This is a genomic window from Otoolea muris, from assembly GCF_943193115.1.
GTDB classification, from domain to species: Bacteria; Bacillota; Clostridia; order Lachnospirales; family Lachnospiraceae; genus Otoolea; species Otoolea muris.
In genome coordinates, this window is record NZ_CALPCY010000004.1 from 114578 (window position 1) to 172032 (window position 57455).

The 57455-nt window shown below is 52.7% G+C and carries 58 protein-coding genes, 2 tRNA genes and 1 pseudogene (1 of these 61 cut by a window edge); 11 read left to right on the forward strand and 50 right to left on the reverse strand.

The window, feature by feature from the left end; genetic code table 11:
• From NFS31_RS04540 to NFS31_RS04555, 4 genes are all read left to right on the forward strand, one after another.
• Positions 1-74, forward strand: the end of a protein-coding gene (locus NFS31_RS04540; protein ID WP_251492076.1) for an MBL fold metallo-hydrolase. The gene continues 643 nt to the left of window position 1, outside the view; 74 of the gene's 717 nt are visible here — the last part of the coding sequence; its start codon lies beyond the left edge, outside the window; the stop codon is at positions 72-74.
• Positions 64-1137 (forward strand): LuxE/PaaK family acyltransferase, encoded by a 1074-nt coding sequence (locus tag NFS31_RS04545; RefSeq protein WP_251492077.1) that lies wholly within the window; start codon positions 64-66, stop codon positions 1135-1137. Before NFS31_RS04540 ends, NFS31_RS04545 begins: the two co-directional genes overlap by 11 nt.
• Complete coding sequence (locus tag NFS31_RS04550; RefSeq protein ID WP_251492078.1) at positions 1127-2332, forward strand: acyl-CoA reductase; 1206 nt, start codon at positions 1127-1129, stop codon at positions 2330-2332. Before NFS31_RS04545 ends, NFS31_RS04550 begins: the two co-directional genes overlap by 11 nt.
• Before the next feature lie 93 nt (positions 2333-2425).
• The gene (locus tag NFS31_RS04555) at positions 2426-3874 is read left to right on the forward strand and encodes an AMP-binding protein (RefSeq protein ID WP_251492079.1); all 1449 of its coding nucleotides are present in this window, start codon (positions 2426-2428) and stop codon (positions 3872-3874) included.
• A gap of 23 nt (positions 3875-3897) precedes the next feature.
• On the opposite strand, the gene NFS31_RS04560 is transcribed toward NFS31_RS04555, so the two are convergent.
• From NFS31_RS04560 to NFS31_RS04620, 13 genes and pseudogenes are all read right to left on the reverse strand, one after another.
• Positions 3898-4302 carry a type II toxin-antitoxin system VapC family toxin gene (locus tag NFS31_RS04560; RefSeq protein ID WP_251492080.1) on the reverse strand — a complete coding sequence of 135 codons (405 nt, stop codon included), beginning with the start codon at positions 4300-4302 and terminating at the stop codon, positions 3898-3900.
• Positions 4299-4556, reverse strand: coding sequence for a hypothetical protein (locus tag NFS31_RS04565; protein ID WP_251492081.1), 258 nt, complete (start codon positions 4554-4556; stop codon positions 4299-4301). The genes NFS31_RS04560 and NFS31_RS04565 overlap by 4 nt, the downstream gene beginning before the upstream one ends.
• Positions 4557-4733: 177 nt before the next feature.
• Complete coding sequence (locus NFS31_RS04570; RefSeq protein WP_251492082.1) at positions 4734-5837, reverse strand: NAD(P)H-dependent flavin oxidoreductase; 1104 nt, start codon at positions 5835-5837, stop codon at positions 4734-4736.
• 43 nt (positions 5838-5880) lie between these two features.
• Complete coding sequence (gene accD, locus NFS31_RS04575) at positions 5881-7848, reverse strand: acetyl-CoA carboxylase, carboxyltransferase subunit beta (protein ID WP_251492083.1); 1968 nt, start codon at positions 7846-7848, stop codon at positions 5881-5883.
• A gap of 11 nt (positions 7849-7859) precedes the next feature.
• Positions 7860-8282, reverse strand: coding sequence for a 3-hydroxyacyl-ACP dehydratase FabZ (fabZ, locus tag NFS31_RS04580; RefSeq protein WP_251492084.1), 423 nt, complete (start codon positions 8280-8282; stop codon positions 7860-7862).
• Between the two features lie 3 nt (positions 8283-8285).
• Positions 8286-9539 carry a beta-ketoacyl-ACP synthase II gene (gene fabF, locus NFS31_RS04585; RefSeq protein WP_251492086.1) on the reverse strand — a complete coding sequence of 418 codons (1254 nt, stop codon included), beginning with the start codon at positions 9537-9539 and terminating at the stop codon, positions 8286-8288.
• A 69-nt stretch (positions 9540-9608) separates the two neighbouring features.
• The gene (gene fabG / locus NFS31_RS04590) at positions 9609-10349 is read right to left on the reverse strand and encodes a 3-oxoacyl-[acyl-carrier-protein] reductase (protein WP_251492088.1); all 741 of its coding nucleotides are present in this window, start codon (positions 10347-10349) and stop codon (positions 9609-9611) included.
• Positions 10343-11269, reverse strand: a complete 927-nt coding sequence (gene fabD, locus NFS31_RS04595) for an ACP S-malonyltransferase (protein WP_251492090.1) — start codon at positions 11267-11269, stop codon at positions 10343-10345. Before fabD ends, fabG begins: the two co-directional genes overlap by 7 nt.
• 117 nt (positions 11270-11386) lie before the next feature.
• Positions 11387-12319, reverse strand: a complete 933-nt coding sequence (gene fabK / locus NFS31_RS04600) for an enoyl-[acyl-carrier-protein] reductase FabK (RefSeq protein ID WP_251492092.1) — start codon at positions 12317-12319, stop codon at positions 11387-11389.
• Entirely contained in the window at positions 12319-12552 is a 234-nt protein-coding gene (gene acpP / locus NFS31_RS04605) for an acyl carrier protein (protein ID WP_160225256.1), read from the reverse strand. Before acpP ends, fabK begins: the two co-directional genes overlap by 1 nt.
• 192 nt (positions 12553-12744) lie before the next feature.
• Positions 12745-13707 (reverse strand): beta-ketoacyl-ACP synthase III, encoded by a 963-nt coding sequence (locus tag NFS31_RS04610; RefSeq protein WP_251492094.1) that lies wholly within the window; start codon positions 13705-13707, stop codon positions 12745-12747.
• A 429-nt stretch (positions 13708-14136) separates the two neighbouring features.
• Positions 14137-14838, reverse strand: a complete 702-nt coding sequence (locus tag NFS31_RS04615; protein ID WP_251492096.1) for a DUF5105 domain-containing protein — start codon at positions 14836-14838, stop codon at positions 14137-14139.
• Between the two features lie 448 nt (positions 14839-15286).
• A pseudogene (locus tag NFS31_RS04620) lies at positions 15287-15586 on the reverse strand (DNA-methyltransferase); the annotation flags it as partial.
• Between the two features lie 433 nt (positions 15587-16019).
• Between NFS31_RS04620 and NFS31_RS04625 the strand changes: the two are divergent.
• The 3 genes from NFS31_RS04625 to NFS31_RS04635 are packed head-to-tail and all read left to right on the forward strand — an operon-like array spanning position 16020 to position 20233.
• Positions 16020-16715, forward strand: coding sequence for a response regulator transcription factor (locus NFS31_RS04625; protein ID WP_251492100.1), 696 nt, complete (start codon positions 16020-16022; stop codon positions 16713-16715).
• A gap of 12 nt (positions 16716-16727) precedes the next feature.
• A complete protein-coding gene (locus NFS31_RS04630) occupies positions 16728-19133 on the forward strand; it encodes a sensor histidine kinase (protein WP_251492102.1) in 2406 nt (801 codons plus the stop codon).
• Between the two features lie 2 nt (positions 19134-19135).
• Positions 19136-20233 carry an alginate O-acetyltransferase AlgX-related protein gene (locus NFS31_RS04635; protein WP_251492104.1) on the forward strand — a complete coding sequence of 366 codons (1098 nt, stop codon included), beginning with the start codon at positions 19136-19138 and terminating at the stop codon, positions 20231-20233.
• Here NFS31_RS04635 and NFS31_RS04640 read toward each other — a convergent pair.
• Positions 20194-21168: a LysR family transcriptional regulator gene (locus tag NFS31_RS04640; protein ID WP_251492106.1), complete on the reverse strand. Its 975-nt coding sequence runs from the start codon at positions 21166-21168 to the stop codon at positions 20194-20196. The two genes, NFS31_RS04635 and NFS31_RS04640, sit on opposite strands and share 40 nt — an antisense overlap.
• A 128-nt stretch (positions 21169-21296) precedes the next feature.
• On the opposite strand from NFS31_RS04640, the gene NFS31_RS04645 reads away from it, so the two are divergent.
• Positions 21297-22694, forward strand: coding sequence for an alanine/glycine:cation symporter family protein (locus NFS31_RS04645; RefSeq protein WP_251492108.1), 1398 nt, complete (start codon positions 21297-21299; stop codon positions 22692-22694).
• A 61-nt stretch (positions 22695-22755) separates the two neighbouring features.
• A complete protein-coding gene (locus NFS31_RS04650) occupies positions 22756-23886 on the forward strand; it encodes an aldo/keto reductase (RefSeq protein ID WP_251492110.1) in 1131 nt (376 codons plus the stop codon).
• A gap of 282 nt (positions 23887-24168) precedes the next feature.
• Here the strand turns inward: NFS31_RS04650 and hisIE are convergent, their stop codons facing one another.
• The 25 genes from hisIE to NFS31_RS04775 form a co-directional block, all read right to left on the reverse strand.
• Complete coding sequence (hisIE, locus tag NFS31_RS04655) at positions 24169-24828, reverse strand: bifunctional phosphoribosyl-AMP cyclohydrolase/phosphoribosyl-ATP diphosphatase HisIE (protein ID WP_331482496.1); 660 nt, start codon at positions 24826-24828, stop codon at positions 24169-24171.
• Positions 24825-25580: an imidazole glycerol phosphate synthase subunit HisF gene (gene hisF / locus NFS31_RS04660; protein WP_251492112.1), complete on the reverse strand. Its 756-nt coding sequence runs from the start codon at positions 25578-25580 to the stop codon at positions 24825-24827. Before hisF ends, hisIE begins: the two co-directional genes overlap by 4 nt.
• Before the next feature lie 41 nt (positions 25581-25621).
• Positions 25622-26329: a 1-(5-phosphoribosyl)-5-[(5-phosphoribosylamino)methylideneamino]imidazole-4-carboxamide isomerase gene (gene hisA / locus NFS31_RS04665; RefSeq protein WP_160225246.1), complete on the reverse strand. Its 708-nt coding sequence runs from the start codon at positions 26327-26329 to the stop codon at positions 25622-25624.
• A gap of 115 nt (positions 26330-26444) precedes the next feature.
• A complete protein-coding gene (hisH, locus tag NFS31_RS04670) occupies positions 26445-27062 on the reverse strand; it encodes an imidazole glycerol phosphate synthase subunit HisH (protein ID WP_251492114.1) in 618 nt (205 codons plus the stop codon).
• 71 nt (positions 27063-27133) lie between these two features.
• Entirely contained in the window at positions 27134-27727 is a 594-nt protein-coding gene (gene hisB, locus NFS31_RS04675) for an imidazoleglycerol-phosphate dehydratase HisB (protein ID WP_160225244.1), read from the reverse strand.
• Positions 27724-28836, reverse strand: a complete 1113-nt coding sequence (gene hisC, locus NFS31_RS04680; protein ID WP_251492116.1) for a histidinol-phosphate transaminase — start codon at positions 28834-28836, stop codon at positions 27724-27726. The genes hisB and hisC overlap by 4 nt, the downstream gene beginning before the upstream one ends.
• Before the next feature lie 139 nt (positions 28837-28975).
• Positions 28976-29626: an ATP phosphoribosyltransferase gene (hisG, locus tag NFS31_RS04685; RefSeq protein ID WP_251492118.1), complete on the reverse strand. Its 651-nt coding sequence runs from the start codon at positions 29624-29626 to the stop codon at positions 28976-28978.
• Entirely contained in the window at positions 29620-30759 is a 1140-nt protein-coding gene (locus tag NFS31_RS04690; protein WP_251492120.1) for an ATP phosphoribosyltransferase regulatory subunit, read from the reverse strand. Before NFS31_RS04690 ends, hisG begins: the two co-directional genes overlap by 7 nt.
• A 156-nt stretch (positions 30760-30915) precedes the next feature.
• Positions 30916-32292 (reverse strand): MATE family efflux transporter, encoded by a 1377-nt coding sequence (locus NFS31_RS04695; RefSeq protein WP_251492122.1) that lies wholly within the window; start codon positions 32290-32292, stop codon positions 30916-30918.
• A gap of 59 nt (positions 32293-32351) precedes the next feature.
• Complete coding sequence (locus tag NFS31_RS04700) at positions 32352-33356, reverse strand: 4Fe-4S binding protein (RefSeq protein WP_251492124.1); 1005 nt, start codon at positions 33354-33356, stop codon at positions 32352-32354.
• A gap of 38 nt (positions 33357-33394) precedes the next feature.
• The gene (locus NFS31_RS04705) at positions 33395-33544 is read right to left on the reverse strand and encodes a CD1871A family CXXC motif-containing protein (protein WP_251492126.1); all 150 of its coding nucleotides are present in this window, start codon (positions 33542-33544) and stop codon (positions 33395-33397) included.
• A gap of 172 nt (positions 33545-33716) precedes the next feature.
• A complete protein-coding gene (locus tag NFS31_RS04710) occupies positions 33717-34694 on the reverse strand; it encodes an NTP transferase domain-containing protein (protein ID WP_251492128.1) in 978 nt (325 codons plus the stop codon).
• A gap of 65 nt (positions 34695-34759) precedes the next feature.
• Entirely contained in the window at positions 34760-35320 is a 561-nt protein-coding gene (locus NFS31_RS04715; protein ID WP_251492130.1) for an NUDIX hydrolase, read from the reverse strand.
• Between the two features lie 1115 nt (positions 35321-36435).
• On the reverse strand, positions 36436-36630 hold the full coding sequence (locus NFS31_RS04720) for a hypothetical protein (protein ID WP_251492132.1): 195 nt from the start codon (positions 36628-36630) through the stop codon (positions 36436-36438).
• A 202-nt stretch (positions 36631-36832) separates the two neighbouring features.
• Entirely contained in the window at positions 36833-36988 is a 156-nt protein-coding gene (locus NFS31_RS04725; RefSeq protein ID WP_251492134.1) for a hypothetical protein, read from the reverse strand.
• 98 nt (positions 36989-37086) lie between these two features.
• Positions 37087-38700: a potassium/proton antiporter gene (locus NFS31_RS04730; protein WP_275563872.1), complete on the reverse strand. Its 1614-nt coding sequence runs from the start codon at positions 38698-38700 to the stop codon at positions 37087-37089.
• A gap of 212 nt (positions 38701-38912) precedes the next feature.
• Positions 38913-40211 carry a DUF1576 domain-containing protein gene (locus NFS31_RS04735; RefSeq protein WP_334303046.1) on the reverse strand — a complete coding sequence of 433 codons (1299 nt, stop codon included), beginning with the start codon at positions 40209-40211 and terminating at the stop codon, positions 38913-38915.
• Between the two features lie 75 nt (positions 40212-40286).
• Complete coding sequence (locus NFS31_RS04740; protein WP_251492140.1) at positions 40287-41561, reverse strand: L-cysteine desulfidase family protein; 1275 nt, start codon at positions 41559-41561, stop codon at positions 40287-40289.
• Positions 41554-42090 carry a shikimate kinase gene (locus NFS31_RS04745; protein ID WP_251492152.1) on the reverse strand — a complete coding sequence of 179 codons (537 nt, stop codon included), beginning with the start codon at positions 42088-42090 and terminating at the stop codon, positions 41554-41556. Before NFS31_RS04745 ends, NFS31_RS04740 begins: the two co-directional genes overlap by 8 nt.
• Before the next feature lie 14 nt (positions 42091-42104).
• A complete protein-coding gene (locus NFS31_RS04750) occupies positions 42105-42677 on the reverse strand; it encodes a flavin reductase family protein (protein ID WP_251492154.1) in 573 nt (190 codons plus the stop codon).
• 38 nt (positions 42678-42715) lie between these two features.
• Positions 42716-44386: a putative manganese-dependent inorganic diphosphatase gene (locus NFS31_RS04755; protein ID WP_251492156.1), complete on the reverse strand. Its 1671-nt coding sequence runs from the start codon at positions 44384-44386 to the stop codon at positions 42716-42718.
• A gap of 279 nt (positions 44387-44665) precedes the next feature.
• Positions 44666-45610, reverse strand: coding sequence for an ROK family glucokinase (locus NFS31_RS04760; protein ID WP_251492159.1), 945 nt, complete (start codon positions 45608-45610; stop codon positions 44666-44668).
• A 358-nt stretch (positions 45611-45968) separates the two neighbouring features.
• A complete protein-coding gene (locus NFS31_RS04765; protein WP_331482500.1) occupies positions 45969-47384 on the reverse strand; it encodes an alanine/glycine:cation symporter family protein in 1416 nt (471 codons plus the stop codon).
• 20 nt (positions 47385-47404) lie between these two features.
• Positions 47405-48325, reverse strand: a complete 921-nt coding sequence (glsA, locus tag NFS31_RS04770) for a glutaminase A (protein ID WP_251492163.1) — start codon at positions 48323-48325, stop codon at positions 47405-47407.
• Between the two features lie 40 nt (positions 48326-48365).
• Entirely contained in the window at positions 48366-49295 is a 930-nt protein-coding gene (locus NFS31_RS04775) for a LysR family transcriptional regulator (RefSeq protein WP_251492165.1), read from the reverse strand.
• 452 nt (positions 49296-49747) lie between these two features.
• On the opposite strand from NFS31_RS04775, the gene NFS31_RS28205 reads away from it, so the two are divergent.
• Together NFS31_RS28205 and NFS31_RS04780 are read left to right on the forward strand one after the other, a co-directional pair.
• A complete protein-coding gene (locus NFS31_RS28205) occupies positions 49748-49903 on the forward strand; it encodes a helix-turn-helix domain-containing protein (protein WP_416389426.1) in 156 nt (51 codons plus the stop codon).
• 450 nt (positions 49904-50353) lie between these two features.
• The gene (locus tag NFS31_RS04780; RefSeq protein WP_251492167.1) at positions 50354-50644 is read left to right on the forward strand and encodes a hypothetical protein; all 291 of its coding nucleotides are present in this window, start codon (positions 50354-50356) and stop codon (positions 50642-50644) included.
• Between the two features lie 365 nt (positions 50645-51009).
• Here NFS31_RS04780 and NFS31_RS04785 read toward each other — a convergent pair.
• The 11 genes from NFS31_RS04785 to NFS31_RS04835 all read right to left on the reverse strand — a co-directional run.
• Positions 51010-51080: transfer RNA gene (locus NFS31_RS04785), tRNA-Gly, on the reverse strand.
• A gap of 21 nt (positions 51081-51101) precedes the next feature.
• Positions 51102-51174 (reverse strand) — tRNA-Phe (locus tag NFS31_RS04790).
• Between the two features lie 330 nt (positions 51175-51504).
• Complete coding sequence (locus tag NFS31_RS04795; RefSeq protein WP_172518012.1) at positions 51505-52566, reverse strand: IS30 family transposase; 1062 nt, start codon at positions 52564-52566, stop codon at positions 51505-51507.
• A gap of 277 nt (positions 52567-52843) precedes the next feature.
• Positions 52844-53338 (reverse strand): hypothetical protein, encoded by a 495-nt coding sequence (locus NFS31_RS04800; RefSeq protein ID WP_251492169.1) that lies wholly within the window; start codon positions 53336-53338, stop codon positions 52844-52846.
• A gap of 19 nt (positions 53339-53357) precedes the next feature.
• Entirely contained in the window at positions 53358-53543 is a 186-nt protein-coding gene (locus tag NFS31_RS04805) for a hypothetical protein (protein ID WP_120434682.1), read from the reverse strand.
• Positions 53544-53637: 94 nt separating this feature from the next.
• Positions 53638-53778 carry a protein phosphatase gene (locus NFS31_RS04810; protein ID WP_120434680.1) on the reverse strand — a complete coding sequence of 47 codons (141 nt, stop codon included), beginning with the start codon at positions 53776-53778 and terminating at the stop codon, positions 53638-53640.
• A 162-nt stretch (positions 53779-53940) separates the two neighbouring features.
• A complete protein-coding gene (locus tag NFS31_RS04815) occupies positions 53941-55410 on the reverse strand; it encodes a phage tail tip lysozyme (RefSeq protein ID WP_251492171.1) in 1470 nt (489 codons plus the stop codon).
• Position 55411: 1 nt separating this feature from the next.
• Entirely contained in the window at positions 55412-55570 is a 159-nt protein-coding gene (locus NFS31_RS04820) for a hypothetical protein (RefSeq protein ID WP_251492173.1), read from the reverse strand.
• A 78-nt stretch (positions 55571-55648) separates the two neighbouring features.
• Positions 55649-56131, reverse strand: a complete 483-nt coding sequence (locus NFS31_RS04825; RefSeq protein WP_331482503.1) for a phage holin family protein — start codon at positions 56129-56131, stop codon at positions 55649-55651.
• Positions 56094-56312 carry a hypothetical protein gene (locus NFS31_RS04830; RefSeq protein WP_172518016.1) on the reverse strand — a complete coding sequence of 73 codons (219 nt, stop codon included), beginning with the start codon at positions 56310-56312 and terminating at the stop codon, positions 56094-56096. Before NFS31_RS04830 ends, NFS31_RS04825 begins: the two co-directional genes overlap by 38 nt.
• 24 nt (positions 56313-56336) lie before the next feature.
• A partial coding sequence (locus tag NFS31_RS04835; protein WP_331482504.1) for a reverse transcriptase/maturase family protein occupies positions 56337-57455 on the reverse strand: 1119 nt, incomplete at its 5' end.

Here is a 57455-nt window from a genome sequence, read left to right on the forward strand (position 1 = left end):
GAACCTGGATTTATCCCGGCCACGGCCGCGAATTTCAGATGTGCGGGGAGGCGAGGCGTTTTCATGAATTATGAGGATTTATTAAACATCGGGCCCTATGCGCTTTCAGCAGCGCAAAAGGAGCAGATTTACAGGGATCTCTTAAACCGGCTGACGGACTGGCACCGGGAGCGCTGCGCTCCTTACGGGCGCGTCTGCCGCCTGTTAGGCGATCCCGCCCAGGGCATGCGGGCCGTGGAAGATATCCCCATGGTTCCGGTTTCCCTTTTTAAACAGCTCCCCCTCTCAAGCGTTCCGGAGGAAGAAGTCTTTAAAACCATGACCTCCTCCGGGACCAGCGGGCAGAAAACCTCCAGAATTTTTCTTGATCAGCAGACCGCCGCCTGGCAGCAGCGCACGCTGGAGCGGATTGTCAGCGATTTTATCGGCCGGAAACGGCTTCCGATGCTGATCATCGATTCGCCGGACGTCCTGCGCGACCGGAACCTGTTCTCCGCCCGGGGCGCAGGGATCCTCGGCTTTTCCATTTTCGGGACAAAGCGCCGCTACGCGCTGACCAGCGATATGAAGCTTGACCTTGACGCTGTGGAGGCGTTTGTGGAAGACGCGGCGGGCGGGCCAGCGCTTTTATTTGGCTTTACCTATATTATCTGGAAATACTTTTGCCAGCCCCTGGCCGCCCTGGGCAGAACCCTTCCGCTCGAAAACGGCTTTCTCATCCACGGCGGCGGCTGGAAAAAGCTCCAAAATGAGGCGGTGAGCGGGGAGGCATTCAAAGAGGGCCTGCGAAACACGGCGCGCCTTTCCAGAGTGCGCAATTATTACGGAATGGCGGAGCAGACCGGCTGCATCTATATGGAATGCGAGCACGGGCGGCTGCATGCCAGCGTATACTCGGATGTGCGGATCCGCAATATGGAGGATTTTTCCTGCTGCAAAAATGGAACCGAGGGCGTCATTCAGGTTCTTTCCCCCATGGCCCGCTCTTATCCCGGACATTCGATCCTCACCGAGGATACGGGAATCATCCTCGGAGAGGACGACTGCCCCTGCGGGCGCAGGGGGAAATATATAAAAATCACGGGCCGGATCCCGGCCGCTGAGATAAGGGGGTGCAGCGATACATATGAGCCATAAGGAATCCATCCCGGCGGGCGTTACCCTGCTCGCCGGCGCATATACGCTTGATCCGGCGCCATGGCCGCCCTTTGATGCATCTGTGCTCGGCTTTTTAAACGCCCTGTCGGAAAACATCCGCGCCCTCCCCCGCGGGAACGTGTCCGAAGAAATGCGCTCGCTCGGCTTCTGGCTCCGGCGCGCGCACCTTCTCGGCCTGCGCGAAGCCTATGGGCGGGCCGACGCCCTGGGCCTGGGCATATCCTTCCATATTGCTCCCGCAAATGTGCCGCTCTTATTTGCCTGGTCCTGCGCCATCGGCCTTCTGGCCGGAAACGCCTGCCGTGTGCGCGTCTCCGGGCGGCGGACCGGGGACGCGGAGCAATTATGCGCACTGATCCGGGAACTGCTCGCAGACGGCGCGTATGCCCCCCTGGTAAAGCGGATCTCTGTCCTGGCCTATGACCGCAGCCTTACGGACCTTACACAGCGCTTCAGCAGCGAATGCAGCGCGCGCGTCGTCTGGGGAGGAGACCGGACCGTGGAAGAAATCCGCCGGATCCCTATAAGGCCCCGGGCCGTTGAGCTCTCCTTCCCGGACCGCGCCTCCCTCTGCGTGCTGGGCGCAGACGCCGTCCTCGCGCTCCCGCACGAGGCGCTTTGCGATCTGGCGGCGCGCTTTTATAACGATACCTACGCCATGGATCAAAATGCCTGCTCCTGTCCGAAGCTCGTATGCTGGGAGGAAAGCGACGCCAAAACAGGAGCGCGCGCCGCGAGCCGTTTCTGGAACGCGGCGGCAAAGGCGGCCCGGCGATACCGCCTTTCCGAAATCAAGGTCACCCGCAAATACGGCGCGCTCTGGGAATATGCGGGGCAAAACGGGCGCGTATGCCGCATCCGGCGCTGGGACAACCTCCTGTATGTGCTGGAGCTGTCAGCTCTCTCCCGGGACTTTCCCGATATCCCGATGCAGTTTGGAAGCTTTTTAGAATACCACATGCAGGAAAAAGGAGAATGGGCAGACGCCGTGTCCGAAAAGACGCAGACCGTAACCTTCTTCGGCGTCTCAGGGGAAGCGCTCATGGAAACCGCGCTCCGGGGCAGGCTGCGGGGCGTCTCCCGCATCGCGCCCGTCGGGCAGGCCCTGTTCATGGATCTGACCTGGGACGGAAAAAACCTAATCGACAGCCTCTCGCGCCGGATCAGCCGTTAAAGCGTATTTGATACACCATTCCCGCCATCCCGCGCCCCGCTTTGCGGGAGATTCAGGCTCTCACAGACTCCGGGGCCTATGAAAGGAGCGTTTATGGAATATAAAGAATTTTATAAAATCAATCCAGGCTTAAGCAAACGCCTGATGCTTTTAGAGGATACCGGAAAGGGCGTAACGTACGGCGATTTCACGGCCTTCTACAGCTCCGTTGAAAACAAACTGAGGACAGGAACCCTGCTGTTTTTATTTTGTGAAAACTCTATTGGCGCGGTATTCTTTTATCTGGCCTGTTTAAACAAAAAAATCGTTCCCCTGCTGTTAGATGCAAAAATGGAGCAGGCGCTGGCAGCGCGGCTAATTCAGACCTATGCGCCGGATTATATCGCCTTCCCGGCAGACCTATGCGCAGATGTATCCGCAGACGCTGTACCTGCCGCAGAAGGCTTCGGCTATACCGTATATCAATATACGCCGGCCGGGCAAAGAGCGCCTTATCCTGCGCTCCACCCTGATCTGGCGCTGCTTTTAACCACCTCCGGCAGCACCGGAAGCCCCAAGCTTGTCCGCCAGAGCCGGAAAAACATCTCGGCAAACGCGGCGTCCATCGCGGATTATCTGGACTTAAACGCCTCAGAACGCCCGATTACCACGCTGCCGATGCATTATACCTACGGTCTTTCCATTATCAACAGCCACCTTCTCGCAGGCGCTGCGGTGCTGCTGACAAACCGGAGCATGGTTGAAAAAGAATTCTGGGAATTTTTCAGACAGGAGCAGGCATCCTCCTTTGGCGGCGTGCCCTATACGTATGAAATATTAAGGCGGCTCTCCTTTTTTGACATGGAGCTCCCCTCTCTGAGGACCATGACACAGGCCGGGGGGAAGCTGGCCCCGAAGCTGCACAGGGAATTTGCGGAATACGCGGCGCAGACAGGGCGCAGCTTTATCGTTATGTACGGCCAGACCGAGGCCACCGCCCGCATGGGCTACCTCCCGGCAGAAGACGCGCTCAGAAAATGCGGCAGCATGGGCATCGCCATCCCTGGCGGCCGCTTCCGCCTCATGGAAGACAAAGACGTGGAAATCACGGAGCCGGACAGAACCGGAGAACTTGTCTATGAGGGCGAAAACGTGACGATGGGCTACGCCGCCTGCCGGGCCGGCTTGGCCAAAGGCGATGAGCGGGGCGGCGTCCTGTTTACAGGGGACATGGCCATGCGGGATGCGGATGGCTATTACTACATCACCGGGCGCAAAAAGCGGTTTTTAAAGCTGTTCGGCATGCGCGTGAACATGGATGAGATCGAACGCCTCCTTAAGGCAGAGTATGAAGGCGTCCAGGCCGCCTGCGCCGGTGAAGACGACCATATGCGGATCTTCCTCGCCGGGGCCGATGAGGCGTTCTGCAGACAGGCAGAGCTGTGGATCGCCGCCAAAACGGGCCTGCACCCAAGCGGGCTGCGCGTATTCCCCATTGACGTAATCCCCAAGAACAGCGCGGGGAAGACGCTTTATCAAAAGCTGCCGGATATACCATTTTAATATGGAGGCGGATCAGCTATTAGTTAAACCGGGATAATAAATGGTTCTTTATAATATGGAATCAACGAATCGTGCGTTAAAAACATCAGCTTTTCTGCCTTTGCCTGCGCCACCATAATTCTGTCAAACGGGTCATTGTGTTTAGGCGCATTCTGGGGACGATGCAGCGTTTCCAGGTATGAAACATGATCATTCAGGATCGGCAGCACAATGTACCCGTTATCTTCGCAGCCTTTTTCCAAAATATTACCGCTCATCCTGATTTTATCCGGGTGCAGCATATGCTTTATCGTGATTTCCCATACGGAAGCTGTACTGTAAAAAATTTCATTTTCCTCGTCAAGAATCATTTGTCTCGCTTTATCAGGAAGCTTAGGAGCATTCAATACTGCCCAAACAGCGATATGCGTATCTAACAATATTCTCATTGTTCAAACACCCCAAACATCTCAGTGATCTCATTGTTACATTCGTCTATATCGTAATCCATATCGATGAGATCCTGCCCCTCTAAGCTTCCAATTCTGCGGATACCCTTTTTTCCCATCACTGGTTCACCACTATTGTTATTTCCAGCTTCATGCGGCTTCATAAAGCGCTGTATCATATCAAGCAAAAAGCGTAAATTATCATCCGACAAGCCATTAAGGGATTGAACCACCTGCCTCTGTAATACTGACATATTCATTACCGCCTTTCTTCCTTATTTATCTTTTCAGATTAAGTATATCCCAAAAAAGAGCCCTGCTCAACACATTTTTTTTAACTTCCTTATACGGGCCTGTGCACACAAAAGGCATCCCGCCTCTCATAAACAGGATGCCTTTTTCCAGTTATCTCCACAAACCCCAAGGGAACGTCACACTGCCGGCAAACCGCACAATTCGCACATCACCTCATGCACCGTCTCCAGCTTATCCGCGCGCCACGCATTGCTCCCGCAGAACAGCAGCGCATTCTCCTCATCCCCCTGGGCCGCGTTCACCAGCGCCTGGGTGATACAATACGGGATATTCGTCCTGTCGCAGCGCTCCAGGCAATGGTAACACCGCTTTACCGCAACCTTTCCTTTCTCCGCCTCGCGCAGAAAGGCGTTTCGTATCGCTCTTCCCGGCATGCCGACCGGGCTTTTTACGATCACGATATCCTCTTCCGCGGCGTCCAGATACGCCTGTTTATATGCATCCGGCGCGTCGCATTCCTGCGTGGTCACAAAGCGCGTCGCCACCTGTACGCCGTCCGCGCCAAGCCCGATCTGGCGCATCACATCCTCATGCGTATAGATGCCGCCTGCGGTGACCACCGGGATCTCCCTGCCGTACTTGTCCGCGTATTTTTTGACAAGGCTTATAATGCCCTTTATCTCATTCTCATATTCCGCCCTCTTAAAGGTTTTTGAAGCGTGCTCTGTATCCGCTCCCAGACTGGTCAGCTCCTCCCTGGCAAAACCCAGATGGCCTCCGGCCAGAGGGCCCTCGATGACCACCAGATCCGGGGCGGTCTGATACTTCCGATCCCACAGCTTACAGATCACATTCGCTGATTTCACGGATGACACGATCGGGGCAATCTTTGTCGCGGCCCCTTTGGCATATTTCGGCAGATCGACGGGAAGGCCGGCGCCGGAGACGATCAGATCCGCCCCGGCCTTCACTGCGGCCTTTACATATTCCGCATAGTTTTTTGTCGCCACCATAATGTTAAAGCCAAGGATCCCTTTTGGCGCAATCTCTCTGGCTTTTTTCAGCTCTTTCTCAATGGCCCGCAGATTGGCCGCCTGGGAATCCTCTGCAAAATCCGGCTCGCGAAAACCGATCTGGGCAGTGGAAATCAGTCCGATCCCGCCCTCTCTGGCCACGGCCCCGGCCAGGGAGGACAGGCTGATGCCCACCCCCATCCCGCCCTGGATAACCGGAAGCCTGGCTGTCAGTGTTCCTATTTTCAATGGTCTTAATCCGCACATACCTGTCTCCTGTCCGATCTGCAGTACGCCGCCTCTTTTTATGCTATATCTTCCTGAACCTGTCGTATCTCTGCGTTACGATCTCCTCCGGCGTCCTCTGGGCGCAGGATTTGAAAAATTCTCTCATATGCTTGTCAATAATCTGCCCGATCACCTCGATATTCTCCGCCGTAGCCGGCTGATCTTCGGAGATGATCCGCTCGATCATACCCAGATCATAGAGATCCTCCGCTGTGATCTTCATCACCTTTGCCGCCTCATCCGCGCGCTTCGCGTCCTTCCACAGGATGGAGGCAAAGCCCTCCGGGGAAAGGATAGAGTACGTCGAGTTTTCAAGCATCCACACCTCGTTTGACACCGCCAGCGCCAGCGCGCCGCCGCTGCCTCCCTGCCCGGTAATCACAGTCAGGATCGGCACCTTCATATCTGACATCTCAAACAGGTTGCGGGCAATCGCCTCGCCCTGGCCTCTCTCCTCTGCCTCCATGCCCGGATATGCGCCCGGCGTGTCCACAAAGCAGATAATGGGCCGGTTGAATTTTTCCGCCTGTTTCATGAGTCTGAGCGCCTTGCGGTAGCCCTCCGGAGACGGCATGCCGAATTTGCGTTTCATGCTGTCCTTGGGCGAATGGCCGCGCTCCTGTCCGATGACCGTCACCGGCATCCCGTAGAAGGAAGCCACGCCGCCGACCACCGCGCCGTCATCCCCGAAATAGCGGTCTCCATGCATTTCCATAAAATTGTCAAACAGAATCCGGATATAATCCGTCGCCGTCAGACGGCCCGCGCTGCGGGACTGGCGCACGGTGTCCCATGCCTCTCTCTGACGTCCCTTGATCTTATCCAGCGTCTTCTGGCGCATAATACCGGAAAACGGCGCTCTGCGGCTCTTTGCCGGCTTTACCTCGCTTCCGCCGGCCAGCCAGGTCGCTGTGCTGGACAGGAAGTCCGACACCGACGGGCGCACAGAATTGCGCTCATCCGACCATTTCTCCCAGCCGTGCTCTTTGCTGTGCAGCTTTAAGATCTGGCCCAGGAGCTTTTTCTGGTCATGGCGCTCCGTAATGCGATCCACAAAGCCGTGCTCCAACTGGAATTCCGCCCTCTGGAAGCCCTCCGGCAGCTTCTGGTTAATGGTCTGCTCAATCACGCGGGGACCCGCAAAGCCAATCAGCGCGCCCGGCTCTGCCAGGATGATGTCGCCCAGCATGGCAAAGCTCGCCGTCACGCCTCCGGTCGTCGGCTCGGTCAGCACGCTCACGTACAGAAGCCCGGCCTCGGAGTGGCGCTTGAGCGCCGCGGAGGTCTTGGCCATCTGCATCAGGGAAATCATGCCCTCCTGCATCCTCGCGCCGCCCGAAGCGGCAAAGATGATCACCGGAAGCTGCTCCTTTGTAGCCCTCTCCACAGCCCGCGCGATCTTCTCGCCCACATTATGTCCCATACTGCTCATCAGGAAACGGCAGTCACAGACCGCGATCACGGTATCATAGCCGAAGATCTTACCCTTTCCTGCCACAACCGCCTCGTTTAAGTTGGTTTTCTCCCTCGCAGCCGTTACCTTCTTCTCATAACCCGGGAAATTTAAGGGATTAACGATCTCCATCTCCTTATCCCACTCCTCAAAGGTTCCCTCATCGATCAGCATTTCGATCCGACGGTAGGCGTGTACGCGGAAATAGCCGCCGCACTCCGGACAGATGTAATCATTGTCCTTAACCGCCTGGACTAAAATCGGACGCCCGCACTTGTTACAGCGCCTCCAGAGATCCTTGATCTCCTGCGGCGAGCTGGCCTTCGGCGGCTCGGGCGCCTTTTCCTTCTCCTTTGTTCCCGCGCCTGCTTCGGCCGCTGCGCCTGTGTCTGGCGCCTCCTGCGCTCCTGTTCCCTGAACCGCTTGCGAAACGCTCCCTGCTTCGACAGGAGCTGTACCTTCCTTCACAGATGTTCCTTCTGCATTCTCTTTGGAGTTGATGGTCGTATAAGTCTTTTTAAATAAATTTTTAAACATATTCGTCCTCCCTATCCAATCATAAAGGTCAGCTCAGCCGATACAGCCAGCTTTCCGTCTACTGTCGCCTTTGCGCTTCCGATCCCCACGGGACCCTTTCTCTTGATGATATGGCATTCCAGCTTAAGCTTATCCCCGGGAACTACTTTATTCTTAAACTTCGCATTATTGATAGCGCCGAAATAGGCTACCTTTCCCTTGTTTTCCTCTTCGCTCAGGATAGCCACAGCCCCTACCTGAGCAAGCGCCTCCACGATCAGGACGCCCGGCATGACCGGCTCCTGCGGGAAATGGCCCGCAAACCACGGTTCATTATACGTTACAGACTTATAGCCAGTCGCCCCCTCGCCCGGCGTCAGCTCCTCGATGCAGTCGATGAGCAGAAACGGGTGGCGGTGAGGGATAATCTCCTGAATTTCCTTAATTCCCAGCATGGCTTACTCCCCCTGTCCCGCAAATTTCTTAATCACAAGGCTTGCGTTCACTCCGCCGAAGCCCAGGGAATTGGAGATGGCGCAATTGACGTCCATGGGAACGCCTTCGCCCATCACATAATCCAGATCGCAGCCCTCGCCCGGCTCCTTTAAGCCTGCGGTCGCATGCACATAGCCCTCTTCAATGGATTTCACACAGGCTATAAACTCCACGCCTCCGGCGGCGCCCAGGAGATGTCCGATCATGGATTTTGTGGAATTCACCTTAATCTTATAGGCGTGCTCTCCCAGAGCGGTCTTGATTGCCATGGTCTCAAACAAATCGTTGTGATGCGTGCTCGTTCCGTGCGCGTTCACATAGTCCACCTGCTCCGGCGCAATGCCCGCATCTTTCATCGCCGCCTTCATCGCCATGGCTGCGCCGCTTCCGTCCTCAGCCGGGGATGTGATATGGAACGCGTCATTGCTTCCGCCGTAACCGGCTACCTCGGCCAGAATCTTTGCGCCCCGCGCCTTTGCGTGCTCCAGGGACTCCAGCACCACGATTCCCGCGCCCTCGCCCATCACAAAGCCGTCGCGGTCCTTGTCAAACGGGCGGGAAGCCGTATTCGGATCCGGGTTGGAGGACAGGGCGGTCAGAGCCGTAAAACCAGCCAGGCCGATGGGGGTAATGCTCGCCTCCGAACCGCCGGCTACCATCACATCCGCCTCGCCGTGCTGGATAGAGCGGAACGCCTCCCCGATCGAGTTCGTCCCCGTCGCGCAGGCTGTCACCACATTGATGGATTTGCCTTTAAGGCCAAACTGAATCGCCACATTGCCCACGGCCATATTGCTGATCATCAGAGGAACCAGAAGCGGATTCACGCGGCCCGGCCCCTTGTCCAGGAGCTTTTTGTATTCCCTCTCGATCGCCTGCAGGCTTCCGATGCCGGAACCAATGCTTGTTCCGATACGGTACGGGTCCTCTTTCTCCAAATCGAGCCCGGACTGCTTAAGCGCCTGGGACGCAGCCGCCACCGCATACTGTGAGAATGCCTCCATCCTTCTGGCTGCCTTTGGATCCATATAGTCCTTTGCGTTGAAATCCTTTACCTGCGCAGCCACCGTGGCCTTGTAATCCGCGGTGTCAAAATACGTAATCGGCCCAAAGCCCAGTTTCTTATCCTTCAGGCCCTGCCAGAATGTCTCCACATCATTGCCAATCGGAGTAACCGCTCCCATTCCTGTCACCACAACACGTATCTTATTTTCCATAATGATTCCTCTTACCTTTCTGACTGCCTGGCAACAGTTCAGGAAACTTAAACTGTTACCCGGCCTGTCCTACATCGCCATACCGCCGTCTACGTTTATAACCTGTCCGGTTATGTAAGCCGCGCGGTCCGACGCCAAAAATACGGCGGCCTCCGCCACATCCTCTGTCCTGCCAAAGCGTTTGAGAGGGATCTGTTCTCCCATGGCCTTTTTCACGTCCTCTGACAGTACCTCCGTCATCTCTGTGTCAATAAAGCCCGGCGCAATGGCGTTCACCGTGATGCCTCTGCTTCCCAGCTCCCTAGCCACGGATTTCGTGAGGCCGATCACACCTGCCTTGGACGCGCAGTAATTCGCCTGTCCCGCATTCCCCATAACGCCTGATACAGAGGAAATATTGATGATCCGTCCGCCCTTCTGCTTAAGCATCTGGCGCGATACGTGCTTTGTGCAGTTAAATGCGCCCTTTAAGTTAATGCCAATCACCGCGTCGAAATCCTCTTCGCCCATCTTCATCAGCAGGTTATCCTTCGTGATGCCCGCATTATTGACCAGGACATCAAGACGCTTATATTTCCCAATCACATATTTCATCATCTCTTCCACAGCCGCGTAGTCAGATACATTGCACTGCACAGCCTCTGCCTGCCCGCCGGACTCTGTTATTTCTTTAACAGTCTCTTCTGCCCTGGCGGCGGATCCGTTATAATTTACGATCACCAGCGCGCCCTCCCTGGCCATGGAGATCGCGATCTGGCGGCCAATCCCGCGGCTGGCCCCGGTCACCAGGGCAATCTTTCCCTTTAACATCCCAGCGCCTCCTTTACCTTTTCGATGTCCTCCAGCTTTTCTATATTCATCGCTTTCGCGTTCTTGTCAATTTTTTTCATAAAACCGGTCAGGGTCTTACCCGGCCCGATCTCGATAAATGTGTCAATCCCGTCTGCCAGCATCCTGCGGATGCTCTGCTCCCAGCGCACCGAGGATGAAACCTGGCTTTTCAGAAGAGGCTTCACATCCTCTTTTTTTGTCACATAGTCCGCTGTCACATTGGCCACATAGGGAACGGCCGGCTCAGAAAGCGTTACATCCTCCAGAACCTCATAGAGCTTTTCCCCGGCCTCTGCGAGCATGGCGGAATGGAACGGCCCGCTTACCTTCAGCGGAAGCACGCGTTTCGCTCCCGCCTCCTTTAAGCGGTCGGCCGCCTCTGCCACGGCCTCCTTTTTCCCGGAAATAACCACCTGTCCGGGACAGTTATAATTTGCAATCTGCACGCCCTCAATCGGCGCGATCACTTTCTCAATCTCAGATGCATCCATGGCCAGGACAGCGGCCATGGAGCCAAGGCCCGCCGGAACCGCTTCCTGCATCAGGATCCCCCTCTGCCTCACGGTCCGGATCGCGTCCTCCGGCGACATAACGCCTGCAGCCACCATTGCAGGATATTCTCCCAGGCTTAAACCGGCCGCCGCATCGGGCCTTACGCCCGTACGCTCTATGAAGACCTTCATCATCGCAATGCTGGCTGTAACCATGGCCGGCTGTGTGTATTCCGTAATATCCAGTCTGTCGTTTTTCTCAAAGCACAGCTCCGGCATAGAAAAGCCCAGAATCTCCGATGCCTTGTCAAAGATCGCCTTTCCAGTCTCTGTCTGCTCGTAAAAATCCTGTCCCATTCCAGCGGCCTGCGCTCCCTGGCCCGGAAAAATAAATGCAATTTTGCTCATAGCGTTACCTCACGTATTAAACTGCCTGGCAGCGTGTCTGTCACCGGCTGCCGCGGCTCTCTGCTAGTTACCTTCGCACAGGCAGCCCTTTGCCCGGGCTGCCGGCTTAACCGCCCCTCAGGCTAAAGGTTTTTTCAAAAGCGCCTCTGCCTGGGCCATCATCTCTTCTATCATTTCCTTACAGGTCTGCTCCTTTTTGACCATACCTGCAATCTGGCCTGCCATCACGGTTCCCGACTCCACATCGCCGTCCATGACCGCTTTTCTCAAAGCGCCCAGCGTCAGATACTCCAGCTCCTCAAAGGACTTCCCTTCCTTTTCCAGACGGATGTACTCTCTGGTCATCTTATTTCTGAGACAGCGGATCGGATGTCCGTGGCTGGTCCCGGTCACGGCCGAATCGATATCCTTGGCTTTTATTAAACGATCCTTGTAATTCTGATGGACAATGGACTCTTTTGACACCACAAACCGGGTTCCCATCTGAACCGCCTCCGCTCCCAGCATAAAGGCGGCGGCAATCCCTCTGCCGTCCGCGATCCCGCCCGCGGCAATCACAGGGATAGATACCGCGTCTGCTACCTGCGGAACCAGCGTCATCGTCGTGGCCTCGCCGATATGGCCGCCTGATTCCATTCCCTCGGCCACTACCGCGTCGGCTCCGCCCTTTTCCATCATCCTGGCCTGCGCTACGGAAGCCACCACCGGAATCACCCTGATACCGGCCTCCTTCCACATGCCCATGTATTTTCCGGGGATTCCGGCTCCGGTCGTAACGACCTTAATGCCTTCCTCTACCACAACCTTTGCCACGTCGTCCGCATAGGGGCTCATGAGCATAACATTGACGCCAAACGGCTTCTTTGTCATCTCCCTGGCCTTCCTTATCTCCTCCCGGACCGCTTCGCCGGGGGCGTTCGCCCCGCCGATCAGGCCCAGTCCCCCTGCCTCTGAAACGGCGGCGGCCAGATTGTGCTCCGCCACCCAGGCCATGCCGCCCTGGATGATCGGATACTCAATCCCCAGTAATTCCGTTACCCGTGTTTTCATTATGCCTCAACACCTTTTTCTTTCAGATAATTCATTACATCGCCGACTGTCAGAAGATTCTGCAAATCCTCCGCCGGGATCTCCACGCCGTACTCGTCCTCCAGCGCCATCACGAGCTCAAATAAATCCAGGGAATCAGCGCCTAAATCGTCCTTGAAGGAAGAAGCCTCCGTCACGCTGTCTGCCTCTACGCTTAACTGCTCTGCGATCATTTCTTTCATTTTCTCTAACATAGTTTCATTCTCCTTTTATCTTTTAAATTTTATATGTGAAGCGTTGTCCCGCCTCCTGCCATGTACTATACCACAGCTTGCCTGTCACAGCAACAAAATGCTTGTATACATTGTAAAAATCCTGTCTGCCGCGTCACTGTCCGCACACCGGCCTGCGCAATATGCTTTCTATAAGCAAAGACCACAGGAAACTCACCACTTCAGCAGCGCGGCCCCCCATGTGAGCCCGGCGCCAAAGCCTGCCATAACGAGCGTATCGCCCCGCTTAAGTCTTCCCTCCCGGTTCATCTCATCTAAGAGAATCGGAACCGACGCTGCGGACGTATTTCCATAGCGGTCAATGTTGACCGGAATCTTTTCCATCGGAACCTTCAGACGTCTTGACGCGGACTCCAGAATCCGTATATTTGCCTGATGGAGCACATAGTGATCCACCTGCTCACGGCCAATCCCGCTTTCCTCCAGAATCTGGCTTACAATCTCCGGCACCTTTTTAACGGCAAATTTAAATACTTCCTGGCCGTCCATGGTCATAAAGCCCGGCTCCGGCTTACGTCCGGTCAGGAAATTATCCATGGTTCTCGCCTGGCACCCCAGAACATGGCCCTTGCGCCCGTCGCTCCCGGCCAGGGTGCGGATCACGCCCGTCTCATCCGCCCGCAGCACAGCCGCGCCAGCCCCGTCTCCAAACAAGATGCAGGTTCCGCGGTCCGTCCAGTCCAATACCTTACTGATGGTTTCCGCCCCGATCACGAGAGCGGTTTTATAGGTCCCGCACCGGATAAAGCTCTGTACGATATGGAGCCCGTAGATAAAGCCGGAACAGGCAGCCGTCACGTCAAAGGCCACTGCATTGACCGCCCCGACAGCTCTCTGTACATCCGTCGCCGCGCTCGGAAAACCGTTATCCGGCGTGCACGTTCCCACAATCAGAATCTCAATCTCCTTTGGGTCAATGCCTGCGTCCGCAATCGCCCTCTCGGCCGCATGGATCGCCAGATCAGAGGTTCCTTCCCCTGCGGAGACACGGCGCTCACAGATTCCGGTCCTCTCCCGGATCCACTCGTCATCCGTATCAAGGAACTTCATCAAATCTTTGTTTGTTACAATACGCTCCGGCGCATATGAGCCGGTTCCAATGATTCTCGCTGTCATAGTTTTTCCCGCTTCTTTTAATGGCTTTTCGATATTTCAAATGTTTTGAGTTTCAAATCATTCACAGCATATCGAATCTTCCTGTATTTGTCAAGATCAAGTTGTAAAAAAGGTGTTAATAAGATAGCCTTCTAAACATTCAAAATCCGCCCTGATCGGGCTCCTTTTTCATGTTTTTGGCGAATCCCATGTTCAAAAATCCTCATCCAAGCGAGCCTGCATCGGATTTTAGACCTTTTGACCCTGGTATCATAATATTAAGATCGTGAGGGGCCGCCGGAGACAGCTTCCATATCCATGCGTCCCTGTGCATAAAAAAACCGTATCGATCCTTTGTGTTAAAGAATCAATACGGTATTTTTCTTTGTTAATCAGTATGTATCTGCGTAACCCGCAGTTATGAACCTGCCAGGATAAACTTCTGAAGGTTTATCTGAATACGGCGTTCTCTACATCCTGTGCGAACTTGTTTACGTCGGACGGGAGCCAGGCTACCTTTTCTTTGCCGCTTACGTCCAGTTTCAGCTTTTCGCACTCAACGGTGATGTCTGTCGTCTCAGCAGCCGGCTCAAGAGCCGCTACGTTTTTCATATATTCGGTCATGAAGTTTACAACAAACTCGCGAAGGGCGTCTGTGTCGCCGCCGGCGATCGCCATCTGCTGCTCCTCGGTGAGCTTTGCCATCTCGGACTCCTGTGTGGATACCATAACGTCCTGAATCTCCTGCATGGAGAATCCGTTTACCTTGAGGACAACGGTGGTCTTATCCTTGCTCTCCTCCGTGATCTCTGCGGTATAGGTAAGCTTTGCAAGCATCGACTGAACAGAGTCGATCATGCCCTGAAGCTCCTCATCGGTCACTTCCACGTCATATGCTGCGAACTGTGCCTTTACGCTCTCAAGAAGGCCGTTCTCACCGCCGTCCTCCATGATGGAAGCTCTTACGTCGTCCTCGCTCTCAAAGCCCAGCAGATCTTTTAACGGGGTAGCATTATCCCTCAGCGCCAGTTCGTACATTGCGCCAATCACCTGATCAGCCGGATCCAGCTTTGCGCCGCATCCCATCAGGGCCATGCTGCAGACCATCATAACAGCGAGCAGAAGGGCTGCAAGTTTCTTCATCCTTTTCATCGTTTCTCTTTCTCCTCCTTAAAACAATCTTTTAGCCGAAACCCGCTGTCCGGCTATACCTCTTAGATTATATACGAATCGGACAGTATTGTCGATAAAGATTTTACGCAATATATTACAAATTTCTTAAAAAATCTTGACATTTTGATTACTGCAGCCTTTATGGGATTGCCAGTCAAAAGTCAGGGGCATAGCGGGGTATGCAACTGATTTTTGACTGGCGCTATCGGAGAAAAAGGCAAACAAATTGTACAGGTTATTCTGCGGCAGTTCCAAAACGCCTCCATTCGTTTAATTGCTCTACAAATGCATATTGACCGGATTCAATCAACTTATTACAATATTTCTGTTTGACGTCTTCAATAAAATTCATTAATCGCATCCGGATGATTTGCGGGAAACCACTTTACATGATTTTGTATATACTCAATACGAATTTGTGCATCATTTAAATCATTAGGAACCCGATACGTTCATCAATACTGTCAAACCCGGTAAATGGCATACTTAATCGCTCCTCAGCCATTTTTATATACTCTGGGTTGTTATCTATCCCAATACCATTTCTATCTGTCTGCTGACATACCCGCAAAAGCGCGCCGCTGCCCAGAAAGGGGTCTAAAACCGTGTCCCCTTTATTTGAAGACGCTGAAATCATTCGTTCATACAAAGCTTCCGGTTTTGGGGTTGGATGCTTTTGACGATTTTTATTACAATAATGCACGTAGGAAAATTCCCATACATTTCCGGGATTTGCCCCCGCATGTTATTAACCGACCTGTATTTTTCACCTGTGCGGTTGCTAATCCAGCGCCTCGCCTCTGCCTGATAACAAAATCAGAGCCTTCTTTATAAGTATCGGATTCCATTGGGATTTTAAAAACCATATCTTCGTACTGCATGCACATTCTCCGTTGCGGATATATTATTTTGCTGGCTGGTTCATCAACTGCCGTGCGTCCCATGTAAAGCCATCTTACGCACCTCTTCTGTATAGTCCTAATTATACCGCAAAAATGCAAAGTGTAAACTTCAAAGAAATGCAATTCCCGCAAAATTTCGGAGCCAACACATCTTAAGGAAAAAAGACTATCCTTTTCCCCCTCTTTCGTTGTATAATAAAAAAAGCCTTTTACGGCCCATCCGACAACAAATCCAACGTAATTCAGGAGGAATTTCCTATGCAGACTGTTCTTGTATGCGATGACGATAAACAAATTGTAGAAGCCATAGATATCTACTTAACCGGCGAGGGCTTTGAGGTGGTGAAAGCCTACGACGGCTTTGAGGCCCTGGAGCTTCTCCAGACCCATGATGTAAACCTGATGATTCTGGACGTCATGATGCCCGGCCTGGACGGGATCCGCACCACCTTAAAGGTGCGGGAGACGAGCAGCATCCCGATCATTATCCTCTCGGCCAAGTCCGAGGACACGGATAAGATCCTGGGCTTAAATATCGGGGCGGACGACTATATCTCCAAGCCGTTCAATCCTCTGGAGCTGGTCGCCCGGGTGAAATCGCAGCTCAGACGCTACACCCAGCTCGGTAATATGAACACGCAGGCCAATACCCATGTCTTCAAGTGCGGCGGCCTTCAGATCAATGACGAGAACAAGGAAGTGACCGTGGACGGCGATCTGATTAAGCTGACTCCGATTGAGTATAATATCCTGCTGCTCCTTGTCAAAAACGCCGGCAAGGTCTTCTCGATTGACCAGATTTATGAGGAGATCTGGAACGAGGAGGCGATCGGGGCGGACAATACGGTTGCAGTCCATATCCGCCATATCCGCGAAAAGATCGAGATCAATCCCCGGGAGCCCCGGTATCTGAAAGTCGTATGGGGCGTCGGCTATAAGATTGAAAAGCAGTAGGGAGGGCCTGTTATGAAGCTCTCTTATCTGCCGGTGCGCACCCAAAAGCTGGCCGCCAGCGTCCTGCATCTTCTGTTCCTGGCTGTCATGTTCTGCGGTATTGGCTTTATGTACTTAAATGACAATTACGGCGCGGGCATTGTCGGTGTTAAGAATGTGCCCTATGAGGAGACAGAAAGCTTCTCTGCGCAGTTCAACCGGGATCTGAGCAACATTTTTCACTATATTGAGTATCTGGATGTGTTTGAAAATGACGACTCCCTTGACGCCTCGAAGATCCTGCTGCGGATGACCTTTGGCCCGAATGAGACGCAGGATTTTGACGTGACGGATCTCATCTCTTTCCTGGAGGGCCGGGGGTACCGGCTGACGGAGGATTTCCTCTGCGCCAGAGTCTCTGAGCCCACGGGGGCCACGGATCCGGGGGAGGGCTATGTAAACTGGTCCGCCAGCGAGCCGGAAAAGAGCTACAGCGGCATTTCGCCGGGCATGCGCCGGACCACGCTGGAGGAGATATCCCTGGAAATCATGGATGTCCTTCACCGCTATTATGCGACCTATGACCGCCTGGTCATCGGCGACAGCAATCTGCACTACAAGATTGAGTACCAGGATCCGGAGTCCGGGGCGCGAAGCGTGTATACAAATGATCCGGATTTGACGCCTGACACGGCAAAGGCATTGGGAACGTATGCGTATTTTTCCGGGGATTCCCTGTTTTATGACACGAATTTCTCTATTGCTCTGAGCACGATTCCCTCTCTGTCCGCCAATAATCCGTATGTGGGCAACCGCTTTTATCTTCTGGCGGGGGTAGATACCGCGTACCCTTTCCGGGATATCTATTCCGAGGGCAGGGAAGACTATATACGGATGCAGAACCGTTATATCGCCGGCTTTGTGCTGCTCGTCTGCGGGGGGCTTGTAGCCCTGATTACGCTTTTATTCCTGATACGGATTTCCGGGCGCCAGAGCATCTCGGATCGCAGTATTACGCTGCACGGCTTTGACCGCACAAGTACGGAGACGGGTATCCTCTTTTTCTCTGTCCTGACCGTCGTTTCCCTCTGGATCTGCAAGACCGGGCTGGTGCGCATTTCCCATCTGATCCTGCCCGAGGATTCATGGGATTTTGCGGCGCGCGTGCTGTATACGGCCGTGCTCTATCTGGGAGGGCTGCTTCTTTTCTTCAGCCTTTTGCGGCGGTATAAGGCCGGCACGCTGTGGAGCGGGAGCCTGGCCTGCGCCTGGTCGAAGAAGCTCTCCATCCTCCTGACAGGCCAGAGCTTTACCGGACGCCTGACCATCAGCTTTCTCGGGTATCTGACGGTCAATACATCGCTCATAAGCCTGACGTGGTTTGTGTGGGACCGGATGTATGTCAGCCGGCTGCTTTTGCATCTTCTCTCAGGCGTCGTCATACTTGCCTGCGCGTTTTTCAATTTATGGGTATTCTATCTCCTGTACAAGCGCGCCGCGGATCTGGATCTGATACGCGGCGCGGTCGGGCGCCTGGCCGGCGGGGAGACCAGCTACCAGCTCGATCTCGACGGGTTTGAGGGACAGGAACTCACGCTTGCAGAAGGGATCAATAACTTAAGCGCGGGCCTTGAGACGGCCCTCAGAGAAAAGGTCAAGAGCGAGCGCCTCAAGGCGGATCTGATCACAAATGTGTCCCATGATATCAAAACGCCCCTGACCTCGATTTTAAACTACGTGAATCTGATCCGGCGCGAGGATATACGGGATGAAAAAATTCTCCGCTACCTGGAGGTCCTGGAGCAGAAATCCCAGCGCCTTAAGACGCTGACCGAAGATCTGGTGGAAGCCTCCAAGGCCAGCTCCGGCAATATCAAGCTGGAGATCTCGGATATTGACCTGGTTGAGCTGGTGCATCAGACCAACGGCGAATTTGAGGAAAAATTCGCCAGCCGCCATTTACAGCTCGTCACCACAGCGCAGGAGCAGGAGAGCCTGATCATTGAGGCGGACGGACGCAGGCTGTGGCGCATTCTGGAAAACCTGTACAATAACGCGTTTAAATACGCCATGGAGAACAGCCGCATCTATGTGGATGTTTCCAGGGAGCCGCTTCTGCCAGAGGAGGACGGGCAGGAAAGGGCGCAGGCTGTATTTACCATTAAAAATGTCTCTGCCACACCCTTAAATATCCGGGCCGATGAGCTGACCGAGCGCTTTGTGCGCGGGGACGTCTCACGCACCACAGAAGGGAGCGGCCTGGGGCTGGCGATTGCCAAGGATTTAACAGAGCTGCAGAACGGGCGCTTTGATCTCTATATCGACGGGGATCTGTTCAAGGCCAGGGTGGCCTTTCTCGTGAAACGTAACCGCTCAGACGACAGAACCATTGCCGTGGAAGCGCATGTTCAATCCGCCTTACAGACTGGAGCCGACTGATTATGATACAGATGAAGCATCTGATGATTACCGCGTTCGGGGCCGTTCTTCTGGCCCCGAACCTGCTGTTTCCGCTGATGAAAACAGAGGCGGATCTGGAAAACCGTGAAAACAGGACGCTGGCGCCGTTCCCTTCCGTTTCATGGGAAAATATAGATTCCCTCCCTGCGGACATCGAACTTTATATCAATGATCACGCCGCCTTCCGCAACCGCTTTCTGAGCCTGAATTCATCCCTGAACCTGGCTTTGTTTGACCACGCCGATTCACGGGAGGTCATAAAGGGAAAAGATGGCTGGTATTTCTACGCCGCCGGAAGCTCCGTCGAGGATTTCCTCGGTGTCAACCGGTTTTCCCCCGAGGAGCTCTCAGCCATCACAGAAAAGTTCCTGGCCGCACAGGCGTATTTTGAACAGCGGGGCGTGCGTTTCCTTGTCCTCATTGCGCCTAATAAAGAGGGAATTTACAGGGAATTTCTCCCCGACGGCTTTACCTCCCCAGACGGTCCTACGCGCCGCGGGGAGCTGATACAGGCTGTCAGCAACCGCATACCGGGCCTGATAGCCGATCCGTCCGCTTATTTTATGGAAAACCGGGACTATCAGTGGTATTTCAAGACGGACACTCACTGGAACGACGCCGCGGGCTTTGTCGCCGCGCAGATGCTGATCGAAATGGCGGGCGGCTCTCCTGTCTCTGTCCAGGATATTCAGGTTGAGTATATTCCGGGCAAATACGGGGATCTGGCCAGCCTTTTTCACATGCCAGTGTCCCTTGCGGACGACTCGTCCGCATCCATTCGCGGCTACTATGACGATCTTCCCTCGGAATTTTCTGATCCGGCGGGAGATGGAAACATTGTCCGCTATACAACGCCTGACTCACCGGATCCGCGCAGGATCGCCATATACCGGGATTCGTTTGGCGTCGCGCTGGCTCCGGCGCTTTGCAAATATTTCCGCTTTGCGGATTTCTACCACCGACAGGCATTTGACTGCTCCCTTCTGGAAGAAAACAGGCCGGATATCGTGGTCTATGAGGTTGTGGAGCGCAATCTGGATCAGATTCTGTTGGATCTGGGGCGGCTGATGGGGGAGTAAACCGCGCTGGCAGACGGTCCGGAAGGCGCCGCATCCAGCGCTTCCTCTGGCAGGAACTCCCTTCCCACACAGTAAGACAGCACAGACTTAAGCTGTGGGGAAATCCATTTATTTCTGTGGTACAGAAGCTGTTTCCATATATCGATCTCAAATCCCCGCACGTCCAGCCGGCAAAGCCCGCCTTCCCGTTCGTCCTGCGCCGTCACATAATCCGGCAGAAAGGAAATCCCCGCTCCCTGCTTTACCAGCGAGCATATCCGGCCCGTGCCTCCAATCTCAAGTATGGGCCGTATCTCCAGCGAACGGGCCGCCAGCTCCTCATCCATGAGACGGCGGTAGCTCATCCCTTTTTCCGTCAGAATAAAGGGTTCATTTACCAGATCCCGGATCGTAAGGCCCCTTCTCCCACACAGCGGGCATTCCGGATTCGCCACAAAATGCATCTCTACTTTTTCCTCCCGCACAATCACGTACTCCGCATTATAAATGTGGTTGTCCAGCGTCAGAATGGCGTCCGCCTCATTGTGGTTTAAGAGCCTGAACATCTCCTCTGTCCCTGCCGCCGTGATTTTCAGGGTAATATCCGGGTATTGCCTGCGGAATTCCAGGAACCGATCCCTTAAGAGCGAATCGCACAGGGAGTCTGCCATGGCCAGCCTCACATGGCCGCGCACGCTTTTTTCCTCCCGCATACTGTCCTCCATCTCTTTGGTCAAAAGCGTGATCTGCTGGGCGTAATACAAGATCTCGCGCCCTCTCTGCGTCAGCACAACGGTATGGTTAATGCGTTCAAACAGTTGGGAGCCGAGCTCCGTCTCCAACTGCCTGATATGCGAGGAAACCGTGGACTGGGAATAGCCCAGCGCCCGCGCAGCCCTGGTAAAGCTTGACAGCTCTGCAACCTGAATGAAGCTGATTAAATTTTTCAGATCCATTACGCCCCTCCTTCGGCAGTCTATCTGTATTTCCGATTGTATGTATTGTAATAATTAATTTTACAGATACTACTTTCTACTATATACTAAAATTCAGGAAAATACAAATATAAAAGAGGATATGAACAATGGCTTTGATTCAATGGATTTACAATCTTCTGTGGGGCGATCTGTTTACGATCACGCTTCCCGGCGGCAGTGAGCTTGGGCTTTCCCTGCTTGTTCTGATTCTGATTCCGTCCGGCATCTTTTTTACTGTGCGGACAAGATTTCTTCCGTTCCGGCTGTTTCCGGACATGATCCGCATCACGCTTGAGAAAAAGACGTCCTCCAAAACGGACGCCATCTCCGGCATCCAGGCCCTGATCATCTCCACCGCCACGCGCGTGGGGATGGGAAATCTGGTCGGCGTGGTGGCCGCCATCTCCGCCGGAGGGCCGGGCGCGGTGTTCTGGATGTGGGTTACCGCTCTCTTAGGTTCCTCCACTGCCTTCGCCGAGGCGACCCTGGCCCAGATTTACAAGGATCCGGATCCCCTTTACGGCGGCTTCCGCGGCGGGCCGGCCTGGTATATCCACCGCTTCTTCACAAAAAAGACCGTGCGGGAGAGCAAAAAGCGCTCTGTGATTGCCGTGCTGTTTGCCCTCTCCGGCCTCCTGTGCTGGTGCGGGATCAGCCAGGTCATCGGAAACTCGGTTTCCTCATCCTTTGCAAACGCGTTCCGCATCCCCCCGATCTGGACGACCCTGATCCTCGTCCTGGTAGCGGCTGTGATCGTGCTGCGCAAAAATGCCACAGTCAGGGTCCTGGATATCGTCGTCCCCGTCATGGCCGGACTGTATTTTGTCATTACGATCTTTATTATCATCAAAAACACGGGCCGGCTCCCGGCCGTTTTTAAGCAGATCTTTGAAGAAGCTTTCGGGCTCAGGCAGGCCGTGGCAGGCGGTTTTGGAGCGGTGCTGATGAACGGCGCCAAGCGCGGGCTGTTCTCGAACGAGGCGGGCTCCGGCTCCGCCCCCTGCGCCGCTGCCGCCGCGGATATCAGCCATCCCGCCAAGGAAGGGCTTCTGCAGGCGTTTGGCGTATTTATTGACACCATCGTAATCTGTAGCTGCTCTGCCATGATCATGCTCCTGACGCCGGAAAACCTGACAGCGGGACAGGCCGGAATGGATCTGTTACAGGCCGCCATGCATTATCACCTTGGAAGCTTCGGCGTGATCTTTACCGCTGTGATCCTGTGGCTGTTCAGCTTCTCCACCTTTATCGGCATCCTGTTTTACGCCCGGCCGAATGTCGCGTATCTGTTCGGGGATAACTGGACATCCCAGACGCTTTATAAGATCCTGGCTCTGATCATGCTCTTTGTGGGAGGGCTGCAGGCTTATACCTTTGTGTGGGATCTGGGCGATATCGGAATCGCGTTCATGACGGTCTTTAATATGCTGGCCCTGATTCCCCTCTCCGGGGAGGCCATGCGGTCTTTGAAGGAATATGAGGGCAACCAGGTAAAAAAGCATTGACTTAAAGTATACTTCAACCGATATAATAGAACCATATAAAAACATACAGGAGGCTGGCTATATGGTTTACAAAGAATTCCAAAACACAAAATTATCGGCTCTCGGCATGGGCGCGATGCGCCTTCCCGTCATCGATGGGGACGACTCCCGCATCGATAAAGAGGCGGCAAAGCAGATGGTTGCATATGCCATGGAACACGGCGTCAACTATTACGACACCGCATGGGGCTACCACAGCGGCCGTTCCGAATCCGTCATGGGCGGGCTTTTAAGCGAATATCCCAGGGAGCGCTTTTATCTGGCCACCAAATTCCCGGGCTATGATCTGTCGAATATGGGAAAGGTCCGTGAAATTTTTGAGAGACAGCTTGAAAAATGCAGGGTGGACTATTTTGACTTTTATCTGTTCCACAATGTGTGCGAAATGAACATTGACGCCTATTTAAATCCCGAATACGGCATTTACGACTACTTAACAGAGCAGAAGAAAAACGGCCGCATCCGCCATCTCGGTTTCTCCGCCCACGGAAGCTATGATGTGATGAAGCGCTTCCTGGAAGCGTACGGCCCGCAGATGGAATTCTGCCAGATCCAGCTCAACTACTTAGACTGGTCCTTCCAGGACGCGAAGGCAAAGACAGAGCTTTTGAAAGAGTACCATATCCCGATCTGGGTGATGGAACCCCTGCGCGGCGGACGTCTTGCCTCCCTGCCGGAAGAACACGAACACACGCTTAAAAGTCTTCGACCGGACGAGCCGGTTCCCGCATGGGCCTTCCGCTTCCTGCAGTCCGTCGGGGGCGTGACTGTGACACTCTCCGGCATGTCGAGCCTTGAGCAGATGGAGGAAAATATCCGCACCTTTGAGGACGAACGTCCGCTGAATGAGAAAGAGATGGGCGCTTTGCTGCACATCGCAGACGAGATGCTCGGCAGGAAAACGCTTCCCTGCACCTCCTGTCATTACTGCGTCAGCCATTGCCCCAAGGGCCTGAATATCCCGGAGCTTTTGTCCCTGTACAATGAGCACTGCTTCACAGAAGGCGGTTTCCTCGCCCCGATGGCCCTGTCCGCGCTGCCGGATGAAAAGAAGCCGTCAGCATGCATCGGATGCCGGAGCTGCGAGGCAGTCTGTCCGCAGCAGATCAAGATCTCAGAGGCGATGGCGGATTTTGTGAAGAAGATATCGTAGATTATTTGCCGAACAGATCGCTGTACGGATTCCTGCCGAACCAATGCGCATTGATAATATAGTTACAAACACTACCGATACAACGAAAAGCATAACTCAGGAGAATCCCTGCAAACCCTTTCATAATGGGTAATGCAGGGAAATCCGCGGCGTGCCTTTCTTTCGATTATATATACTGTTGATCCGAATGCAACTGACAGGTACGCTCAAAGTCTGATCTGCGAAACTGCATCATCTGATTTGCATAAACGAATGCTGCCGCCGGCAGGAATCGCGCTCCCCCTATTTCATATACTCCTGCTTTACCTTATGATCCACCACATGCCGCCCCGCCAGCTCCTTCGTGACATCTTCCACCGATATCCCCGCCTCTGCCATCAGCACCATCACATGATAGCAGAGATCCGCGATCTCATACACCGTCTCCTCTTTATCCTTCTTTGCCGCGGCAATGATAACCTCTGTACACTCCTCCCCGACCTTTTTAAGAATTTTATCGAGCCCCTTTTCAAACAGGTAGGTCGTATAACTACCCTCTTTGGGCTGCGTCTTCCGCCCTTTCAGCATCTCATACAGCCCCTCATACGAAAACGGCCCGATCTCCTCATTCTGAAAGACCGGCTCAAAAAAGCAGCTCTCCGCTCCGGTATGGCAGGCCGGGCCGTCCTTGATCACCTCGATCAGCAGCGTATCGCGATCGCAGTCCGCGCTGACAGAGACAATATGCTGCCGGTTCCCGCTCGTCTCGCCCTTTCTCCAGAGCGTCCGGCGGCTGCGGCTGTAAAAGCAGGTCATCTTCTCCCGGATGCTGATCTCCAGGCTCTCCCGGTTCATCCAGGCCATCATCAGGGTCTTTTTGCTGTAATAATCCTGTACAATCGCCGGAATCAGGCCCTGGTCGTTCCACGCAAGCTCCTCCGGCTTCACATTCATCTCCATCATTTCCTTATCTCCACTCCGTTTTTGCCTAAATAATCCTTCAGATCCGCAATATCAACCTCGCGCCGGTGGAAAATACTGGCCGCCAGCCCTGCGTCGATCTTCGGGCAGGAAAACAGCTTAAGAAAATCTTCCTTACAGCCCGCGCCGCCTGACGCGATGATCGGCACGTCCACGCGCTCTGCAATGGCTGTGAGCATCTCCAGGTCAAAGCCCTGCTTCACGCCGTCTGTGTCAATGCTGTTGACCACCAGCTCGCCGGCCCCGCGCCGCACGCCTTCCGCCGCCCACAAAAGCGCGTCCAGCCCGGTATTTACACGGCCGCCGTTCTGAAACACCATAAATCTCCCATCCACGCGTTTGACATCCATGGAGAGCACCACGCACTGGTTTCCGTACTTTCTGGCCGCCTCGTCGATGAGATCCGGGTTGCGGATGGCCCCGCTGTTTACGCTCACCTTGTCCGCGCCGCACTTTAACACACGGTCAAAATCCGCAACCGCGCCGATCCCGCCGCCGACGGTCAGGGGAATAAATACCTGCCGCGCCGTTTCTGTCAGTATATCTGTAAACAGCTTCCTACCCTCAACGCTGGCCGTGATATCATAAAATACAAGCTCATCCGCGCCGCTCTCATTGTAAAAGCGGGCCATCTCCACCGGATCCGCCACATCCCGGATCCCCTCAAAATTCACGCCCTTCACAACGCGTCCGTCCTTTACGTCCAGACACGGGATAATTCGTTTTGTTATCATAAATGCCTCCCAGAGCTCTCAATCCATCGCTTATCCCTATTCTAAGCGTTCATAAGGGCCTCTCTCAAATCAATTGCCCCCACATAGAGCGCCTTGCCAAGGATAGCCCCATGAACCACATCCTTCAGCTTCACGATCTCCTCCAGGCTGCTGATTCCCCCGGATGCAATGATGTCAAGGCCCTGAATCTGTGAGAGCTCCTCATACAGCGAAAGGTTCGTCCCCTGCATCCTTCCGTCCCTGGAAATATCCGTGTAAATCACGGTTTTCACACCGCTGTCCCTCAGCCGCCGGCAAAAATCCACGCCCTTTAGCGCGCTCGTCTCCAGCCATCCGTGCGTCGCCACGCAGCCGTCCTTTGTGTCCACGCCCACGGCAATCCTGCCGCCGTACTTTTTTACCATTTCCTCCAGAAACGGGTAATCTGTCACCGCCGCGGTTCCCAGGATCACCCGTCCGGCTCCCAGTGATAAATAGGAATCGATCGCATCTTCCGTCCGGATACCGCCGCCGACCTCCACAAAAAGGCCGCTTTCTTCAATCAGACGCCGGATCGTGGAAAAATTCGCCAGCGCCGCGTCCTTTGCCCCGTCCAGATCCACGACATGAAGGTTTTTCGCCCCCTGCTCCTTAAAGCCCATAGCCACCGCCGCCGGATCAGAGCTGAATACCGTCATCCTCGCGTAATCGCCTTCCACCAGGCGTACCGCGTTCCCATCCCTCAAATCAATCGCCGGAAATAACTCCATTTTGCCTCCTTCTCAAATCGCAACAGTTCAGACGGGGCATCTTCTTGCCCGTCTACGCCGGACAAGAAGCGGATGTCCATCCGATGCGGAACCTGACGCCGTCTGAACTGTTACCTCAAATCTCCGAAAACGCCTTCAAGATCCGAAGGCCCGCCGCACCGCTCTTCTCCGGATGAAACTGTGTTCCCATCACATTTCCATTGGCCGCGGCCGCTGTCACCGAAATCCCGTACTCTGAAACCGCCAGAAGGCTCTCGTCGCAGTCCTTTCCATAATAGCTGTGTACAAAATACACATAATCCCCTTCCAAGGAATATTTAAACAGCGGGTGCTTCTTTCCCTTTTCTGTAAACCGCAGGCTGTTCCAGCCCATATGCGGTACTTTTAAGGAGGCGGGAATCTCACCCTTAAGCGGCTTCATCGCCCCCGGGATCAGGCCCAGGCCCTCAAATTCGCCGTACTCATAGCTCTTGTCAAATAAGAGCTGCATGCCAAGGCAGATTCCCATGATGGGCTTTCCCTTCGCCGCCTCGTCCTTTATCGTATCCACCAGGCCAGACTGGCGCAGCTTTGAAACCGCGTCCCCAAACGCGCCCACGCCCGGCAGGATAATCCGATCCGCCTGAACCAGATCCTCCTTTTTCCCGCTGATCCGGTTCTCCAGTCCCAGAAAGCGCAGGGAACTGCTGAGAGAAAATAAATTGCCAACTCCATAGTCAATAATCGTAATCATAATCTGCCTCCCCTGTTATGGTTTCAGGTAAGAAACTGTTCAGGCAGCCGGGACGGTTACGGCTCCATCTCTCAGAGAACCCCTTTTGAGGAGGGAATCTCATCCCTGTGCGCCTCCTCAATGGACACCGCCTCCCGGAGCGCCCGGCCCAGCCCCTTGAACATCGCCTCAATCAGATGATGGCTGTTTTCCCCGTGTAATTTCTTAAAATGAAGGGTCAGCCTTGCATTCTGCGCAAATGCATACATAAATTCCCGGACCAGCTCTGTATCAAAATCGCCCACCTTCTGGGACGGGATCTCCGCGTCCATCACCAGATACGCCCGGCCGCTGATATCCAGGGCTGTCAGCATCAGCGTTTCATCCATAGGAAGAAGCATGCTGCCGTACCGCCGTATTCCCCGCTTGTCCCCCAGCGCCTCCGCAAAAGCCTGTCCAAGGGCGATCCCGATATCCTCTGTAGTGTGATGATAATCCACATGCGTATCGCCCTCGCAGCAAACTGTCAGATCAAAACGCCCGTGGTGCGAAAAGAGCTCCAGCATATGGTCAAGAAACCCGCAGCCGGTTTTTACCTCATGGATACCGCTCCCGTCCAGATCAAGCCTTAACCGGATGTCGGTCTCCTTTGTTTTCCGCTCCAGATATGCTGTCCGCCGCTTCATCCTCTTGCCTCCCTGTCAGAAAGCAGGCGCTTTGTCACGGCCAGAAATTCTTCCATCTCCCCGTCCGTGCCGATCGAAACACGCAGATATTCCCCTATCCGATCCGCGTCCCAGCGCCGCACCAGAATCCCGTTCTCCCGCAGCCCGTCAAAATACGCCTTCCCGCCCATGGAATTACTCTTTATGAACAGGAAATTTGTCCTGGAATCCAGTACCTTAAAGCCCAGCTCCCGGAGCCCCTGCGCCGTCCTCTCTCTTGTGCCGCAGATCCGCTCGCAGCACAGCTTCGTATATTCCCTGTCTTTCACCGCCTCCGCAGCGGCCAGCATGGACAGGCGGTTTACGTTATAAGGATTAAAGCTGTATTTAACCCGGTTCATATCCGCGATCAGCTCTTTCCCCGCGATCGCAAAGCCCACGCGCCCGCCCGCCAGGCTTCTCGACTTGGAAAATGTCTGGATCACCACCAGGTTTTCATAGCGCTTCAGCAGGGAAACCGCGCTCTCACATCCAAAATCCACATACGCCTCGTCAACCATCACCACCTGCCCCTGATTCGCCGCCAGGATTTCCTCAATCGCCGAAAGCGGCAGCGCCATCCCGGTCGGCGCGTTCGGGTTGGCGATGATGCAATTGCATCCGCAGCCCTTATAATCCTCAGTGTCAACCGAAAAATCATCCTTAAGCGCCGCCGTGCGGTAGGGGATATCCAAAAGCCCGCACAGCGCCGGATAAAAGCCGTATGTAATATCCGCGGCCAGAAGCGGGCTCTCCTTATCGCAAAAGGCCCGGAACGCAAACGCCAGTATCTCATCCGATCCGTTGCCCACAATCACCTGATCCGGCTCCACTCCATAATAATCCGCAATGGCCTTTACAAGCGGCTTTGCCTCCGGATCCGAATACAGGCGCAGATTCGCAATCTCCGTCGGCGCCGGATCCGTTCCATCGCTCTCTTCAAAGCCCGCCAGAATCGCTTTAGCCACATTCGGGCTCGGCGGATAAGGGCTTTCATTTGTATTCAGCTTGATAAACTTCCTTCCCTTCGGCTGCTCGCCCGGCGTGTAGGGCAAAAGCGCCTGACCTGATTTACTTAAAAAACGGCTCATATCTGTGCTCCTCCTGATCTGACGGAATCCCGGAAATCCCCCGGGCGTCTGAATTTCCAAAAACCGCAGCCATCCGCATCCGTTCACGCTGTCTGAGCGATTATTTAAATCCAACCGCGCGGCTGCGGTTCACAGTCCGCTAAAGCGCCGCTGTTTTATGCGGGCCTTCCTTCAGCGCCGCATCCTCCAGCCGTCCCAGCATGGCGTTAATCTCCTCATTTTTAAACTCATAACTGCTTTTATTGGCAATAAAACGGGCGCTGATCGCCAGAAATTCCTCCAAAATCTTCAAATGGTTCTCCCGGATCGTGCTGCCTGACTCCACGATATCCACAATCACATCCGACAGCCCCAGGATCGGCGCCAGCTCGATACTCCCATTCAGCTTAATAATATCAATATCCCGGCTCATTTTCGCATAATGCGCCTTGGCAATATTAGGAAACTTTGTCGCCACGCGCACCGGGCGATCCGGATCCCCGGCATAATCCTCCCTTGCGGCTACGCACATCCGGCAGCGCCCCAGCCCGAGATCCAGAAGCTCATACACATCCGGCCGGCTTTCCAGCAGAATATCCTTTCCCACAATCCCCACATCCGCCGCGTGATGCTCCACATAGATTGCCACATCGATCGGCTTCACCAGAAGATAGCGCACTCCTGCCGCCTCATTTTCAAATACCAGCTTCCGGTTATCGTCATAAATACTCTTACAGTCATATCCCACAGAGGCCAGAAGCTCATACACCTGATCCCCAAGCCTTCCCTTGGGCAGCGCTATATTCAGCATGTGCGCGCCCCCTTTCCGTCCTCCGCCTGCAGCGCTCCGTCCCGGAACCGGAAAATCTGCCCAAACCGCAGCTCCCCCGGAACCGCGCGCTCCACCCGGACGCGCAGGCCCTTTCCCCGTAGCTCCTTCACCGCCCTGCCCAGGAGCGCCGGATCCGCCGTCCCGTCATACAGCACCAGCGCCTCCAGATCATACTCCGCCCTGCGCTCCGGCAGCCAGTTAAACTCATCCAGATACAGCGCAAAGCCAATCGCGCTCTCCGGCTTCTTCAACTTCGCCATCATCCCGTCATACTGCCCGCCCGACAGCACATGCCTGGCCAGGCCGTCCAGATACCCCTGGAAAATAATCCCGTTGTAATACTCCATATCCTGAATCATCGTAAAATCGAGCCGGATCCGCTCCCCCAGCCCGTCCGCCTTAAGCGCCTCACAGACAAGCGAAAGCCGCTCCAATGCCTCCTTCATGGCAGGCGAATCCGCGATAGTCCCCGCCTGCGCAATAACCGTCCTAAAATCCCCGTACAGGGACAAAAGCGCCAGAACCCGCTCCGACTCCCGCTCACCGAGCCCGGCCTCCTCACAGGCCGCCTCCAGCCCGCTCCGGTTCTTCGCCCGAAGCGCCTCCAAAAGCTGCCTCTTCGCGCGCCGGCCCACGCCCAGCTCCTCCAAAAGCCCTGCCACAAAATCCATCCCCGACAGCTTCAGCACATAATCCTGCCCAAAAGCGGCCAGCGTCTGAACCGCAAGGCCCACAACCTCTGTAATCACAAAGCCGTCCACCCCGCCCATACACTCTAAGCCCATCTGGCTGATTTCCTTATAGGTATGGCTCTCCTTGCTCTCGCGGTAAACGCTTTCTATATAATAAACCTTCTCGCAGAAATCCCGGCCCGCTTTCGTATTCTTCGCGATTCCCAGCGTGATATCCGGTTTTAACGCCATCAGGCGTCCGTCCAGATCCGTGAAGGTGAGTATATGCTCGCTGGGGAGAAAACTCCGGTTCGCCGCATACAGGCCGTATTCCTCGAAGCGGCCCATGCGGTATTTGCGGTAGCCGTAGGTTTCGTAGAGGCTGCGGAGTTTTAGGGTGGCGGCTTCGGCGCGTTTTAGACCTTTCATTTCAAAATCCATTTAAGTGATCCTTTCTGGATGTTGTTTCTTTGCTTTCTTTAGTTATCATGGTAGCGTGTTAAAGTACCGTATTATCTTATCATTTATTCTGTTAAAATGCAATAGTTTTCGTTATATGGATTTTTAGAGTTGCGATCCCTCAAAACCCGCATATACTCAAGCTTCTTTCCCCACCAGCCGCACCCTGCTCCAATGCCCCGTCAAATACCACCCAAACGATATCGCATAATTCACAAACCACCCAATCGGCACCGCATACCACACAAACGCCACGCCATACCTGGGCGCAAAATAGTTTGCCACAAATACCCGAATGCTCAAATTAGCCAGGTTCGCGATCGTGAAAGCCGTCACATCCCCCGCGCCCCTTAACAGCCCGTCCGTTGTCATTTTCACGCCAATGAAAATGAAAAACCAGGAAATGAATCCTGTATAGGCCATACCGGCAGCGAACGCGTCCGCGCTGGCGTCCGCGTCGAGGAAGGCGGAGATAAAAAACTCTCTGCCTGCCTGAAGCGCGACGCACAGGAGGACGGCGAAGCAGAGCAGGATTCCGTAGCATGCGCGGTACCCCTGCCGCACGCGTTTGACGTTTCCGGCGCCCATGTTCTGGGCTGTGAAAGTGGACATCGCGTTGCCCACGGCGATCATGGGGACAATGGAGAGGGATTCGATTCTGGTTCCTGCCGAATAGCCGGCCATCACGGATGAGCCGAAGGTGTTGACCACGGACTGCACCAGAAGCATTCCGACATGTACGATGGACTGCTGGAGAATGGACGGGATGGCCACCCGCGTCATGGGCAGGAGCATGTCTCTGTCATATCGGCGGAACGATTCTTTTTCATGCGGATATCCCTTAAGCTTTCGCATCAGAAGGAAAAAGGAGATGCAGGCGGAGATTCCCTGCGCTATCAGGGTCGCCCAGGCTACGCCTTCCACACCCATGTGAAACCGGATTACGAATTGTAAATCAAGGGCTATGTTGAGCAGGGAGGAGAAGATCAGGAGGTACAGCGGCGTCCTGGAGTCCCCAAGGGAGTTAAAAACCGATGCCTGGACATTATACATGAACAGGAACGGAAGGCCCATGAAGTAGATGCGCAGATAGGCAGCGGCATCCCCGAATACGTTTGCAGGAACCTTGAGGATCCGCAGGATCCAGTCGTTTACTGCCAGGCCGGAGAGGCCGAGCGCGAGGCTGATGCAGAGGAAATTCACCAGCGTCGTTGACACCGCTGTTTTCATCCTTGTCGTCTGTCCGGCCCCGAAGAACTGGGAGATCAGAACCGCGCTGCCCACGCCGCCTCCGATTGCCACGGCAATGAATACGTTGGTTATGGAGTAGGATGCGCCTACAGCGGCCAAAGCTTCTTCGCTGACAAATCGGCCCACGACGACGGAGTCCACGATATTATAGAACTGCTGAAACAGATTTCCCAGAATCATCGGCAAAGCGAATAACAGTATCGCCCTTCCCGGGCGATCGGCCAGCATACGGTTTTCCTTTTTTGCCGTTTCCCGATTTTCCATTTTACTATACCCCTTCCTGTAACGCAGCCTGCTGCGCGCGGTAAATATCTGCCGCGGGATTATGAGCCGCGGACCGCCCCGCCGTTTTCCTTTTTGCAGGCCCCGGTTCTTATGAATGAAGCCCTGACTGCCCTTGTCGGGCAGGCTTCTATGCAGGCCCCGCAGCGGATGCATTCCATGCTGTTCGGGTGCTCATAGACCTTGATATCCATGGGGCAGGCCCGCCTGCATTGCCCGCATGAGATACATTTGTCTGCCTCCAGCTTAAACCGGAATATGGAAACCGGGTTAAACAGCCCGTACATGGCCCCCAGAGGGCAGACGTAGCGGCAGAACGGGCGCGGCATCCGGATGGACAGAAGGACAACCACAATCAGAAGAAATGCCTTCCAGCCAAATAAAACGCCCGCCGCCTCCCGAAGTCCCGGATTGGCCAGCAAAAGCGGGATGCCGCCCATCAGGGTTCCGCTGGGGCAGATATATTTGCAGAACCAGGGAGAGCCGATCCCCGCCACGTTTACCACGACAGCCGGCAGGATCAGCACAAACACAGCTAATATCACGTATTTCACCCAGCGCAGATACCGGTCTCCCAAAAGCCGGCGTTTCTTTTTCATCAGAGGCAGCTTATAGAGCAGATCCTGCGCCAGCCCAAAGGGACAGAACCAGCCGCAGATCATCCTTCCGAACAGGGAGCCGAGTACCATCAGGAAGCCGAATACATAACAGGAAAATGTGAACTGCCTGCTGCTTATGACTGCCTGCAGCGCGCCGATAGGGCACGCAAAGAGAGCGCCCGGGCAGGAATAGCAGTTCAGCCCCGGGGCGCAGGCAGACTTTGTTTTTCCTGTATAAATGCGCCCATTTAAAAATCCGGCCGCGTAGCCGTTGCTGATCGCTGTCCACAGCGCCTGCACCCAAAGGCGGCAGACGGACAGGCTGCCAAAGCCTTTTCCCGGCCGTCTTGCTTTTCTGCCTGCGAATGGAAACGGAAATCTCCCGCCCTCTTCCTGATGATCCTGATGGCAATCGGATGCCGCTTCTGCTGTTTTCCCAAAACCCATACGCTTACTTCCCCTGTCTTCTGACATTTCTCTCCCGTTTATCCAATTCCAATACACTCCATACAGATCGTGATTGCCTTCATCAGCACTACATCCGGCTCCAGGCGGCGTCCTCCGTACGTAAACAGGGCCAATCCGGCCAGAAGCAGGAAAATGCCCGCGGTATTTCTCTTTCTGTTACTATCCACGGCCCGGCTAAAACGCAGCCGTTCAGTGAACCGTAACACGCTTCGCGATGCACACAAACCGCAAAAAACGCGGTTTGGCGCTGCGGCCCCCGGGTTTTCTGTGACTTCCGCTGTGCTGCACTCACAAAAAACGCCTCGCGGAATACTGCCCGTGAATAGTAACCTCTTTTTCTCACTCATCTCCTTCCCACTCCTGTCCTTTCTGTTCCATGGCTCCGGAAAACAGCCCGGAAAACGCGTTTTCGGCATACCGGGCAATCTGCTCTTCGAGCGCGCAAAAGCGGTCCAAAAATCCGGCCCCCTCTTCTGTAAGCGTTGAGGAACCGCCCCTGCTGCCGCCTGCCTGGCGCGTGATAAAACGGATTCCCAATTCATCCTCTGCCTGCTTGACCATCTTCCAGCCCTTGCTGTAAGAGATCCCCTTTGCCTGGCACGCCCCCAGCATCGAACCGTTTTCCCGGATCGCTTCTAAAAAGCCCGCGGTATCCTGGCTAAAGCATTCTGTCTCCTTTTTAAGTCTGACCGAAATCATACAGGATAATTCCTGTTTTTTGCGGCTGTCTTCCTCATATTTGAGGATTTCTTTGTAATCCCCGGCTGTGTTTGTATCCATCACCACGCCGCGATCGCACAGCCTGACAAGCTCTGCCGGCACGCCGCACGCTTCGATCGCGCCCCGCAGCCCCATTTCCCCTTTATATCCGAGGATCGCGGGAATCACACTCTGAGCCAGCATGACGGGATGGCCTCTTTTCCCCTCATATACGGGAATAGCGATGCTCCCTTTTGCCTCTTTCATCTTAAAGATCGTGTCCGCTGATACCAGCGGAATATCGGAAGGAAATAAAAGCACCCGATCCGCCTTTTTCTGAATATAGCGCAGGCCCTGACAGATCGAGCCAAACATCTGGGATGTCTGATAACGCTTATTGCGGACAAATACAGCCCCCCTGTGGGCAATATGCTTTTCCAGCGCCTCCGCCTGATACCCGGTCACCACCACAATGGGGCTGATCCCGGCCTGGCGGAGCGTATCGATCTCCCTCTGAATCATAGTCGTCCGGCCCACCTTCATGAGAGGCCTCAGCTCCTCCATATATTCTGATTTTCCGGCTGCCAGAATCACAGCGCCTGTCCCTTTTTCTGCCACTTCGGTTCCTCCTGGTATGCATAATATACCGCAAAGCGGGGCGCGCGGATGGCGGGAATGATTGTTCAAACACGCTCCGGCAGCATCTCCAGTTCTTCGTAAACAATACAGTGCCTGAAGCTGTTTTCCCGCACCATCCGGCGGCATTCGCTTAAATCTATCCACATAACGCCATCAATCTCCGATGCCTGCAGCGTCATTTCCTCTGGTTCAACGTCTTTCCACATACAGTATACATGACTGACCTGGCATTCCATGAATACCTGTCCGTGAAATACGTTTTCACAGGAAATCCGCCTCCTGCCGCAAAAGATCAGCTCGTCCTCACCTGCTGTAATCCCCAGCTCTTCTTTAAGCTCCCTGATCGCCGACTCTGTATAGCCGCTTCCGGCCGGGATATGGCCCGCGCTCGAAATATCATAGCAGCCGGGATAAGAATCTTTATCTTCACTGCGTTTTTGCAGAAGCACCTCTACGCGTCCGGCGCGCCGGCGAAGGAGCCATACGTGGGAGGTTCTGTGGCGGATCCCCTCCCTGTGGGCCCTGCCGCGCTCTACTGTCTCCCCTGTGGGGTTTCCATCCTCATCCACAACATCCAGTAACTCTTCCTCTGCCTGCCCTGTCATCCGAACCGCGCTCCTTTTTTCATTTTTCCCTATTATACAATCAGAATGGGAGAATTACAATCTATAATAAATTTTATGTTACTGTCGTTCGTGAAGTTACTGTTCACGGCTGCGCCGTTCACAGCAACATGATGCACACAAAATGGGCAGACTGCCCATTTTCGCGCCTGCTGCCCTCGGGTTTTCTGTGACCTTCGCTCACAAAAAACACCTCGCGGAATACTACCCGTGAACCAATGTCAGTTAGTTAAGCGGACGATTGCGAGATGTTGTTTATCGTGGGGAGGCCGCCGTCGTCAGCTCCTGTATCCAACGGAACCCCGCTCCCGCTCGGAGAAAAGCGCAGCGGTACTAAGCTCGAAAAGACCTCGCTAAGTACCGGCGGTTTTCTACGGGTTCCTTTTGGATACAGGAGCTAGCGACGGCTACGTTATCAGCGGGCTGGGAATCCGTTTCATCCCTCCGAAAGTTCTGTAATACGTTTGTCTGGCATAAACGGGCAGGAATATCCTCTGACCGAATTGCAAATAATCGGTATAATTGCTTTATATATTCTGTTTTATAATGATTCGATAAATATTTAACTGTTATGTTTTGGGATTTTATCAACCAAAAATTGACTCTTTCCAGGTTTGTCCATTCGACAAACATTTCTTGGTATAAATGCAATATAGCATGTTTTTACACGATGATAACAATCTTTTCAACTAAATTTGGAAAGGAGCAAAAAATTATTCGTATGCTGTAGCCATGATGAGCCATATTATTTGATATTTTTATTATAGCCTGACGGGTATGTAGCCAGAGTCCGATTCCAAACCCATAAGGAACCCGTAGAAAACCGCCGGCGCTTAGCGAGGTCTTTTCGAGCTTAGCGTCCGCTGCGCTTTTCTCCGAGCGGGAGCGGGGTTCCGTTGGGTTTAGAATCGACTCTGGCGGCCCTCTCACGACAGACAACGCCCTGCAACCGTTCATTTCGCTTAACTAACTGACATTGACCCGTGAACAGTAACTGAAACAGCCCTATGAATTTCCCTATTGACTTCACCCTGACAAAATGCTAAGATAAACTCGTAATAGGAAAAGGCGGCGATGTAGCTGCCGCCTTTAGTGGACTACTGATTGCTTAAGCAATCTTCATCCGACCCATCAGGTGCTGCTAGGCTTGCTGATGGGTCTTTTTCTGTCTGTGCCTTGCGCCGCTCTATGTAAGGTTTACACTTCTGGACTAATGAAACCAGCCCGTTAAGGCCGCCCACAATGCCCGCGAAGACACTCACAACACGGTTCAGGACTTCTAAGAAGAACATAGACCACATCCTCCTTTCTCTGGTGTTTACACACCTGCGGCACGGGTCTAACCTAAATTAAACCAGTCCCGAAGGTGCGTATCCTCCAAATAGGGAGCGCTGCCCGCTTTCTCTGATGTAAAACATTATAAGCGATTTTAGGAGAGAAGGGAATACATGAAAGTATGAAATCTGTCGAAAAATGAAAAACTCACGTAACAGTTCAGGTTGCCTGAACTGTTACAAACCCACCGGTATTTCTCCCAATGGGTTTTAAGTTAATTAATGCTATCCGCGCCCTCTGCATCTCAGACATGTTTTCAAAATCCATTCCGTTCAGCCAGTTACAAAACCACTGATAAAGCGCATTTTCAATCATAATTCCTTCATCATAATCTTTCTGCGAAACATAGGCCTGACTTCCTGTTATCGGATGTATAGAATATCCTACCGAAAAGAACAGGCAGCCGCCCTTTACTACCCTTTCGCCGCCAGCTTCTGCGAATATGTCACCACCAGATCCCCATCATGCATCTGCGTATTCCCGTCCGGAATGATCACCTCATCCCCGCGCGTTATCATAACAATGATCGTATTTTTATTAAATTTCGCCTCTGATATGCGCTTATCGCACCACCTATGCGCCTTTGTGATAGGAATCTCCTTCAGCAGAATCCCGCGGTTATCCTCAAATCCCTGCGCGCCCAGCACGACAATATCCTGCTTCAAGATCATTGTCTGTCCTTTGGGAACCACAATCTCCTTCCCCCGCTTGATCACCGCAATCAGCGTCCCCGGTATGAGGTCAATGTCACAGATCTTCCGGTTCGCCCATGGATGGTGTTCATTGATGTGAAGCTGGATAAACTGGATCTGCGTATTCTCCGTGTAGTCCGTAAAGGTTCTCATGACATCCGCGTTCTTGTCAATCATGTCAAAACGCTTTGCCACCTCCGGGAGCAGGGAGCCCTGAAAGATAATCGAAAACATGACGACACAGAACACGATATGGAAAATGTCGTTTTTTGTATACACATCCCCGACCGTGGCCATGATGGCAAATACGATTGAGGCCGCGCCGCGCAGACCGGCCCATGACACCACCAGATACTGGCCCAGCCTGGGTTTGAACGGCGCAAGCAGAAGGCCCACAGCCGCCGGCCTGGCCACAAACGTCAAAAACAGCGCGATACATGCGGCCGGCCCCAGGATCGCCGCCATCTGGGACGGGAAAGCGAGAAGGCCGAGAAGAAAAAAGAGCAGAATCTGCATCAGCCCGGTAAATACATCGAAAAAGCTGACCAGCGTCTTCTGGTTCTTTACCTCCTGATTTCCCAGGATAATACCGGTCAGGTATGTGCTTAAGTAACCGTTTCCTCCGATACAGGAGGAAAACGCATAGGAAACCATGGCCACGGCAAAGACAAAGATAGTGTCAAAGCCCTCTCCGGAAAACTGAAAACGGTTCAGGAACCAGGAGGCCGCAGCCGCCACCGCCCAGCCCACCAGAAGGCCGAATATGAGCTGCGCTGCCAGCATGCGGACAATCGAGCCCGCGTCGGCGGTTCCGGACATGGCGGACAGGACAATCATGGTCATCATATAGGCAAACGGGTCGTTGCTGCCGCTCTCCAGCTCCAGCATGGAGGCGGAACCGTATTTTAAGTTCAGCTTTCTGGAGCGCAGGATCGAGAACACCGAGGCCGCATCGGTCGAGCCCAGCACCGCGCCTAACAGCATGCTCTCCAGAAGATCCATGCGCAGCGCAAAATGACAGAACAGCCCGGTCAGGAGCGCGGTTAGGATCACGCCCGCTGAGGACAGCAGAATGGAACGGACCGCGACCGGCTTCGCCTCGCTCCACCTTGTGCCAAACCCGCCGTAAAACATAATAAAAATCAGCGAGGCCGTGCAAAGCTGCTCGGCTATCAGGTAATTATCAAACGGAATTTTTAAAAAGCCGTCGGATCCGAACATCATGCCCAGCACGATAAACACAAACAGCGTGGGAACCCCGAGCCGCCCGGAAACCCGGCTGCCCGCGATGCACACAAAAATGACAACGGAAATCATTAATAATAAAAATGATATGGAAATACTACCTACCTCCTGTCATACAGCAAACAATTAACGTTACGATTCACGGCGGCTAAAAAGCAGCCGCTCCGTGAACCGTAACACGCTTCGCGGAATACTACCTGTGGATAGTAACCAATTAACTTCTCTTCCTTAAATGATGTCCCTGCGCCGATTTTGCTGTGCTCACACGCAGGGAGCCGTCTTCAGCAAACATCACGCGCAGCCTACAGGGAGAGCTCCCCCTTGGCCCTCGCTCTCCTGTCCTGGATGGAGCGGATCACCGGAACCATAAAGATGGCCACGATACCGCCGGCAAATCCATTGTTATAAAGATTCATCCCCCCGTAGACAATGCCCACATTCAGGGCCACCGAGCTGTGCAGGAATCCGGCCAGCAGGCCGGCCACAATCCCGAATTCACCCGCAATGGGGGCCAGCGTGGTGGAAAACAGGAGCGCCAGCATCGCCGAAGGATCCGTTATACTCCACGCTCCGGCCAGGCTGGCCAGGCAGACGCCCGCCATAATCGGCCATATGTTGCGCAGGTGCTTTCCCGTCGCGCTGAAGCCCACGATCGTAAAGATCCCGCCCAGGGTCGGGCCGTTCAGATCCCCTCCCACAGCCAGGACGAACACGGTGGCAAACAGGCCGTTGATCCCCATGTTGAGCAGCACCGCCGGTCCGCCTTCTTCAAGCAGGTAATCGGTTCCGCCGATCCCCCGGCTTTTCAGGATCCGGACATAGGCGGCGAGCACATACTTTTCCCCAAACACCAGGCCGCCCATCATCATACCCCCGAACAGCATGACCAAAAGCCCCAGAAACAGGCCGTTATTCCCTGTGGACCAGATAAGCCTTGCCTCTGTCTCTATCCCAAAGGACTTTAGCGATGAGACAATCACCGTTGCAATGATCCCGGCCGAAAAACCCACATTATAAAGCGAATAGCCCTGATGGGCATAGTGGACATGCGTTGACAGAGGCGGGAGCACAAAACCGATGCAGACCCCCACAGAGAGGCTTAAAAGCATGCGGCCCACCAAAGGCAGATGGCCAATCAGCATAATCTCTGTAATGATGGGCGACAGGCTCGTACCGTACAGCGCCACATAAATATATTTTGATAAATGCGTCCTGTGAAACTTCGAGTACAGGTACACCCCCAGGAAAATAGCCCAGATATTGAGCAGGTTCTTTCCAAAAAGGGAAAAGCCGAACATCAGGCAGCTTGACGTGATCGTATGGCCGTCCATCTCCATTCCAAGATTGTAGATCAGGACAATGCTGATCACGGTCATCATGCCCGCATTCACCAGCGCGGCCCCAATCCCTCCGACGGCGATATAGTCCGTGATCAGGAAATCCGGCTCCCGGATCAGGGTGTAAAGCCCTGTAAAGATCCCTTTTAGAGGCTGCAGAGACAGCCCGGCTAAAATAAAAAAAAGCGGCAGCAAAGACAGAAGAAGAAAGCGCTCCTGCCTCGTTGCAGTTATCTGTTCATTCATATTCCCCTTACCTTTCAAAACGGACGGCCTTTAAACGTTACTCCGGCCTGGCGTACGAGCCGCGCCGCACACAAACACTTCCCCTGTCACAGATTACTCTGTCATAATACGGATGATCTCTTTATCCGTCTCTCTCATACCGTCCTTCCCCAACCGGCCGATATTGCGTATCGTATTCTCCACTCCTTTGGCCACCAGGCCGTCCCCGCCGTAGAACTGCCGTCCTGTTTTGTACATCTTATAGCCCAGTACACCTGCGTCTACCGCTGCCGCAATCTTCGCCGCGCACGACGCCTTGGCCCCGTCGCAGACGATCCCCGAGGTGATGGCCAGCGCATTGACAAGCGTATGTGCCAGCACCGTCAGATCGCCGCCGTCCAGATAGGCGATCCCGGCCCCGGCTCCCGCTCCGGCGCTGACTGCCCCGCAATAGGCTGACAGACGGCCGATCCCCGTCTTCTGATGCAGTGTCATCAGATTGGAGATAAGGAGCGCGCGGTAGAGCTGTTCCCTGCCGCATTGTTTCTCCCTCGCGTACTCGATCACAGGCAGGGAGGCTGTCATTCCCTGATTCCCGCTCCCAGAATTGATGATGACCGGCAGATCGCAGCCGTTCATCCTGGCATCGGATCCGGCCGCCGCCACGGCCTTTAAGCGGTTTTCAACAGAATCCCCGTATTCCTCCAGGAGGATCCGCCCGATATTGGCCCCATAATCTCCCCGCAGCCCTTCCTGTGATATCGCCGTATTATATTCGATCTGGCGATCCAGAATCTCTCTTACATCCTCCAGATCCGCGGTAACCGCAAAATCGTAGATACGTTCAATCGTCAGCATGCCGTAGTCCGGCCCGTCCTGCGCGCCATCCTCTTTAACGGCCTTTTCAAACAGAGTTTCCCCGTCTCTCTGAATCTCAATCACATTCGTGTGCTCCTGGGCGATCCGCACGCGCGCCGTATGGCCGTCCTTTTTCACTTCCACCGCCATATCGAGGAGATACGGCGTTTCGACCGGAATCACTGTAAATCCCGTTTTCTCCATGTACGCGCCCAGGCCGCGCGCGGCCTCATCCGTGACGCCGGAAAGAACCTCCAGCTCACGCGTCTCGTCCCCTGCCAGGATCCCGATGGCCGCCGCGGCCGCAAGCCCCCGCCTGCCCCCGGAATTCGGCACAATCACGCTCTTTACATTCTTTATGATATTGCCGCTGACCTTAAGATACACCTCGTCGGGAAGCGTTCCCAGAACGGATCTGGCCTTTGCGCTGCAGTATGCAATGGCGATCGGCTCTGTGCATCCCATGGCCGGGACAAGCTCGCGCTTTAAAATATCCACGTAGGTTGTATAACAGATATCCTTTTTATCCATGCTCTCTCCTGCCTTTTTTGAAGAATCCGCGGGCCTCCATAAGCCTCCTCAGCTCATCCACAACCTCCCCGAAATCTTTTCCCTCTTCATCGATCGTAATGTCTGCGTATTTCTCAAAATACGCGATCCGCTCCTCATACAGATCCCGCAGCGTCATCCCCTCACGCAGCACCACTCCGCGGTCCACCACATTCCCCAAACGCTCGGCCAGCTCCTCAAAGCTGATCTTTAAGTAGACCACTACGCCCTGTGATTTCAGGTTTTCCATGGCCTCTTTGCCGTAAATCACGCTTCCGCCGGGGGCGATCACTGCTTCGTGTTCCGAAATCCGCGCATTCACGCGGTTTTCCACCTCCAGAAAGCCGTCAAGCCCCTGCTCAGCGATGATCTCCTTTAAAAGCTTGCCCTCCTGGTTCTGAATCACGATATCCACATCCACAAACGAATATCCCAGCCGTTTTGCCAGGAGCACGCCCACTGTGCTCTTTCCGGCCGCCGGCATTCCGATTAATGTAATATTTCTGCCCATCTTGCTTTGCCCGTCTATTTCTTCTTCCTGATGCTGTATCCAAAGGTTCCCAAAAGCTCGTTCAGCCCATAATACTCGCCGTGCGAGTACACGATCGGCTTTGTCTGTTCCAGATGAAACTTTCCCTTTTCATCGATCTGCTTCCCATCCACATCAATCGCGACGACCTCTGCCAGAAACATGTGATGGGAGCCGAGCTCCTTCACTTCCGTCACCCTGCATTCAATATGTACCGGGCTTTCCATGATGACCGGCACGTTTACCACAGAGGCCCTGCCGGGCGTCAGCCCTGTATCCTTCCACTTATCCCTATCCCTGCCGGAAGTCACCCCGCAGTAATCCGTGGCATGCACAAGCGCCTCGGTCGTCAGATTAATCACGAATTCTCCTGTCTTTTTCAGCATCCCATAGGAATACCGCTCAGGCCGCACGGAAATATAGGCCATCGGCGGATTCGTGCAGACCGTACCCGTCCAGGCAATCGTCAGGATATTGCTCTTCCCCTCGCCGTCCGCCACAGTCACCATCACGGCCGGAACCGGATAAATCAAATTGCCCGGCTTCCAATATACCTTTTCTTCTTCCATTTTAATCCTATGCCATCCTTCCTTATTGAAACTGCTGCCTACTGTTCTGTCGCCACCATAAGCCCTGGCACAAGCTGCTTCTTTCTGGACACCACGCCGGCCAGGTTCACACACTGCGTCCCGCTCTCGCCCTGCTGTGCCTCCGGGAGATGGAACGCCTCATAGACAAGCTGTTCCGCCCCCTGCCCCTCGCACAAAAGCAGCGTGGATTCTGTGAGAATATTGGTGAGCATGAAGAACATCATATCCACCTTTTCCTCTTCCCGCGCCTTTTTCATATATGCAAGCATCCGATCCCGGAGCTTTTCCAGCTCGTCTGCGTTTAACGAGGTGATCTGGCCCACGCCAAAGGTGGTCTTTCCGGCTGTAAAGTGCTTGAAATCCTGATAAAATATCTCCGCGTCGCTCTTTCCCTTCAATTTACTTCCGGCTGCGAACATTTTGCTTGCCAAATCATTGACATCCACCTCCGCTATCTCAGCCAATGCCATGGCCGCCGCCTTATCCACCGGCGTACAGGTCGGGGAGCGGAATAAAAGCGTATCGGAAATGATCGCGCTGCAGAGCAGGCCGGCAATTTTCTTCTCAATCTCGATCCCGGCCTCATTGTACATCTGATAAATGATCGTGGCCGTACAGCCCAGGGGCTGGTTCCGGAAAAATACGGGGCCCATGGTTTCCACCGTGCCGAGGCGGTGATGGTCAATGATCTCCCGTATGCTTGCATTCTCAATGCCGTCCACGGCCTGGCTGCGCTCATTGTGATCCACCAGAATCACATTTTTCCCTCTCGCGCCCAGCAGGTTCCGGCGGGAAATCATGCCCTTATACTTCCCGTTTTTGTCAAGAATCGGGAAGTCGCGGTGCCGCTTGCTTGCCATGACCTCCTTGATATCGTCAATATAATCCTCAATATCAAAGGTGATTAGCTTTTCCGTCTTCATAAAGTAGCTGATCGGCATGCTCTGGTTGATAAGCCGCGCCACCGTATACGTGTCGTACGGCGTAGTGATGACCGTGCAGCCCCTCTCCTGCGCCAGCTTCTTGATCGTCATGGAAATGCCCGCGCCCTCGCACACGATAATACAGCCCGCCTCCATCTCGATGGCGCAGAGCTGGGATTCATACCGGTTTCCCAGAATCACCAGATCATGCTTCTCTATGTAATACTCCATCATATCCGGGTTGGCCGCCGCGATGAGAACCTTGCCTTCCCTGAAATATCCTTCCTCATCCCCCACCAGCATCGCGCCCTCTAAGGTTTCAATGATATTCGCATAGGAAGTAGAGGCTTTGGATAAAATCCGGCTGTCATAGACATTCATATACGCGCCGGTGATGTCGTCAACCGTGATCAGCCCTTCCAGCACATTGTCCTCCGTCACAGTGGGAATCGTGACCACATTGGCCTCCTGCATCACATTCCACGCCTTTTTAAGGGAAATCTGCTTGCGCACTCCCTTTGTCTCCCGGATCTCGATATCCTTTACCTGCGTCTTGACCGTATCGATCTCCTTCGGCGCGCTTACCTTAAAATAATCCAGCACAAAACGCGTCTCCGGATTAATATGCCCCGCCCGCCCGGGCATATATTCATTCCCGGTCTGAAGGTTCTTTAAATTTGCATAGCAGATGGCGGAGCAGATCGAATCCGTATCCGGATTCTTGTGTCCGATCACAATCGTTTTCTTTGCCTTCTTTGCTGCCATATTCTCCCTCCTGCAGCCGCCGGGATTTCTGCCGTCTGTCAGTGCAGATATCCCGCGCCGCCTCGTCTCCTTTCCCGCCTAATATTCAAAATCTGTTTACAGGTCATTCACATTTTGTTCATATATGATTTTTATACTAATAGCATAAAGAAATGAGTTTTTTAATTTGTTTTTTGGTAATGTTGCATATAGATTTTTCATAATTACCCTGGTAGCCTTCTGGCTCCGGGGTCTCCTCATGTCTGACGCCCTCATACACCGGGCCCGCTCTGCCATTAACTACAGAAGTAATCTGGCTGCCCCGTAGATCCCCGCGTCATTTCCAAGCGTTGCAAGCGTAATCCCGGCCTTATTCTCCGAAATCGGCGTGAACCGTTCATAATACTTCTGTATGAAATCAATCAGGAAGCTTCCCGCCTTTGACACGCCGCCGCCGATCACGAACAGCTCCGGATCCACGGTCATGGACACCACGGCCAGCGCCCAGCCCAGATAATAACCGACGGTCTCCATCACCTCCAGGGCCATGGCGTCGCCCTCCTTCGCGCAGTCCAGCACATCCTTGGCCGTTACCGCATCGCCGAAACGGCGCATCGCCGACGCTGTCTCCGGATTTGCCGCCATGGCGCGTCTGGCCTCCCTGGCAATGCCGGTCGCGGACGCGATCTGCTCCACGCAGCCATGTCCCCCGCAGTTACACGACTCCTTCTCGCCCTCGCGGATACGGATATGCCCGATCTCCCCGGCCAGGCCATGCTTTCCGGAAACGATCTTCTGATTTAAAATCACGCCGCCCCCCACGCCGGTCCCGAGCGTTACCATCACAATATCGCTGTAACCCTTGCCGCCGCCCTGCCACATCTCGCCCAGCGCCGCCACATTGGCGTCATTTCCGGAGCAGATCGGCAGGCCGTCGAGAAGGCCGCTTAAAATCTGCTGCGGATTCATATCGCGCCATCCCAGATTTACACAGACTTCCACATAGCCGTTCTCCAGCACAGGCCCCGGAATCCCCATCCCGGCTCCCGCCACATCGGACAGGCTCAGGCGCTCCTCTGCCAGCGCTGCCCGCACAGACGCCGCCACATCCGGAAGAATATGGACGCCTCCCTCCTCCTTTCTGGTGGGAACCTCCCACTTCCGGATCAGGGCGCCGTCCGCCTCGAATAACCCGAGCTTTACCGTCGTGCCTCCCACATCAATACCAATACACTTTTTTTCCATGGCATGGCCTCCCTCTTTGCCGCGGCCCGCGCCTGTGTTACCGCGGAAGGCGAAAATGCCTTCCGCGCCAGGGCTGTGATTCGCAGGCCGCGGGCCTTTTTCATGACAGTCCGGATAACTTGCCCGCGTTATCCGTTTTTATGCTTTTTTTATTATAAGAGATGAGGGTTTTAATTGCAAGAGTTTCAGGGGGAGACGGGAGAATTTGCCGGCCAGGGGGGATGTGAGGCGGCCGCCGTCATATAAACTGAAACATGCAAAAAGCGCTCCAGATATAGACAGCCGGGACAGATGCGGAATGGCTGTGTATATCTGCAACGCTTTCCTTAATACTAAATCAAACGGGATATCCCGCTATTTACTTCCAGAAATCCGTCTCCTCCTTCAGGCCGATCTCCGCAGCCCTGAACACCGGATTCTTCCCTTCCTTCTTCTGCTTCCTGTAATCCTCCAGGCAATTGAGGGCCCGGCCTGACAGCATCATGATAACCGGCACATTGATCACCGCCATGATTCCCATCAGAACATCCGCCGTATCCCATACAATACCAAGGCTCGCCACAGCGCCGATCACCACGACAATAACAGCGATGGCTCTCTGTGTCCACCGGATCGTCTTGGACGGCGTTTTTCCGCATAAGTATGCGATACCGGTTTCCGTGAAAAAGTAGTTTCCGATCAGCGTTGTAAACGCAAACAGATTCAGGGCAACCGTGATGAACACCACTCCAAAGCTGCCGAATACATTTGACATCGCTGTCTGTACATAGGCCATGCCAGCCATCTCCGCCTCCGGCTCTACTCCGGAGCAAAGGAGCAGAAACGCGGTTGCGGAACAGATTACGATCGTATCAATAAACACGGACAGAACCTGTACAAGCCCCTGCTTTACCGGGTGGGACACGCTGGCAGAGCCGGCGGCTGTCGCGGACGCTCCGACACCTGCCTCGTTGGAGAACAGGCCCCTCTTAATACCCAGCATGATAACAGAACCCGAAAAACCGCCAAAGATGGCTTTAAAATCAAATGCGCCTGCAAAGATGCTTCCAAACACGGCCGGAATGCGGTTTAAATGCATCACAATGATCAGCAGGGCAGCCGCGATGTAGAGAACGCCCATCACCGGAACCAGGAAACCGGTCACCTTTGCAATCTGCTTTCCGCCTCCGCTGATGCAGATGCCGAATATCAGCGCAATGATGCCGCCGATGATCCACGGAGTGATACCCGGGGTAAAGAAGCTGTATACCTTAAAGGAATCGACGATATTGAACGATGCCACGAGGTTAAAGCCAATCATATAGGTGAGAATCATGAACACAGCGTATACAACGCCCAGCTTTCTGTTGTGAAGCACGCTTTCAATGTAGTAGGACGGGCCGCCGTAACAGCTTCCGTCTTCGGCGCGGCGCTTGTAAATCTGGGCCAGCGTGCCTTCGAGGAAGGCCGTCGCGCAGCCTAAGAGCGCAGTCATCCACATCCAGAATACCGCGCCTGATCCGCCGATACAGATCGCCGTTGAAATACCCGCGATATTTCCGGTGCCGACGCGCGACGCGGTGGAGACCATCAGGGCCTGGAACGAGGAAATCGAGTCCTTTCCGTCCTCCGCCGGCTCCAGCACAATACGGAGCGATTCCGCCAGATACTTTAACTGCACGCCCTTTGTCCGGATCGTAAAATAAATACCTCCGCCGAGCAGCAGAACAATCAGGATATAGCCGTACAGATAATTGCTGAGCTGTCCTATCAGTTTTCCATATAAATCCATCATACTAAACATTCCCCTTATTTTTATTTTCTGTTGTCAAATAAATGCAGATGCCATTTTTCAGACAAATATTCCAGAATATACCGTCCTGCCACGCTGTTCCCCTTATCGTCAAGGGCAGGGCCGTAGATTCCGATTCCCATTTCCCTGTCAATCACGGACAGGATGCCTCCGCCGACGCCGCTCTTAGACGGGATACCGACACGCACTGCAAATTGCCCTGAACCGTCGTACATCCCGCAGGTCAGCATAATCGTTTTTACCACCCGGACGGTCTGCTCCTGTAAAAGCCGTTCCCCTGTCGCCGGATGGATCCCGTCATTGGCCAGAACCAGCCCCAGGCCGGCCAGGCTCTCTGCCGTCACGCTCAGAGAACACATTTTAACATAAAAATGCAGGCATTTTTCCACATCCTTTTCTATGTACCCCTTGCTTTCCAGCAAATATGCAATCGCGCGGTTCCTGGAAATGTTCGACATCTCCGACCGGTATACATTTTCATCCAGAACAATGTCCGGATCCAGGCATAACGACCGGCTGGTCCGCATCATCTCCTCAAATGAAATCCGCCGCGCCAGATAGCTCGCAATCACAATGGCCCCTGCATTAATCATCGGGTTATACGGCACGCTGTGCGCATATTCCAGCTTTACCATGGAATTAAACGCATCGCCGGAGGGCTCCATGCCCACATTCTGAAACACCATATCAAACCCGCACAGCTCCAGAGCCACAGCCAGGCTGATCACCTTGGAAATACTCTGAATACTGAAACGCGTTTTTGTATCTCCCACCGAGAGCCTCTCTCCGGATCTGGAAAATACGCTTACGCCTACCCGGCTGCCGTCCGCCTTTCCCAGCTCCGGGATATACGTTGCAACCTTTCCCTCGCAGGTCTTGTCACTCGCCGCTGCGACCGCCTGCTCTACTATCTGTAGTTCCATTGCTTAACCTCCCCACATTTTAAAACAGTCTGACAGCCATTTAAGACAGCCTCCGTCTCAAATCATAGATAAATTCCTTTGTAATATCAGTAATCTGAGCCCCGGCAGGCATGACATAACCAAATTCCAGCATAAACCCGCTGTTTTGAATCGGTATCGATGTCGCCTGATAGGACGCCTCCTGCAATGCGAAATCATGGATGCCGATGCTGTAGCAGTCGCTCACTGAGATCATATACATCAGCGTCGCCCGGCTGGTCAGGTAGATAATCTTTGACCGCATCTTTTCCACGTCCGGGCTGCAGTTCCCCAACAGCTCATAAATATAATCATCGCATTGGCCCAGATACCACAAAAAACCATACTCCGCCAGGGTGTGCAGATTTACCGGGCGGTTCTGCAAAATCAACGGATGCTTGTTGGAAATCACAATATGCGGCTCCACATTGGCCAGAAAGTGATACTCCAGCCCCTTTTCCTCAAGCTGCTCCGTCATCTCCTTCCTCTTACGGCTGTCAAAATGAAACACGCCCACATTCACACGCCCGGAAACCACATCTTCTATCGCCTCATCGGAATTTCCCTCATACAGGCGGTGCGAATAGGACGGCCTGTCCTTATGGCGCATCACTACCTCGCTGAAGCTTTCCATGATATGCGAAAAGCGCGTCATTGACACAGCCAGCGGATCTTTCACCTCCCCCTCTTTCTCCTCGCGGAACCAAAGGCCGTCCAGCTCCTTGAGCACACGCTCCGAACGCCTCAGAAACTCCAATCCTTCAGAAGTCAAAATGACCCCCGAACGGCTCCGGTTAAAAAGCCGCACCCCCAGATTTTCCTCCAAATCGTGGATAATCTTCCCCAGATACGGCTGAGAAATAAACAGCGCCTGGGCCGCTTTATTAATCGAGCCCAGCTTCGCCACCTTCGTAAAATATTCCAGATGCCGGATGTTGACATCGCCTTTCATGATACCCCCCCCCCTCGATTTTTCCTCACCTTTTTAACGATATCCTTTTCCATCAGCAAAACATCTGAAATTATTGTAGCACCTTTGCCGAAAAAACACTATCAACTTGATAGTGCAATTACAACTATCGGATATATACAAAAAGCTATAATAACGTGTGCCTTTTGCGTTTTTTTTGTGGGTTTTGACAAGAAGAGGCGTTGGCGATTGGTTTGATATACTATTTCTGTTTTAAATCGGGCAGGAAAGAATGCCTCCTTCCTGTCTGATTCAAAGCGCTCACAAAAGCTCTGCTTTGGCGGCGTGTTCCTTTGCATGGGCTGCGCAAAAAAATGTGGAACCTTCTCTTAAAGTTCCACATTTTCATATACAGCTAAATTCCTGTTTTGTATGCTATCAGATTGACATCCTACAAAATGTGTAATATCATAAACATACAAAGGAGAGACATGATGATAAACGATAAACTACGCGAAATACGGGAGCAAACCGGTTTGAACAAAAAAAGGTTTGCCGAATTTATAGGGATTCAATATACAACATATAATAATTATGAAGTCGGAGTCAGGGAACCGAATTCTGATTTTATAAAAATGATTTGCAGATAATTTAACGTTTCCGCTGATTTTATTTATGGCCTTCAAGAAGATAAGGAAACTCTTTATTCATATAAATTAAAACCTTCAGAATATGAACATATAAAAAAATATCGTAACCTGGACCAATACGGCAGAGAAACCGTCGATCTCATAATAGAGAGGGAAACCGAACGGGTAAAAAAAGCAACAAAAAAACCTGAAGAGCCCCGGGAAATCCCCGGCAGTTAAACTGTAACAGAGCGATAGTTTAAGCGCCTTTGAGCCGGATTTATTTTTAACAAGATTTTTGTTGTTTTATAGAAAACCTGCGTTCCTGCTGAAGAAATTATCCACAACCTATAGAATTATGTTTGAACCAGCGCTTGCTGTTATTGAGAAAATCTAATCATTCTTTGAAAGAGAAAAATGATGGGAAGCCTGAGGGGCCTTATAAAACCAAAACTGAAGGAGGATAAAAAGATGTTAGAGAAAAAAGATCTGGAAATGATAGCTGAAATCGTAAAGGAGACAAACAAGCCTATACACGAAAGACTCGATAAGATGGAGACAAAAGTAACAGAAGTTCAAATGACCTTGGAAAATGAAACCAACAAGGAAATCCATATTATCGCCGAAGGCCACCTTGACCTCTCCCGAAAACTTGATGACGCCCTAAAAGTGGAGGCTGAAAAAGAAATGCTTCTGCTCCGGGTGAACCGTCTGGAAAATGAGGTTCGACGGATTAAACAACGGATTGAAGAAATTGCATAGAACAAAATTTTAAATGACCGCACCATGACAATATATTATGCTTAACCGGGGAACCGTTGGGGTGTTATGTCAGCCGCCGGACGAAAGAAAGGAGGCCAGGCTTGATCTGGCCAACGGTTCTCCTGTTACGTATATTGTGTGCCCGCTTGGATGATTTGTCAAATTAAGATTTCCGGACCTGAAATAACAGGATTAAAAAATCAATGCGCATTTTAGGGGAATAAAAACCATGTGATTTCGTGTGATACATACCCCAAAAAAGCTTTGTATTTGAGGATAAGATATGTTTATATTTTCCCATAACAGACACCAAAAAACCTTGTAACTACAAGGAAAATCCTGTACTTACAAGGTTGCGTCGAAAAAGCGGGTGATGGGAATCGAACCCACGTATCTAGCTTGGAAGGCTAGTGTTCTACCATTGAACTACACCCGCATAATAAATATAAAATTCTAATGCCCAGAACCGGAATCGAACCAGTGACACGAGGATTTTCAGTCCTCTGCTCTACCAACTGAGCTATCTGGGCATCCTGAGAAATCCTTTGATTCCTACCCGCTGCACTGTTCCAGCGACGTTAATCATTTTACTTTATCTTAAAGAAAATGTCAAGTGTTTTTTGAAATTTTATAGATTTTTAAAAATTTCAACCTTTTTTTGAACAATTTTTCACTTTCGGCATATTTACTAATTGGGTAGTGGGTATTTTGTAGAATTTAACTATACAGAATGAAATACAGCAGATGTGCTACCCTTACTATACCAGAGTGCGCCCGCCTTGTAAACTCCCTTTTGCTGGAATGGGCGCAGCTTTAAGGCTGCCACTGCTGCCAGCCTCTCAAAGTCGCTATATCTGATATTAAGCCAGCTTTTCCAGCTCTTCTGTGAAAAGCTCCCCAGCAGAACGGTAGCCATGTATCCTGCGTGGGTAGCCGTTTATCCAGCCCTCTATTTTCTCTATTTCCTCGTCGGTCTTATCGTCAAAGTTTGTACCCTTTGGCACTTTGCGGCGCACCATTTTATTTGTTACCTCATTCGTGCCACGCTCCCAGCTGCTATATGGGTGGCAGTAATACAAATGTGTCCTCTTTTCTCCCTCTTCCAGTATAGAACGCTCTAAGCCGTTCACGTCTGCAAACTCGCTGCCGTTGTCTACCGTAATTGTCTTAAATATCTGCTTAAACATATCCGCACCATATTTGCGCTCTAATCTATCCAGCGCCGCTACTACCGCCTCGTCCGTATGGTCTGGCAGCTTAAATATAATCTCGTCCCGTGTCTTTCTTTCCGTCAGTACCAGCAGCACGTTTTTAGATACTCCCCGCTTGCCTATTACACTATCCATTTCCCAGTGTCCGAACTCTTCCCGCTTGTCTATCTCTTCTGGGCGTTTTTCTATGCTGTCGCCTGCTGCTGCCCGTGCCTGCTGCTTGCGTACTTTCTTATAGCCCCGCTTTTTATTCTTCTTTACTGGTAAATCCTTATTTGTCAGCTTAAGGAAAACGCCCTTATCTATGTAGCTGTAAAGAGTAGCCACGCAGACGGTAGTATTAAATTCTCCCTCTCTACCCTGCGCCTTAAGCTCTCCCAGCACTGCTGCTGGGCTGTAATCCTCGTTTACTATCTTGTCCTCTATGTAATTTGCATATGCAATATCGTTGCCTATTTTAAGCTGTGTGCCTCTTACCTTTAAATTTTCCTCTGCCTTTTCCTGTGCTATGTCTGGGCTGTATCTTATTTCTGTCGTCCAGTCACTATTACGGTGTTCGTACTCTCCCCTTTTCAGCTCATTATATATAGTGCTGCGGTGTACTCCCAGATGCGCTGCTATTTTTGCCTTGCTTAATCCCTCTTTTAGCAGCGCCTCTATCTTTATCCTATCTGCCCTTGTCAGCTGGTGGCTGCCCTTTTTATTTGCCATTGTTTCTGCCTCTCTTTCGTTGTGGTCTATATACGACGAAAAGCCGCAAACTCTTTTACAAGTCTGCGGCTCTTATTTCATAGCTCATTTACAGCATTTCTTACAAGCTGTGTATTTTTTCTTTGCTTGGCTTAGCGGTATGCCCTTTGGGTTTTTCATTCCAGAACAATTAGGCTTACTATGGTACTTTTTACTGCTGCGGTCTATATATACTATCGTTTCGCCCGCTGTACGCTGACTACGTTGCTGTTCTTCTACAATAACGTCAAGCTCTATATTACACCCAAACGTCTGTACCCCCCCCCCCAGAAATTTCCAGTATTTCTGCGGTATAGCGGGCATTAGGATACTTTGCCGCCAAATCCTTTGCCAGTTCTGCCGATAAATACCCCAATATTTTATTTCCCCATTTTACATATGCGGCAGGCTCTCCGTTATATGTGGTTTTCTCTACCTCTATTTCCTCGTCGCCAGTCATACGGCTTAATATATCCTGCCTGCTTTCACCGTCGTCGTTCTGGTATGTCACGCCTACTACTTTCGTGCGTATGGTTTCCGCAATTCTGCTGCCAGTGGCAGGCGCTCCCGTTGCCCTTGGTGTTGCCTGCTGCCTTGCTGCCTCTTTTGCTGGTTTGCGTGCCAGCAGAAAACATACCGCAGCAATCACTATGCAGCCGATACCGCCCGTAATATTTCCAGACGGCAGCGCCACCACTCCACTTACTGCAAATAGCGCAGCCGCCCCATAAAGTACCATTTTCTTTTTACCCATGATAAATAAACCTCACTTTCTAATCTTTAGCCATTTTCTCTGCAATAGCGGTATTTATATATTCGCTTATGCTCTGCCCTGCCGCTTTTGCACGTTGTTTAATGACTTCTTTTTGTCCTTTCGGCATTACCAGCTCAAACCTATCATAATTCTTTTTCTTAAATTCATTCTGATATTTTATCTGGTTAAATTCTTCTTTCTGCATTTTACCTCTTTCTTTCCCTTGCCTTATGATGTATAATCCTTTTAAACAGTTTGGGCGGCTTTGGCAAGTCCACCGCCCTTTCTGTATCCCCGCCTTACTTCTTAAGTAAGGCTCTTACTTTTTCTTTAGCCTCTTCAAGGTCTTTACACTCGTTGAGTATTTCAAGTATTTTCCTTGTCTGGTTTTCCTCGGCTGTTTCCTTAAGCAGTTCGCCTACGTTCATTTCCTCGTCCATATTTTCTCCTTTCCCTGCCGCCCAGTTATTGTTATGGGTTATGTATCTCCCTTAACTGTCTTAATTATATCTCATATTCTGTAATATGTCAATACATATTCTGTAATATCCTTAAAAAAATAAGAGGGTAAGCAGCCCGTAAGCCGCCTGCCCTCATTCTTCTTACGCTAAGCGTGTGGCATAGTCAAGACTTATCCAGCCTGCGCCGCTTTTCAGCCTGCCCCAGCCTGCCGTACTACCTTTGCCCGCTTTCACTTCCACAATGGTAAATTCTCCCTTGCCCGTATGCTCTCCCGTCTTTGCGTAGTCCGTCCCTGCGCCCGTCCTTATATTAAGGTCTAATATATCTACCTTAACCATAAACGGCACGCCTGCCGCCGCCTGCGGCGTTTTCTGCGGCGCTGCTGCCTGCTGCCCGCCTGCGTATTTCTTGTAATATGCCTCGCCGTACTCTGCCCGCTTTTTCTGTACCGCCTCGCTCTGGTCTGCTGGCTTTTCAAATCCCAGCAATACGGCATCAGAGGCAGCCCGCACGCTCCCTGCGCCCTTTAACGTGCTGATAACAGACTTATAGCCTTGCAGCTCGTCCCATAAAAAAGCAAGCTGCATATCCAGACTGCCAATAGATGCCCCCGCCTTTTTCGCATAATCAAAAAGCGCTTGCTTTCTTGTATGATACGTCCACTGCGCCAGCCCATAGCCCGCCTTGTCCTTTACAAAATTACCGTAGCTGCCATTATCCACGGCAGCCGTATACTGCGCATCTGTCATATTAAGGCTCTTGTTATAGCTGTTTTGCAGATTGCAGGAATTAAGCCCGCTTTCCGCATACAGATTACCCATTAAGCCTGCCACGGCGCAGGCATTTAAGCCTTTGCCCGCCAGATAGTCCCATATTGCTTTTTCCGTGTTCCCGTTCTGCACCATGCCGCCTGCAAATACGCTGTAAACCGCCTTGCCGTCCCAGTCATAAACATTATAACCAGCAGTGCAGGCTTTCTTTGCATTATCCAGAGAAGAAAAAGCCCCTATCTGGCTCTTTGCATCTTCCCAGCTCTTGCGCACACGGTATAATTTATTTGTCTGGCTGCCGCCAGCAGATGCAGCGCCGCTTATCATCTGCTTAAACTTCTCCCATGTGTGCGCCATTGCATTATATACATACGGGTTAGGGCAAATCTTCCCCGTAACGTCGTAATGCCTTATGACGTGCGACGCAGGCACGTTGTACTTATCCATTAAGTATTGTGTAAGCTCTACCGTAGCCTCTACCGTTGCGTCCTCAAAATACCAATCTTTATCGGTAGCCCCCATGCTGGCGGTGTTCCTCTTCCTCACGCACATTTCAATACCGATACTGTTTGAGTTTCTGCACTCTGCGTGCTTATAGCTGTTTGCGCCACAGTGCCACGCTATGTCCTCGGTTTCCACCGCCTGCCATATCTCCCCGTCAAATCCTACAAAGAAATGCGCAGACGCTCCGATATACCGCCCTGCGTAATACTGGCAGTTCGCCTTTGCGCCGCCCAGCGCCCCTACATAATGGATAACAATATATTTTACGCGCGCTGTACTGTTCTTGTCCGTAAAGTTATAGGGTGTAAGCAGTTTGTTTATTACTGGCTGTTTCATGCTATACGCTCTCCTCTCCAAAAAATCCCATGCCGTCTGCGTCCATAGAGTTTCTAAACTGCCGCAGCTCTTCTGGTGTCATGTTCTCCACCCTTGCCCGCAGCTCTTCCCGTTCCTCTGCTGTCATATCCTTTGTGTGTTCGCTCTTAATCTCTGCCATGCCCTCTGCTCTCCTTTCATTTGCAAAAAGCGCCTACGGTTTCCCGTAAGCGCCCTGCTGCATACTGTCTATGTTTTATTATTTTTCCTGCTGTCTGTAGCCCTCTACGCTGCCCGTGGTGCTGTTTCCGTCCAGCTCGTCCGTGTCTGGCAGCTCGTCTGTATATTTCCCCAGAAACGCCCGCACCGTCGCCCAGACTTTCTTAACGGGCAGCCCGCAAAGCGCCATGTTCTTAAAGATGCTCACTACCTCATAGGCAATATAGAGAAGTGCGAAAAATTCAGCCACGCCCACGCTCGTAAGCCCCAAATGGTTACGTGCTGCCTCTGGGATAAAGCCGATAAGATTAACCTTTATCAGCATATCAATAGCCAGCATGAACACAAGGGAAATAAGCATACCCACTTTACGGATAGCCCCGTCAATCCCTGCGCAGCTGTTAAACCTCTTTTCACGCACCGCCCGCAGCACTCCAAAGATTGTATCGAATACAATCGCAAGCACCACCAGCTCAATTACCTTGTTATTTGCCGCCATGTTGATAAATTCCAAAATCTTCATTTCCATAAATCCTGCCTTTCTGCTTTTGCAAATTTAATGCCCGCTCTTTCAGTTCTGCGCCGTCGTACCCTGCTACGCTTTCCCAGTTTTCCAGCGTGGCTGTCAAATCCACAATAAGCCTGCTTTGCTGTTCAATAATTTTCTGCTGCTCTTGCAGCACTTGTAGCAAATTGTTACCCATGTACTCACTCCTGCGCCTGCTGGTCTATGCCGCCTTTTGTATGGCTGCATCTGCCAGCGTTTTTATTTTCTTTCGTAGGTTGTAGCTGTCGGCGTGTCCTGCGTGTCCCGTCCAGCTCTGTATACTCTTTTGTAGCTGCTCTTTCGTGATTTTCCCGCTCTCGCACTTCTTAATTGTCCTCTTGACACGCTTAATGCTGTCTGGTCTTACTTTTCTGTGCGTTGCCCTGTGCTTGTAGCCTACAAAGTCTACCCCGTTCTTTGCTGCCAGTATCGTAGTTTTAGGGTTAAGCGCAAGCCGCAGCTCGTCCCTTAAAAACGCCTCAATGTCTGCCAGCCAGCGCCGCAGCTCGCCTTTGTCTGGGCTTAAGATTATAAAGTCGTCCATGTACCGTATGTACTGCTTTGCGCCCAGTGTGTGCTTTACGTACTTATCCAGCTTATCCAGATAAATATTAGCGAATAGCTGGCTTGTAAGGTTCCCTACGGGTATCCCTACGCCCTCTGGCATATTGCCGTTATGGTCTATGATTTTATCCAGCAGCGCCAGTACCCCAGCGTCCTTAATGGCTTTTCGTATTTCAGCCTTAAGTATGCCGTGGTCTATGCTCTGGAAATAGTGGTGTATATCTGCCTTGATAGCATAAAGCGGCTCGTCTGGGTGGAATTTCTGCCAATCATAAAGCCAGCCTTGCAGCGTATCAGATGCAGCGTGCATACCCTTACCTTTTCGGCAGGCGTAGGACTGGGATATAAAGCGCTTGTCAAATATAGGCTCTAGCACGTTGTTTATGGCGTGCTGTACCACTCTGTCATAGAATGGCAGCGCCATTATCTGCCGCTCTTTCGGCTCGAATACCTTAAAATAATGGTACTCGCTTGGCTCATAGGAAAGGTTTAGAATGTCGTCCCGCACCTTTTCTAAATTGCCCTCTTTGTCTTTGGTAAATAGCAAAACGTCCTTGCGGTATCGCTTGCACTTTCTGGCTTTGTTGTAGGCTTTCTGCACGTTTGCATAATCAGCCATAGCCTCTGCAAGTGTCACACGCTCGCCGCTCTGGTTCGTTGTATACCCTGCTCGTTTCAAAATAAAGCTCCTGCCTTTCGCCGCAGCTACTAACCAGCAGCCCTGCTTTTTCTCTTT

Coding starts and splice junctions, on each gene's coding strand:
- NFS31_RS04545 (WP_251492077.1), top strand. CDS start 64: ATGAATTATGAGGATTTATTAAACATCGGGCCCTATGCGCTTTCAGCA.
- NFS31_RS04550 (WP_251492078.1), top strand. CDS start 1,127: ATGAGCCATAAGGAATCCATCCCGGCGGGCGTTACCCTGCTCGCCGGC.
- NFS31_RS04555 (WP_251492079.1), top strand. CDS start 2,426: ATGGAATATAAAGAATTTTATAAAATCAATCCAGGCTTAAGCAAACGC.
- NFS31_RS04560 (WP_251492080.1), bottom strand. CDS start 4,302: ATGAGAATATTGTTAGATACGCATATCGCTGTTTGGGCAGTATTGAAT.
- NFS31_RS04565 (WP_251492081.1), bottom strand. CDS start 4,556: ATGTCAGTATTACAGAGGCAGGTGGTTCAATCCCTTAATGGCTTGTCG.
- NFS31_RS04570 (WP_251492082.1), bottom strand. CDS start 5,837: ATGTGCGGATTAAGACCATTGAAAATAGGAACACTGACAGCCAGGCTT.
- accD (WP_251492083.1), bottom strand. CDS start 7,848: ATGTTTAAAAATTTATTTAAAAAGACTTATACGACCATCAACTCCAAA.
- fabZ (WP_251492084.1), bottom strand. CDS start 8,282: ATGCTGGGAATTAAGGAAATTCAGGAGATTATCCCTCACCGCCACCCG.
- fabF (WP_251492086.1), bottom strand. CDS start 9,539: ATGGAAAATAAGATACGTGTTGTGGTGACAGGAATGGGAGCGGTTACT.
- fabG (WP_251492088.1), bottom strand. CDS start 10,349: ATGTTAAAGGGAAAGATTGCCCTGGTGACCGGGGCCAGCCGCGGGATT.
- fabD (WP_251492090.1), bottom strand. CDS start 11,269: ATGAGCAAAATTGCATTTATTTTTCCGGGCCAGGGAGCGCAGGCCGCT.
- fabK (WP_251492092.1), bottom strand. CDS start 12,319: ATGAAAACACGGGTAACGGAATTACTGGGGATTGAGTATCCGATCATC.
- acpP (WP_160225256.1), bottom strand. CDS start 12,552: ATGTTAGAGAAAATGAAAGAAATGATCGCAGAGCAGTTAAGCGTAGAG.
- NFS31_RS04610 (WP_251492094.1), bottom strand. CDS start 13,707: ATGACAGCGAGAATCATTGGAACCGGCTCATATGCGCCGGAGCGTATT.
- NFS31_RS04615 (WP_251492096.1), bottom strand. CDS start 14,838: ATGAAAAGGATGAAGAAACTTGCAGCCCTTCTGCTCGCTGTTATGATG.
- NFS31_RS04625 (WP_251492100.1), top strand. CDS start 16,020: ATGCAGACTGTTCTTGTATGCGATGACGATAAACAAATTGTAGAAGCC.
- NFS31_RS04630 (WP_251492102.1), top strand. CDS start 16,728: ATGAAGCTCTCTTATCTGCCGGTGCGCACCCAAAAGCTGGCCGCCAGC.
- NFS31_RS04635 (WP_251492104.1), top strand. CDS start 19,136: ATGATACAGATGAAGCATCTGATGATTACCGCGTTCGGGGCCGTTCTT.
- NFS31_RS04640 (WP_251492106.1), bottom strand. CDS start 21,168: ATGGATCTGAAAAATTTAATCAGCTTCATTCAGGTTGCAGAGCTGTCA.
- NFS31_RS04645 (WP_251492108.1), top strand. CDS start 21,297: ATGGCTTTGATTCAATGGATTTACAATCTTCTGTGGGGCGATCTGTTT.
- NFS31_RS04650 (WP_251492110.1), top strand. CDS start 22,756: ATGGTTTACAAAGAATTCCAAAACACAAAATTATCGGCTCTCGGCATG.
- hisIE (WP_331482496.1), bottom strand. CDS start 24,828: ATGATGGAGATGAATGTGAAGCCGGAGGAGCTTGCGTGGAACGACCAG.
- hisF (WP_251492112.1), bottom strand. CDS start 25,580: ATGATAACAAAACGAATTATCCCGTGTCTGGACGTAAAGGACGGACGC.
- hisA (WP_160225246.1), bottom strand. CDS start 26,329: ATGGAGTTATTTCCGGCGATTGATTTGAGGGATGGGAACGCGGTACGC.
- hisH (WP_251492114.1), bottom strand. CDS start 27,062: ATGATTACGATTATTGACTATGGAGTTGGCAATTTATTTTCTCTCAGC.
- hisB (WP_160225244.1), bottom strand. CDS start 27,727: ATGAAGCGGCGGACAGCATATCTGGAGCGGAAAACAAAGGAGACCGAC.
- hisC (WP_251492116.1), bottom strand. CDS start 28,836: ATGAGCCGTTTTTTAAGTAAATCAGGTCAGGCGCTTTTGCCCTACACG.
- hisG (WP_251492118.1), bottom strand. CDS start 29,626: ATGCTGAATATAGCGCTGCCCAAGGGAAGGCTTGGGGATCAGGTGTAT.
- NFS31_RS04690 (WP_251492120.1), bottom strand. CDS start 30,759: ATGGATTTTGAAATGAAAGGTCTAAAACGCGCCGAAGCCGCCACCCTA.
- NFS31_RS04695 (WP_251492122.1), bottom strand. CDS start 32,292: ATGGAAAATCGGGAAACGGCAAAAAAGGAAAACCGTATGCTGGCCGAT.
- NFS31_RS04700 (WP_251492124.1), bottom strand. CDS start 33,356: ATGGGTTTTGGGAAAACAGCAGAAGCGGCATCCGATTGCCATCAGGAT.
- NFS31_RS04715 (WP_251492130.1), bottom strand. CDS start 35,320: ATGACAGGGCAGGCAGAGGAAGAGTTACTGGATGTTGTGGATGAGGAT.
- NFS31_RS04720 (WP_251492132.1), bottom strand. CDS start 36,630: ATGTTCTTCTTAGAAGTCCTGAACCGTGTTGTGAGTGTCTTCGCGGGC.
- NFS31_RS04725 (WP_251492134.1), bottom strand. CDS start 36,988: ATGATTGAAAATGCGCTTTATCAGTGGTTTTGTAACTGGCTGAACGGA.
- NFS31_RS04740 (WP_251492140.1), bottom strand. CDS start 41,561: ATGGATAAAAAGGATATCTGTTATACAACCTACGTGGATATTTTAAAG.
- NFS31_RS04745 (WP_251492152.1), bottom strand. CDS start 42,090: ATGGGCAGAAATATTACATTAATCGGAATGCCGGCGGCCGGAAAGAGC.
- NFS31_RS04750 (WP_251492154.1), bottom strand. CDS start 42,677: ATGGAAGAAGAAAAGGTATATTGGAAGCCGGGCAATTTGATTTATCCG.
- NFS31_RS04755 (WP_251492156.1), bottom strand. CDS start 44,386: ATGGCAGCAAAGAAGGCAAAGAAAACGATTGTGATCGGACACAAGAAT.
- NFS31_RS04760 (WP_251492159.1), bottom strand. CDS start 45,610: ATGGAAAAAAAGTGTATTGGTATTGATGTGGGAGGCACGACGGTAAAG.
- NFS31_RS04765 (WP_331482500.1), bottom strand. CDS start 47,384: ATGATGGATTTATATGGAAAACTGATAGGACAGCTCAGCAATTATCTG.
- glsA (WP_251492163.1), bottom strand. CDS start 48,325: ATGGAACTACAGATAGTAGAGCAGGCGGTCGCAGCGGCGAGTGACAAG.
- NFS31_RS04775 (WP_251492165.1), bottom strand. CDS start 49,295: ATGAAAGGCGATGTCAACATCCGGCATCTGGAATATTTTACGAAGGTG.
- NFS31_RS28205 (WP_416389426.1), top strand. CDS start 49,748: ATGATAAACGATAAACTACGCGAAATACGGGAGCAAACCGGTTTGAAC.
- NFS31_RS04780 (WP_251492167.1), top strand. CDS start 50,354: ATGTTAGAGAAAAAAGATCTGGAAATGATAGCTGAAATCGTAAAGGAG.
- NFS31_RS04795 (WP_172518012.1), bottom strand. CDS start 52,566: ATGGCAAATAAAAAGGGCAGCCACCAGCTGACAAGGGCAGATAGGATA.
- NFS31_RS04800 (WP_251492169.1), bottom strand. CDS start 53,338: ATGGGTAAAAAGAAAATGGTACTTTATGGGGCGGCTGCGCTATTTGCA.
- NFS31_RS04805 (WP_120434682.1), bottom strand. CDS start 53,543: ATGCAGAAAGAAGAATTTAACCAGATAAAATATCAGAATGAATTTAAG.
- NFS31_RS04810 (WP_120434680.1), bottom strand. CDS start 53,778: ATGGACGAGGAAATGAACGTAGGCGAACTGCTTAAGGAAACAGCCGAG.
- NFS31_RS04815 (WP_251492171.1), bottom strand. CDS start 55,410: ATGAAACAGCCAGTAATAAACAAACTGCTTACACCCTATAACTTTACG.
- NFS31_RS04820 (WP_251492173.1), bottom strand. CDS start 55,570: ATGGCAGAGATTAAGAGCGAACACACAAAGGATATGACAGCAGAGGAA.
- NFS31_RS04825 (WP_331482503.1), bottom strand. CDS start 56,131: ATGAAGATTTTGGAATTTATCAACATGGCGGCAAATAACAAGGTAATT.
- NFS31_RS04830 (WP_172518016.1), bottom strand. CDS start 56,312: ATGGGTAACAATTTGCTACAAGTGCTGCAAGAGCAGCAGAAAATTATT.